Origin of the sequence: Alcaligenes sp. (assembly GCF_050255915.1) — a bacterium.
Lineage (GTDB): Bacteria > Pseudomonadota > Gammaproteobacteria > Burkholderiales > Burkholderiaceae_B > Alcaligenes > Alcaligenes aquatilis.
The window spans coordinates 170,469-212,219 of record NZ_JBFWIQ010000008.1; the positions used below are offsets into that span (position 1 = coordinate 170,469).

44 protein-coding genes and 3 pseudogenes are annotated in these 41,751 nt (G+C 58.9%); 26 read left to right on the forward strand and 21 right to left on the reverse strand.

Going from position 1 to position 41,751, the window contains the following annotated elements:
- Positions 1-478: 478 nt before the first annotated feature.
- The 12 genes from AB7E06_RS12155 to AB7E06_RS12210 all read right to left on the reverse strand — a co-directional run bounded on the left by AB7E06_RS12155 (position 479) and on the right by AB7E06_RS12210 (position 11,952).
- Entirely contained in the window at positions 479-1,489 is a 1,011-nt protein-coding gene (locus tag AB7E06_RS12155) for a DUF3325 domain-containing protein (protein ID WP_427957139.1), read from the reverse strand.
- A complete protein-coding gene (locus AB7E06_RS12160; protein WP_108727225.1) occupies positions 1,486-1,782 on the reverse strand; it encodes a DUF3649 domain-containing protein in 297 nt (98 codons plus the stop codon). Before AB7E06_RS12160 ends, AB7E06_RS12155 begins: the two co-directional genes overlap by 4 nt.
- Positions 1,779-3,440, reverse strand: coding sequence for a PepSY-associated TM helix domain-containing protein (locus tag AB7E06_RS12165; protein WP_166727070.1), 1,662 nt, complete (start codon positions 3,438-3,440; stop codon positions 1,779-1,781). The genes AB7E06_RS12160 and AB7E06_RS12165 overlap by 4 nt, the downstream gene beginning before the upstream one ends.
- A 473-nt stretch (positions 3,441-3,913) precedes the next feature.
- Positions 3,914-4,561, reverse strand: coding sequence for a hypothetical protein (locus AB7E06_RS12170; RefSeq protein ID WP_406611846.1), 648 nt, complete (start codon positions 4,559-4,561; stop codon positions 3,914-3,916).
- Positions 4,562-4,697: 136 nt separating this feature from the next.
- Complete coding sequence (locus AB7E06_RS12175) at positions 4,698-6,059, reverse strand: SLC13 family permease (RefSeq protein WP_406611847.1); 1,362 nt, start codon at positions 6,057-6,059, stop codon at positions 4,698-4,700.
- A gap of 298 nt (positions 6,060-6,357) precedes the next feature.
- Positions 6,358-6,840 carry an isochorismatase family protein gene (locus AB7E06_RS12180; protein ID WP_406611848.1) on the reverse strand — a complete coding sequence of 161 codons (483 nt, stop codon included), beginning with the start codon at positions 6,838-6,840 and terminating at the stop codon, positions 6,358-6,360.
- 96 nt (positions 6,841-6,936) lie between these two features.
- A complete protein-coding gene (locus AB7E06_RS12185; protein ID WP_427957143.1) occupies positions 6,937-7,944 on the reverse strand; it encodes a YeeE/YedE family protein in 1,008 nt (335 codons plus the stop codon).
- 33 nt (positions 7,945-7,977) lie between these two features.
- Positions 7,978-9,273 (reverse strand): FCSD flavin-binding domain-containing protein, encoded by a 1,296-nt coding sequence (locus AB7E06_RS12190; RefSeq protein WP_395029912.1) that lies wholly within the window; start codon positions 9,271-9,273, stop codon positions 7,978-7,980.
- A 2-nt stretch (positions 9,274-9,275) separates the two neighbouring features.
- Entirely contained in the window at positions 9,276-9,629 is a 354-nt protein-coding gene (locus AB7E06_RS12195) for a c-type cytochrome (protein ID WP_249461781.1), read from the reverse strand.
- A 164-nt stretch (positions 9,630-9,793) separates the two neighbouring features.
- Positions 9,794-10,120, reverse strand: a complete 327-nt coding sequence (gene soxZ, locus AB7E06_RS12200; RefSeq protein WP_094196179.1) for a thiosulfate oxidation carrier complex protein SoxZ — start codon at positions 10,118-10,120, stop codon at positions 9,794-9,796.
- Positions 10,121-10,133: 13 nt separating this feature from the next.
- The gene (locus tag AB7E06_RS12205; protein ID WP_094196180.1) at positions 10,134-10,637 is read right to left on the reverse strand and encodes a thiosulfate oxidation carrier protein SoxY; all 504 of its coding nucleotides are present in this window, start codon (positions 10,635-10,637) and stop codon (positions 10,134-10,136) included.
- Positions 10,624-11,952 (reverse strand): FAD-dependent oxidoreductase, encoded by a 1,329-nt coding sequence (locus tag AB7E06_RS12210; protein WP_395029913.1) that lies wholly within the window; start codon positions 11,950-11,952, stop codon positions 10,624-10,626. The genes AB7E06_RS12205 and AB7E06_RS12210 overlap by 14 nt, the downstream gene beginning before the upstream one ends.
- A 384-nt stretch (positions 11,953-12,336) precedes the next feature.
- On the opposite strand from AB7E06_RS12210, the gene AB7E06_RS12215 reads away from it, so the two are divergent.
- The 3 genes from AB7E06_RS12215 to AB7E06_RS12225 all read left to right on the forward strand — a co-directional run bounded on the left by AB7E06_RS12215 (position 12,337) and on the right by AB7E06_RS12225 (position 15,330).
- Complete coding sequence (locus AB7E06_RS12215; RefSeq protein WP_009461028.1) at positions 12,337-12,546, forward strand: cold-shock protein; 210 nt, start codon at positions 12,337-12,339, stop codon at positions 12,544-12,546.
- 421 nt (positions 12,547-12,967) lie between these two features.
- Entirely contained in the window at positions 12,968-14,167 is a 1,200-nt protein-coding gene (locus AB7E06_RS12220) for a tyrosine-type recombinase/integrase (RefSeq protein WP_395029914.1), read from the forward strand.
- The gene (locus AB7E06_RS12225) at positions 14,164-15,330 is read left to right on the forward strand and encodes a PDDEXK nuclease domain-containing protein (protein ID WP_395029915.1); all 1,167 of its coding nucleotides are present in this window, start codon (positions 14,164-14,166) and stop codon (positions 15,328-15,330) included. The genes AB7E06_RS12220 and AB7E06_RS12225 overlap by 4 nt, the downstream gene beginning before the upstream one ends.
- A gap of 187 nt (positions 15,331-15,517) precedes the next feature.
- Here the strand turns inward: AB7E06_RS12225 and AB7E06_RS12230 are convergent, their stop codons facing one another.
- Positions 15,518-15,673 carry a hypothetical protein gene (locus tag AB7E06_RS12230; protein WP_427957147.1) on the reverse strand — a complete coding sequence of 52 codons (156 nt, stop codon included), beginning with the start codon at positions 15,671-15,673 and terminating at the stop codon, positions 15,518-15,520.
- On the opposite strand from AB7E06_RS12230, the gene radC reads away from it, so the two are divergent.
- Entirely contained in the window at positions 15,665-16,174 is a 510-nt protein-coding gene (gene radC, locus AB7E06_RS12235; RefSeq protein WP_180701085.1) for a RadC family protein, read from the forward strand. The two genes, AB7E06_RS12230 and radC, sit on opposite strands and share 9 nt — an antisense overlap.
- A gap of 26 nt (positions 16,175-16,200) precedes the next feature.
- Here radC and AB7E06_RS12240 read toward each other — a convergent pair whose 3' ends face one another.
- The 3 genes from AB7E06_RS12240 to AB7E06_RS12250 all read right to left on the reverse strand — a co-directional run bounded on the left by AB7E06_RS12240 (position 16,201) and on the right by AB7E06_RS12250 (position 19,610).
- Positions 16,201-17,976: a DGQHR domain-containing protein gene (locus AB7E06_RS12240; RefSeq protein WP_395029916.1), complete on the reverse strand. Its 1,776-nt coding sequence runs from the start codon at positions 17,974-17,976 to the stop codon at positions 16,201-16,203.
- Positions 17,973-19,232, reverse strand: coding sequence for a DNA methyltransferase (locus AB7E06_RS12245; protein ID WP_395029917.1), 1,260 nt, complete (start codon positions 19,230-19,232; stop codon positions 17,973-17,975). Before AB7E06_RS12245 ends, AB7E06_RS12240 begins: the two co-directional genes overlap by 4 nt.
- Positions 19,233-19,319: 87 nt before the next feature.
- The gene (locus tag AB7E06_RS12250) at positions 19,320-19,610 is read right to left on the reverse strand and encodes a helix-turn-helix domain-containing protein (protein ID WP_180701082.1); all 291 of its coding nucleotides are present in this window, start codon (positions 19,608-19,610) and stop codon (positions 19,320-19,322) included.
- A 283-nt stretch (positions 19,611-19,893) separates the two neighbouring features.
- Here AB7E06_RS12250 and AB7E06_RS12255 point away from each other — a divergent pair.
- The 10 genes and pseudogenes from AB7E06_RS12255 to AB7E06_RS12300 all read left to right on the forward strand — a co-directional run bounded on the left by AB7E06_RS12255 (position 19,894) and on the right by AB7E06_RS12300 (position 27,338).
- Positions 19,894-20,240: pseudogene (locus AB7E06_RS12255) on the forward strand (DUF2958 domain-containing protein).
- A 321-nt stretch (positions 20,241-20,561) separates the two neighbouring features.
- Entirely contained in the window at positions 20,562-21,329 is a 768-nt protein-coding gene (locus AB7E06_RS12260; RefSeq protein ID WP_395029918.1) for a DUF2285 domain-containing protein, read from the forward strand.
- A 113-nt stretch (positions 21,330-21,442) separates the two neighbouring features.
- A complete protein-coding gene (locus AB7E06_RS12265) occupies positions 21,443-21,727 on the forward strand; it encodes a helix-turn-helix domain-containing protein (RefSeq protein WP_183018174.1) in 285 nt (94 codons plus the stop codon).
- Between the two features lie 26 nt (positions 21,728-21,753).
- Positions 21,754-22,599 (forward strand): replication initiator protein A, encoded by an 846-nt coding sequence (locus AB7E06_RS12270; RefSeq protein WP_382430610.1) that lies wholly within the window; start codon positions 21,754-21,756, stop codon positions 22,597-22,599.
- A gap of 265 nt (positions 22,600-22,864) precedes the next feature.
- Positions 22,865-23,503: a ParA family partition ATPase gene (parA, locus tag AB7E06_RS12275; RefSeq protein WP_395029919.1), complete on the forward strand. Its 639-nt coding sequence runs from the start codon at positions 22,865-22,867 to the stop codon at positions 23,501-23,503.
- The gene (locus AB7E06_RS12280; RefSeq protein WP_395029920.1) at positions 23,500-23,775 is read left to right on the forward strand and encodes a chromosome partitioning protein ParB; all 276 of its coding nucleotides are present in this window, start codon (positions 23,500-23,502) and stop codon (positions 23,773-23,775) included. Before parA ends, AB7E06_RS12280 begins: the two co-directional genes overlap by 4 nt.
- Positions 23,772-24,317, forward strand: coding sequence for a DUF2840 domain-containing protein (locus tag AB7E06_RS12285; protein ID WP_395029921.1), 546 nt, complete (start codon positions 23,772-23,774; stop codon positions 24,315-24,317). Before AB7E06_RS12280 ends, AB7E06_RS12285 begins: the two co-directional genes overlap by 4 nt.
- The gene (locus AB7E06_RS12290) at positions 24,314-24,913 is read left to right on the forward strand and encodes a S26 family signal peptidase (RefSeq protein WP_395029922.1); all 600 of its coding nucleotides are present in this window, start codon (positions 24,314-24,316) and stop codon (positions 24,911-24,913) included. Before AB7E06_RS12285 ends, AB7E06_RS12290 begins: the two co-directional genes overlap by 4 nt.
- Positions 24,910-25,353, forward strand: coding sequence for a hypothetical protein (locus AB7E06_RS12295; RefSeq protein WP_395029923.1), 444 nt, complete (start codon positions 24,910-24,912; stop codon positions 25,351-25,353). The genes AB7E06_RS12290 and AB7E06_RS12295 overlap by 4 nt, the downstream gene beginning before the upstream one ends.
- On the forward strand, positions 25,350-27,338 hold the full coding sequence (locus AB7E06_RS12300) for a DUF3363 domain-containing protein (RefSeq protein ID WP_395029924.1): 1,989 nt from the start codon (positions 25,350-25,352) through the stop codon (positions 27,336-27,338). Before AB7E06_RS12295 ends, AB7E06_RS12300 begins: the two co-directional genes overlap by 4 nt.
- Positions 27,339-27,347: 9 nt before the next feature.
- Here AB7E06_RS12300 and AB7E06_RS12305 read toward each other — a convergent pair whose 3' ends face one another.
- Entirely contained in the window at positions 27,348-27,734 is a 387-nt protein-coding gene (locus AB7E06_RS12305) for a DUF4260 domain-containing protein (RefSeq protein WP_183018109.1), read from the reverse strand.
- A 15-nt stretch (positions 27,735-27,749) separates the two neighbouring features.
- Entirely contained in the window at positions 27,750-29,177 is a 1,428-nt protein-coding gene (locus tag AB7E06_RS12310) for an L-lactate permease (RefSeq protein WP_183018110.1), read from the reverse strand.
- A gap of 118 nt (positions 29,178-29,295) precedes the next feature.
- On the opposite strand from AB7E06_RS12310, the gene gcvA reads away from it, so the two are divergent.
- Positions 29,296-30,198: a transcriptional regulator GcvA gene (gcvA, locus tag AB7E06_RS12315; protein WP_068639606.1), complete on the forward strand. Its 903-nt coding sequence runs from the start codon at positions 29,296-29,298 to the stop codon at positions 30,196-30,198.
- On the opposite strand, the gene AB7E06_RS12320 is transcribed toward gcvA, so the two are convergent.
- The 3 genes from AB7E06_RS12320 to AB7E06_RS12330 all read right to left on the reverse strand — a co-directional run bounded on the left by AB7E06_RS12320 (position 30,195) and on the right by AB7E06_RS12330 (position 32,106).
- Entirely contained in the window at positions 30,195-30,722 is a 528-nt protein-coding gene (locus AB7E06_RS12320; RefSeq protein WP_083953792.1) for a DUF523 domain-containing protein, read from the reverse strand. The two genes, gcvA and AB7E06_RS12320, sit on opposite strands and share 4 nt — an antisense overlap.
- A gap of 3 nt (positions 30,723-30,725) precedes the next feature.
- Entirely contained in the window at positions 30,726-31,166 is a 441-nt protein-coding gene (locus AB7E06_RS12325; RefSeq protein ID WP_427957153.1) for a GNAT family N-acetyltransferase, read from the reverse strand.
- Positions 31,167-31,236: 70 nt separating this feature from the next.
- Positions 31,237-32,106 (reverse strand): LysR family transcriptional regulator, encoded by an 870-nt coding sequence (locus AB7E06_RS12330; RefSeq protein ID WP_395029925.1) that lies wholly within the window; start codon positions 32,104-32,106, stop codon positions 31,237-31,239.
- Positions 32,107-32,169: 63 nt separating this feature from the next.
- Between AB7E06_RS12330 and AB7E06_RS12335 the strand changes: the two genes are divergently transcribed.
- From AB7E06_RS12335 to trbL, 11 genes and pseudogenes are all read left to right on the forward strand, one after another.
- Positions 32,170-33,330 carry a YbfB/YjiJ family MFS transporter gene (locus AB7E06_RS12335; protein ID WP_183018113.1) on the forward strand — a complete coding sequence of 387 codons (1,161 nt, stop codon included), beginning with the start codon at positions 32,170-32,172 and terminating at the stop codon, positions 33,328-33,330.
- Between the two features lie 20 nt (positions 33,331-33,350).
- Positions 33,351-33,947 carry a carboxymuconolactone decarboxylase family protein gene (locus AB7E06_RS12340; protein ID WP_395029926.1) on the forward strand — a complete coding sequence of 199 codons (597 nt, stop codon included), beginning with the start codon at positions 33,351-33,353 and terminating at the stop codon, positions 33,945-33,947.
- Between the two features lie 57 nt (positions 33,948-34,004).
- Entirely contained in the window at positions 34,005-34,949 is a 945-nt protein-coding gene (locus AB7E06_RS12345; RefSeq protein WP_183018115.1) for a LysR family transcriptional regulator, read from the forward strand.
- Positions 34,946-35,212, forward strand: a complete 267-nt coding sequence (locus AB7E06_RS12350) for an EexN family lipoprotein (RefSeq protein ID WP_068639534.1) — start codon at positions 34,946-34,948, stop codon at positions 35,210-35,212. The genes AB7E06_RS12345 and AB7E06_RS12350 overlap by 4 nt, the downstream gene beginning before the upstream one ends.
- 235 nt (positions 35,213-35,447) lie before the next feature.
- Complete coding sequence (locus tag AB7E06_RS12355; protein ID WP_068639533.1) at positions 35,448-37,445, forward strand: conjugal transfer protein TraG; 1,998 nt, start codon at positions 35,448-35,450, stop codon at positions 37,443-37,445.
- On the forward strand, positions 37,442-37,918 hold the full coding sequence (locus AB7E06_RS12360; RefSeq protein WP_395029927.1) for a CopG family transcriptional regulator: 477 nt from the start codon (positions 37,442-37,444) through the stop codon (positions 37,916-37,918). The genes AB7E06_RS12355 and AB7E06_RS12360 overlap by 4 nt, the downstream gene beginning before the upstream one ends.
- Positions 37,915-38,886: pseudogene (gene trbB / locus AB7E06_RS12365) on the forward strand (P-type conjugative transfer ATPase TrbB); the annotation flags it as partial. The gene AB7E06_RS12360 and the pseudogene trbB, both read left to right, overlap by 4 nt.
- Positions 38,878-39,303, forward strand: a pseudogene (locus AB7E06_RS12370) (conjugal transfer protein TrbE); the annotation flags it as partial. The pseudogenes trbB and AB7E06_RS12370, both read left to right, overlap by 9 nt.
- Entirely contained in the window at positions 39,300-40,037 is a 738-nt protein-coding gene (trbJ, locus tag AB7E06_RS12375; RefSeq protein WP_395029928.1) for a P-type conjugative transfer protein TrbJ, read from the forward strand. The pseudogene AB7E06_RS12370 and the gene trbJ, both read left to right, overlap by 4 nt.
- Positions 40,038-40,049: 12 nt before the next feature.
- Positions 40,050-40,376, forward strand: a complete 327-nt coding sequence (locus AB7E06_RS12380; protein ID WP_395029929.1) for a hypothetical protein — start codon at positions 40,050-40,052, stop codon at positions 40,374-40,376.
- On the forward strand, positions 40,373-41,749 hold the full coding sequence (gene trbL, locus AB7E06_RS12385) for a P-type conjugative transfer protein TrbL (protein WP_427957157.1): 1,377 nt from the start codon (positions 40,373-40,375) through the stop codon (positions 41,747-41,749). The genes AB7E06_RS12380 and trbL overlap by 4 nt, the downstream gene beginning before the upstream one ends.
- The last annotated feature ends 2 nt before the right edge of the window (positions 41,750-41,751 follow it).

The following is a 41,751-nucleotide window of genomic DNA, read 5'->3' on the forward strand; positions in this document are numbered from 1 at the left end:
AGCACGGTTCACCCACTGAAGGAAAGGAAAACAACTGTCAAAAGTTTTCCTTTGTTGAGGGTGGTGTTTTTTTATAGTAAATGTGAGGAATATGTTTAAAGTGGCAGTTTGTGTCAGATGCAGGGTTTTGTTGGAATTGCGAAGAATTGCTGCTTTTTGGGATGGCGTTATAAGTAATTTGTGGGCTAATTTTTATTTGCTTTGAATGAAATATAAAAATCAGGGGTGCGAAATAAAGATGAAACAGGGAAGGTTGTTTATATAAATAGTTATTTGATGCTTTGTTTACGAGTTTAGATTTTCAGTAATTGAGGAGGCGGATTTTTGGACGTATTTATTCTGACGTCTTTATTGGTTTTATGTTTTCTTGATGTGTTTTGCTTTTTAAACATTGGCTAGTGAGGATCAGTGGAAAATCTGAATTGAGTAGAAATAAAAAAAGGGCCAAGATGCTTGGCCCTTTCGGTTTAGGTCACGCTTACGGCATTTGCTCAATGAAAGCCGCTGTCACGGGTGATACCTGGTGGAAATCAAAAGCCTGATGGTAGATTTCTCCATTCTTGGCTTCTACAGTTAGCCATAGTTGATGCTCAACCTCACTATTGGGCGGGATCGCAATTTCTACCGATCGTGTCCAGCGTGTGCTGTTAAACGCCTGACGGGGTGTAGGCATAGGCTCGGGCTTGCTGACTTGCAGGTAGGCGCGGCGTATATGCGGGTCGCAGGCTTGGCAAAAGCGAATCTGGAACGCTTTGCGATGTGCGCCGGTGGGCCCGCTGATAGGGGCTTGGTCATTCGTTTCAGCCAGTGCAAACGACCACGGACCAATCTGACTTTGCAGAGCATTGTTGCCAAAGACAGGCTGCGGGCCTTGCTGCGTCAGATAAATCACGAAGGCAGCAGGGATGGCCAGAAGGGTGCTGGCAAAAACCAGGCTGCGTGTGGAAAATCGTGATGCTGTGGGTGCCACTCCAGCTTTAGTAGGCTCTGTACGTGTAGCGCCAGCGGTAGTTGAAGCAGTGCTTGAATTTGCCGCCGCCACTCCATTTTTCCCAGCTATAGCGTCACTTGATGTCGATGCAGTATTGTCCGCTCCAACCGCTCCAACCGCTCCAACCGCTCCAACCGCTCCAACCGCTCCAACCGCTTTAGGCGCTGCCTTCGCAACTGGCGCAGGTTTGGCCCGCACAGGTTTCTTTTCCTGCCAAGGCCACCAGGGCAGGTAAAAGGTCAGTCCGGCGCCGGCCATGGTCAGCCAGCCCAGCCAGGCAACCGTGCCGATGCTCCAGCCCCAGCCTTGCCAGCACAAGAGCCAAGCCACGGCCAGAAAAGGCCAGCCGATTAAACGAAAGATCCGCCTTTCCTGTTTGCGAGGCGCGCGATGCAGCAGAAATTCACCCTGGCGATCGCTGGCCAAGGCCAGGCAGATAAAGCCCGCCAGACTGCTGATAAATACGGCCAGATTCAGCCACAGGCTGGTATTGCTCATGGCAGCCCTCCTTCCGGCATCACCAGAAAGCAGAGCAAGGCGATCAAAGCGGTAGGCAGCACCATGCCCAACCAGGCGCGAGTGGCACTTTTGGTACTGAACACCCACATGACGGCGATGGTGTACCAGACAAAGCTCAACATATTGGCCGCCAGGACAGCCTGGGCTCTGGGCAAAGGCCAGAGCAAGGTCAGCAATACGGTGGCGGCGTCTGCCAAGGCGTAGCCACCCACCGTGGCGGCCACGATGCGCGACAACACTTGCAGGCGGTAACGAGGAGTCAGTCCACTCATCCGTTCACTCCCGCAGTATGCAAGTTGGCAGGGGTTGCGGTTTTTTTAGACAGGCTGGCAATGTGCCATTTGCGTTTCATTTTTACGGCGATATAGATAAAGATGGCGGCCAGGCCAAGCATGCTCAGGTCAAAGCCTGCTAGCCCCCAGTCGCCATGGGTGACGGTAACGCCCAGATGGCGGTCGGTCGTCAGCAGGTTCAGGACGGGAATCAGGCCATAGGCGGCGGCTGTCAGGTAGAGCAGTTCCAGCCAGGCGCGCTTCAAGGGTCGCCAGCAGGCATACAGGAAGGACCAGCCCCAGACCAGAAACAGCGCATGAAATTCCCAGGCGGCGCGGTCGGCCATAGTGACCGGCAAGAGGCGGTTGGCCCAGAAGTAGGCGGCCAGACCTAGCGGCAAACCGGCCAGGGTTCCGGCATTCAGGATTTCCACCAGACGCAGGCCCGCCGCATCAAAGCGCTCGGATACGCTCAGCGCGGTGGCTTTGGACAGGCGCTTTTGATGGTGGGTGCGGCGTTTTACGGTCCACAGCACCAGGCCCGTTCCAATAACGGCGCAGCCCAGCAAGCCCGAGATAAGGTATAGCCAGCGCAACCACCATTCGGCAAATGCGCCTTCGTGCAAGGCCAGCAGCACGCGGTGTGTGTCCCCCGTGATATTGCTCGTGTTGTCCGGCTTCATGGCGCTGCCATCGATGGCGTTAAAGCGCAGGGTTTCGGCACGGGTCCAGTACACGCCCGTCACGCCGGTGCGGCGCAGTTCTACATAAGCTTGGCTATCTGCCGGATGCGTAATGTGTACCGAGGCAATGCTGTTCTTGCCCCAGGTTTGTTCAGCGCTGTGCATCATCGCGCTTAACGGAGCCTGCGGCATGCTGACGGGCAGGAAGTCATGTTTTTGCTGGCGAATATCCTGGAAGTAAGCTTGTCGTCCTTCCTCTGTTGCGCCATACATGATCTCTCGTCCGGTCGGCATATAGAAGGACATGAAAAAGATCAGGCCCGTGTAGGTAATCATCAGGAAAAAGGGCAGGGACATCACGCTGACGATATTGTGTGCGTCCAGCCAGGAGCGTTGTCCCTTGCCGGGTCTGAAGGTGAAAAAGTCAGTAAAGATCTTTTTGTGTGTCACCACGCCCGTCATGACGGCCAACAGCATCAGCATGGTGCAGATACCGACCAGCCAGATAGCGACGGGGTACGGCATGTAGTGCAGCGCATAGTGCATGCGATACAGACCCGTGCCACCAGCGGTGGCGCGGGGTTCTGTTTCTGGTTGAATCTGGCCGGTGACCGGGTCCAGTTCCTCGACCCCGCGACGGCCACGCTGACCGGGTTGGGACATTTCTTCCCAGGCAATGGACAGCCCGTGCGTGGCACGTGGGTTCAGGGCTTGATGCGGCAGGGTAATGGTCCAGGCTTTGGAGTCTGCCGGGGCATGTGTTTGTAGCTGCGTCAGGGCCTGATTCAGCATCTGGCTGGATTGCTCGGGTAGAACTTGCATGGGCAAGGGACGCTCGGGCTCCATCCAGCGGGTGATTTCATCGTCTACATAGCCTGCCGTGCCCGTGACGAAGACGAAAAACAGGATCCAGCCCACTACCAGACCGACCCAGGTATGCAGCCATGCCATACATTGGCGAAATGACTCTTTCACGCTGACGCGCCTCCTACTTCAGCACCGTCTCCGGGTGCTGGATTGATAACTGGAAAACTGAGAAAAGCCGTGCTTGCCTGGCCGCTGCGGGTGACGGATGGAATCCGCTCTTCTTGGACGCTGCACTCGTCACGCAAGCCGCGTTTTTCAGGACGCGAAAAGCGGGTGACAGAGAAGGAAAGAAGGCATCAGGCTTAAAACAACGGCAAAATAATAGCAATCATTCTCATTACGGTGTGAGAATTTGCCAGGATTCAAGGTTTTATTCAGAAATCAATGCGACGCCATAGCTGTTTTGGCGTTTCCCATAGGGGGGAGGGCGCAGTTGAGGGGGCGGGGCTGGTGGGACTTGGAAGGGAGTAAACCTTGTCGGCTCCAGGCTGACGTACCTTAGGCTGAGGACTGACCGCCGGGGAGGGGCAGAAGGGAATAGGCTTTGCAGGCATAACCCCCCTACTACCCAATCTTATGGCTTATAGCGCTTTAATCGCACGTAAAGCGGCCACCCCCGCTTTTGCGGCCTGCGGATGAGGATGGGCACTGCATAGTTCGGCAATGGTCAGTAAATCGGCCCGAGGCCGTTTTTTGATTTCCTGCGCCAAGACTTCGCTTAAAAAGAAGTTGTCGGCGCTGGCCAGCCTTCTTAGCAAAGGAAAGTCTTGCAAGTCCAGGCTGGGAATGAGCGGGATAGCGATTTCTTCATGTTCATCGTTCCCGCACAAATGGGTGATGAAATTGCTCAAGCCCGTTTGATCAGGACACAAGGGTGTGTGTGATGGATGCAGCTCACTCAAGCAACAAGACCGTTCCAGCGCCTGTTGGGCTGCCGTCAGAAAGGCTGACAAAGACGGGAATACAATGCGGCTGTCGTCGTCGTGGGATAGGTAAAACACCTGCCCGGCCAGTGGGGATTTGCAGACCCAGACATGGTGACTGCTGGTATCGGGATCGTCCAGAATCAGACCGCCCAGGGCGTCCAGCGTGGGGTGGCCGCTGAACTGTTCACTGAAGGCTTGGGCCTGAACGAAGGGGAGCAAGTTTACTTCCTGATCGAAGCGCTCGGCATACAGGCCTTGTTCGACTTGTTTGAAGTAGTCGTCACATTCTGCTGTCAGGCTCATGTTGTGCGGCTCGCTTGAAAATGGATCGAGTCTTTATACCTGAACTGCCCATGGATGCGGTAAGAATTTCCATTAAACAGGCCCCGGCTACCAAGGTATCGGGGCCCGCCGTACTTTTCTGTTTGCTCAGGTGTTTTTAGAGCACCACAAACAGCAGCCAGACGACGACTGGGGCAATAACCGTGACGGCAGCACCGTACAGTAAAAGCTGACGGAAGAAGGCGTCACGCGACACTCCCTGAGCATTGGCCAGTACCAGTGCGCCGTTGGTGGAGAAGGGGCTGACGTCCACAATGGTGGAGGATACGGCCATGGCTGCAATAAAGCCCACCGGCTCCACGCCGCCATCGCCTTGCAAAAAGGGCACGGCCAGTGGAATCAGCGAACCCAGCACGGCGGTGGAAGAGGCGAAAGCCGACACGACCGCACCCACAAAAAGCAGCAGCAAGGCCGCCATCAAGGGAGAGGTCAGTTGGGCAACGCTATGGCCAACAAAATCAATCGTGCCCATGGATTCCATCACGCCCACATAGGTGCTGACACCCACAATCAGCATGATTTCAGGCCAGGACACTTGGCCCAGCGCGCGTTTTTGCAGATTGGGGGCCATCAAGGTCAGTACCAGACCGATGGTGATCGAGGTAAAGCCAATATCCTGTTTGAAAAACAAGGTCAGAACGGCCAGGATAAACAGGCCTGCCAGGGTCAAGACGCGATACCAGTGCGGGGCCTCGCTGGCACCATTGCCGGCTTCGACCAGGGCATCGGGACTTTTCCGGGCGGTCTTGCGCTCTTCGCCCAAGGCCTCGGCTTCAGCGTCGCCAAACACTTGCGGGCCACCCGAGCCATGGGCCACGCGGGCAACGTTTACGTCTGCTGAACTTAAGTCCACTTTCTGACGCATCAGCTTCAAACCACCCATCCACACGAACAGCAAAATGGACACGGCCAGGTTGATGCCCAGGCTGGCCATCATGGTGGCCATTTCATTCAAGGGCAAACCGGCGGTGCTGACCACACGGTTGGTGATGCCGCCATAAATACTGATCGGGGAGAAGCCGCCCCCTTGGGCGCCATGAATCACCAGCAAACCCATCAAGAGCGGGTTGATGCCGTACTGGCGGGCAAAGCCCAGCGCAATCGGGGCAATGATGGCAACGGCGGCCGGGCTGACGGCACCGACAGCGGTCAATGCGGCCGTGATCAGGAACATGATCCAGGGAATGGCGGCGATGCGGCCACGCACGGCTCGCACAGCCATGCTGACCAGCCAGTTGATCGTGCCATTGTTTTGAGCCAGCGCGAACAAATAGGTAATACCGGCCAGGGTCAGAAACAGGTCAGCCGGAAAGCCGCCCATGATTTCCTTGGCGCCCATGCCCGCCACCAGCGTACCCACCAGAAAAGCGCCTACAAAAGCAATCAGCCCCATATTGATGGGTAAGACAGTTGCCAGTACGAACATGCCTCCTAATACGGCAATGGATAGCCAATGCATATGTCTCGTCTCCTTGTAAGTGAACCTTTTGCAGGTTTCTGGAAACGACCCTATCAGTGGCGGTATGGGGCTATCAATAAAGCCCATGGTTGAATGATTACGCTAAACGTAATGATTAGTCAGGGACGCGGTGGTTGAGCTTTCATCTAGCACGCTCTTGTACTTGCACGGAACAGGCGCGGTTTTCAGGAAGTGGGGCAGCAGGAGTTGGGAATCGAGTGAGGGGCGTTGTGGCTAGGGTAGACAGAAGGGGGGATCAGATGGGTGTGAAGAGGCGCAGGCTGTGAAAGCGAGCTGTTTATGGCTGGCCCAGTTCAGCCAACAGTTCGCTGCTGTGAATTGTGCGCCCGAAGTGATGTTTCCACAGCTTGATACCCAGCTCGCTGGAGCGATCCAGGGACGAGCCGACCGTCAGATCCGTAATCAGAGTAGGGTGCAGCCCCGCATCAAACAAGGCAAAGCCTGCGGCCAGCACGCAGGTATCGGTTTGAATGCCGCAGACCAGAATGCGATCAGCCTGACATTGCTGCAAATACTCCATCGCCGCCGGGCTAGGGGCGTAGCCATGTTTGATGAAGATTTGCTTGGCATCGACCAGACAACGATCACTGCGCGGCGGACACCAACCCAACTGGCTGGAAAAGGGCGTTTGCGACTCGTCGTGCAGTTCAATCAAGGCTGCGCAAGGCAGGCGGGTGCTCAGGGCGTTAATACCTTCAATTAGCCACGGAGGTGGCGAAAAGCAGCTTTGCACATCGACAACAAGCAGGATCTGTCGCATTGCGGGAGTCTCAATAAGAGCGCATCAGCGATGCCAGACGGAGGTGGCCTGGGCAGTCTGAAGGGCCGTCAATCAAGCCCTTATTGAAACACGGAGTCAGGCTGTTGGGCGGGTCCAGGTCAGGCGTGCGCCGACGATAATGCCGAGCACCGCCAGCAAGGAGGTGGCCGACAAGGTGGACAGGCCGCTTAAACCCTGGCCGATGGTGCAGCCCAGGGCCAGCACGCCGCCTACACCCATTAAGGCTCCGCCTGCCATGGAGCGCAGCATGTGGCGGGGCGACTCAAAACCTTCCAGTTTCCAGTGGCGACGCAGCAGGGCGCTTAGCAAGGAACCGACCACTACACCCACCACGATCAGGATGGTGAAGCGTGGGCTCATGCCGGTGGAGATCATGGCGTATTGAATGCTTTCACCAATCGGGGCGACAAAGCTTAGCGAGCTGACGGGCAAGGGCTCGAAGGGATCATCGCCCAGCCAGCCCGTGGTCAGCCAGCCGGCCACAATCAGCAGTCCTATCAATGCTCCGGCCAGCAGGTCATTGAGGCGTTGGCCGTCCTGTCGGCGCCGCAAGGCAAAAGCGATCAGGGCGGCGACGATAAGGGCAATCACAATAGATCGGATGGGACCTTCAGACAGGGTGACCGCAGGCAGGGTGACGCTGGTGGCTTGGGCCACGCTGATGCGCAGCGGCGCCAGCAGGCCTGTCAAGGTGATGTAGGCGGTGATGCCTAAACAAAGCAGTACGACAAAAGAGCGCAGATTGCCTTGTCCTAACAGGACCAGAGCACGGGCGCCACAGCCATTGGCCAGGGTCATGCCTGCACCAAATAACACACCGCCAAGCGGCACCAGCAGCCAGGAAAAAGTAGGATTCAGATACAGGGCCTTGTCCAGACTGATCAGGCCATAGCCTGCGGCCAGTTGTGTTCCGGCCAGGGCCACGGCCAGCGCCAGGGCAAAGCCCTGAAGCTTGTAGCCGCTGCGCCCGGACCAGCGCTCGGTCAAGCCACGATAAAAGCAAAAACCACTGAGCTGGCCGCTAATGCCAAAGAGCAGGCCAATGGCCAAGCTGACCCACAGTACAAGTTCTGTATTCATCATGTGCGCTGCTTATTAGGACCGGGTTAGAACCACTTAGCCTTTGGTGCCCCAGATGTCACGACTGATTGCGGCATACCAGGCCTCGCCATACTGGGCTTCCTGTTTACGGAAGGCCGGGCTGGCTTCTTTGGGGCTGACCCCGCCGGACGCTTCAGCCAGCTTGTCATCGGCAAAGGCGTACAAGTGCCCCACGGAAATGCCATAGTCGGGGGCGATCAGACTGTAGCAGGTATTGCTTAGCGTAGCCTGGGGCGCAGGCTTGCCGCTTAAGGCATTAATGATGGAAGTCGCTGCCAGCTTGGCCTGTGTATTGGCCGAGAAACCCGACTTGGGCATGGGCGAGGCAATGGTGGCATCGCCCACCACATAGATGTCCTTGACCTGCTCGGACTCGAAGGTATGCGGGTCAATGGGCACCCAGCCACTGGCGTTGGTGACACCGGCCTGCTCGGCAATGGCTCCGGCTTTTTGAGGTGGGATGACGTTCAGCACATCGGCCTTGTGGATTTCGCCAAACTCGGTCTCTACGCTTAGTTTGACGGCATCCACCCGGGCCACTTTGCCGTCTTTGGAAAAGGGCACCCATTCGATCATGTCGCCGTAGACCTGTTTCCAGCCGTCCTGGAACAGGCCTTGTTTGGAAAAGCCGTCTTTGGCATCCAGAATCAGAATCTTGGATTTGGGTTTGTGCTGTTTGAAGTAGTGAGCCACCATGCTGGCGCGCTCGTACGGGCCGGGCGGGCAGCGGAAGGGATTTTCGGGGGCCACCATAATGAAGGTGCCGCCATTGGGCATGGCATCGAGCTGGCTTTTCAGCAAACGGGTTTGATCGCCCGCTTTCCAGGCGTGCGGGGCCAGCAAGGAGGCGGCCTGGTCATAGCCTTCCAGCGTGTTCCAGCGAAAATCAATACCGGGCGAGAGCAGCAGCTTGTCGTAAGACAGCTTCTGGCTTTTGGCCAGGGTCACGGTCTTGGCTTGGGAGTCGACGGCGGTGGCCAGGTCGTGAATGACCTCAATCCCGGCGGCGCGCAAATCGTCAAAGCCGTGGCCTTGCTGTTCAAAACGGCGCAAGCCGGCCAGATACAGATTGGTGAAAGGGCAGGTGTAGAAAGTGGTGGCCGGTTCAATCAAGGTCACTTTCAGGGATGGATCACCGCGCTTCAAGTAGCGGGCAGCCGTTGCACCGCCAAAGCCGCCACCGACCACAATCACATGGGCCGAACTGCTGCGTGCGTACACGGGCAAGGTGCTCAGGGCCAGGCCAGCCACACTGGTTTTACCGACACGGCTCAGCCATTGGCGACGAGAGGAGTTCAAGGGGGTGCTCATGCTTAACGTCCTTGCGCAACGCTGCGTGGGGTAGAAGGAATTTCAGAGAAATGACGTGCCAGGGCCTCCAGGTCTGTGTCCTGGTAGCCTTTGACCAGACGACTCATGATGGTGGTGCCTGCCGGGGGCGTGTCCGAGGCAAAGGCGCGCAACTGTTCCAGCAAGGTGGCTTCGGGACGGCCTGCCAACGAAGGAATGAGGGTTGTGGAACGCCCATCTGGGCCGTGACAGTTCGCACAGGAGCTGGCCACCGTTTTGATGTCCAGTGTGGAACTGGCCCAGGCCGGCGCGGCGGCGCTGCTGGCCGCTAACAAGGCGGGGGCAATAAGGAGACGACCTACCAGAGAGAGGGACATGGGCATGCTTCTTGTCAATGTGCTTCGTTGTAGGAAAGGACGCCAGCGTAGCATTACCGTTAAGCCCACCCTGTATGACTATATAGAGCGCTGTTATGAACTCAGCGCCCGGTAGGGGCGCTGAATGGGGCAGGTCAGGGCGTCTGGCAGCAAGTGGCCCGCAGTCAGCCGCTGATGCTCAGCGCAGTCTGGCCCGTAATGACGGCGCCTTGATCGTCCGTCCAGCTCATTTCCAGAGCCCCGGAGTGCCGCGCGACAAAGGTGAATTCAATGTACGGGTTTTGGGAGATCGCTGTTTCTGGAAACCAGTTGAACAAGGGCTCGCCGTTCAAGGTGGCCTTGAATTCGTGGATGATGTTGCGTGGCACAACCTGGCCGTCTTTACTTAAGCGCAGGCCACTTTCCATGCGGTGTTCGACCAGGGCGCGCACGCGCACCATTTCGCCCGCCTTGGGCGTGGCATTGCTGATCCAGATACGTGGTTTACTCATGAGTACCCCTTGTTTACATGCCGCAACCGCCAGCCGTCACGGTAATGTGATGCTGGGCGCTTAGGACACGGCCATCGTTCAAGCGAGCCAAGGCGCGGATGGTTTGGGTTTCAATCAGGCGCAGGCGAACGGCAACTTCCGTTGTTCCGGCCAGGGCCGTGAAGTTGAAACGGCAGGCCAGCGGGTGCGGGTTGCCCTGGGCCAGAATAATCAGCTCCTGGCAGTACACATCGTCGCTTGCTGGCAAGTCCAGCACCACTTTGACCGGCACAGCGGCGGGGTTGTCGCCCAGAGCGGGCATCTCCAGCTTCATGCCTTTTTCTTCTGGGCTGGCGCCTTTCAGGAACTCGTCCACAATGGCTTGCACCTGGGCTGCAGTGGCTGGTTTCAGCAATTGATCAAAGGCGACTTGCGCATGCAAATTGATGGGTAGCCAGGCGGCGCCCAGCCCGGCCGCACTGCCCAGCAAAAGCTGGCGGCGGCGGACAAAACGGGAAGGAAGTTTAGAGGAAGTCATTGAAACGGCTCTGGATCCACTGGAAGTCTTCTTGAACAAGGTCGGGGGTACGGACATCCATATCAATCTGCGTTTGCAGAACCTTGCCGCTTGCGTCGAGTTCGTATTCAAACTTGACCGAGATTTCCTCTTGCGGATCCCCGTTGACCATCATGTAGCACAGGTTGTCGGGTAGGACGGGTACCACTTCCTTGCCCGCGATACGTTCGGCCAGATTCTGGGAAACGATCTTGGCCACCGCGTGCGCCACGTGGGCGCTCTTGGGATAGTGGCCGAACTGGTCGGAAATAAAGCCCATGGAGTCCCCGACCACGTAAACATGGTCGTCGTCACGGGCGGTGAACAGGCGTGGGTCAATATTGGCCCAGCCTGTGGGTTTGCCGTCAGGCCCCGTGCCGACCAAACCTGCATTCCAGACCATATCGGCGGCCTGGTGCGGGGGCATCAGCACGGCGTCGTCAAAATCAAAGTCGCCGGCGGTGGTTTTGACGTGTTTCTTGAAGGGATCAACCTCTCGCACTCGGGCATTGGGCACGTGGGTGATGATGTCCGGATACAACTCCTGGAAGGCCGCGCGGTAGCCTTCGCCAATGGGGGCGATGGTGGGTTTGGGATCCAGAATAATGATCTTGCCCGGAATCTTGTTGGTCTTGATATGCCAGGCCATCAAACAGGCCCGTTCGTAGGGTGAGGGCGGGCAGCGATGGGGCGGCGGGGGCAGCGTCATCACAATGGTGCCCCCCTTGAAGGCTTTGAGCTTGTTCTTTAAGGCAAACATCTCGGCATTCGGGATGTAGGCATTGGGGAAGTGTTGGCGTGTGTATTCTGCCGCGTAGGTGTCATTGCCGAACCAGGCATCGTAGGCATTGCGTATGCCGCCCGACAGGATCAGGTAATCGTATTCCAGCGCGCCCTGGGTGGTGCGCACGGTTTTCTTGTCGCGTTCGATGGCGGTGACTTCGGCGTGCACCAGGCTGTAACCGTACTTGATGGACGGCGCCAGCATGTCGTGGTTCAGAAAGTCGGTGTTGACGATGTCAATCAGCCACTTGTTACTCATGGGGCCGGACCAGAACGTGGGGTTGCGCTCGATCAGTACCACTTGCGCCTGCGGCACCAGTTTGGACAGGTATTTGGCGGCTGTCATGCCACCCCAACCGCCGCCACAAATGACAATGCGCGGGCCTTTGGTGTGGCGTGGCAGGATTTGGCTGGTGTTGGTGATGATGGCGGGGGCAGAGAGGCTGGTGGAGGGCAGAACCAGCGTTCCAAGTGCGGCGGCTGGGGTGGCCAGCAGGAAGTTTCTACGATTCATTGTATGTTCCTCGTGATCATGACATGACACACGTCAATCAGGATAAGTGGACCGCTTTGTGCGAGCCAGTATAGCCAAGAGTGCTGGGGATGCGTGGGGTTTTTTGCCGGGCGATGCCGCTGGAACGGGAGTCAAACACCGGTCAGGAGCGGCGAAGCGGCGGTGCTTATTTAGGGGAGGGGCGGGTCATCAAGGCAGGCTGCCCAAGGGCCGGCTACGCTGGTTTGTGGGTAAGGGTTAACGCTTAAAAACGCTCAGGAAACAACAGAAAAGCCGGATTTTTTGGATTTAAAAGTAACGGAGCTATCTTTGTGGACAAAATCAGAGGATAGTTCTGGGAGGGAAAATTATTTTCTCTGTTCGTTATTACATTTAGGACTTATTTTGAAGACAGAAATTGGTATTGTGAAGTGGTTCAACAGCGAAAAAGGCTTCGGATTCATCGTGCCGGAGAACGGCGGCAAGGATCTCTTCGCACACCACAGTGAAATTCAGGGAACCGGGTTCAAAACTCTGGAAGAGAACCAACGCGTTTCCTTCATCGAAGGTGCAGGCCAAAAAGGCCCATGCGCAACTAAAATCCAAATTCTTTGATGATGGGCTTGCCTGAACAGGCAAGCACCGCGTCAAACTGAAAAGGCCGGACCCTTTATGGGCTCCGGCCTTTTTTTGTCGCCGGGCCGTCCCAAGGCTCGGCGCCCCCGGCGAAACCTCCCCCTCGGGGATGAGCCTGGACACACAGCAGTCCATTGCGGACTGCTGTGTGCCTAGCGAATCCGAGCGGCATACAAGCCGCGAGGTGGAGCGCAAGTCGAAGGCGCAGCGTGGGGGCTTTTTTTGTTTCACGATGACTCCAGTACCGCAATTCGCTGGACTACGCCAAGGCTCGATACAGTAGGTTTATCAAAGACTTAGGCGAGTTCAATATATGCCGGTGCTTTCCGAAACTTGACCCGGCTTCCCCTCGCGTGGCTCCCATGCGGCTCTTGGAAACCGGGCTTTCCGAGGAGTCATCATGGCGAAAATCAAGCTCACCAAGTCCGCAGTCGATGCGGCACAACCTCAAGACAAGGCTATCGAACTGCGGGACACCGTGGTGCCTGGCTTCCTATGCAAGATCACCCCAGCGGGCCGCAAGGTGTTCATGCTCCAGTACCGCACGAACGCCGGCGAGCGCCGCAAGCCCGCGCTGGGCCAATACGGGGAACTGACCGTCGATCAGGCACGCACGATGGCGCAGGAGTGGCTGGCCGAGGTGCGCAAGGGCGGCGACCCCAGCGCGGCCAAGAACGCTGCCCGCAAGGCACCGACCATGAAGGAGTTCTGCCACACCTTCATGGAGGATTACTCCAAGCAGCGCAACAAGCCTAGCACGCAGCGTGGCTATCAGGGCGTTATTGACCGTTGCATCGTCCCGATCATGGGCCGGATGAAGGTGCAGGACGTAACGCGCCCGGACGTGGCCGCGCTGATGAAGAAGCTGGCCTACAAGCAGGCCGAGGCCAACCGCACCTTTGGCGTGCTGCGCAAGATGTTCAACCTGGCCGAAGTGTGGGGGCTGCGCCCTGATGGGACGAATCCATGCCGCCACGTCCCTATGTACCCACCCGGCAAGGAAACCCGGCTTATCGTGGACGATGAACTGGTGCGGATCTTCCGCCAGTTGGAGACGCTGGAAGCCGAAGGACTGGAAAACTACGTCATCCCGCTGGCGATCCGCCTGCAATTCGAGTTCGCCGCCCGTCGCTCCGAAATTTGCCCGCTCGAATGGGCGTGGGTTGATCTGGAAAAGCGCCGCGTCGTCTGGCCCGACAGCAAGACCGGCGGCATTTCCAAGCCCATGAGCGAGGAAGCCTATCGGCTACTGTCCACAGCGCCGCGCCGGGAGGGCTGCCCCTACGTCCTGCCGTCACCCAACGACCCGGCCCGGCACATGACTCACGGCGAACACTACGGCGGCTGGACGCGCGTGCTCAAGGCCGCTGGCGTGCCACACGTTGGTACGCACGGCATCCGCCACCGAGCGACCACCGACATTGCCAACTCGGGCGTGCCGACTAAGGTGGGCATGAAGCTCACAGGTCACAAGACCGTGGCGATGTTTATGCACTATGTTCATACCGAGGACAAGCCGGTGCGGGATGCGGCCGAACTGGTGGCAAATCGGCGGCTGGCGATTACCGGGGCATCCCGTTCTATGGAGGTGACAGCATGACAAGGAAGACGCATGCGGCAACGCGGAAACCTGCGGCCTTACCGGCTGGCTATGCCGGCATCCACGGCGGCATCGTGGAGCTGCTGGATGCGGCGCGCCAGGCGGCTGCGCGCAGTGTCAACGCGCTGATGACGGCCAGCTATTGGGAGATTGGCCGACGGATCGTCGAAGCCGAGCAGAAAGGGAGGCGGCGGGCCGGTTACGGCGAGCAGTTGATGGCGCGCTTGTCCGCCGACCTGACAGCGCGATTTGGGCGTGGTTTCAGTCCGGACAACCTGGAGAACATGCGGCGCTTCTTCGTCGCCTACCCCCTTGAGGCAATTTCCGAGACACTGTCTCGGAAATCTGGAGACGGACTGCCCATCGAGAATTCCGAGACGGTGTCTCGGAAATTCGACCTCTCCGAACTGGCCCAGGTCTTCACCTTGCCGTGGTCGGCCTATGTCCGGCTGTTGTCGGTCAAGGATGACCATGCTCGCCGGTTCTACGAGGCCGAGGCGCTGCGCGGCGGCTGGAGCGTGCGCCAGCTAGACCGGCAGATTGGCAGCCAGTTCTACGAACGCACGGCCTTGTCCAAGGACAAGGCGGCGATGCTGGTCAAGGGTTCGGTGGCCAAGCCCGAGGATGCCGTCACGCCCAACGACGCGATCAAAGATCCGTATGTGCTGGAATTCCTCGACCTCAAGGACGAATATTCGGAATCCGACCTGGAAGCGGCCTTGATCCAGCGGCTAGAAGACTTCCTGCTGGAACTCGGGGAAGGCTTCACGTTCGTCGGGCGGCAACGTCGGTTGCGCATCGACCAGACTTGGTATCGGGTCGATCTGCTGTTCTTCCATCGCAAGCTGCGCTGCCTGGTCATCATTGACTTGAAGCTGGGCAGCCTGACCCATGCCGATGTGGGACAGATGCATATGTACTGCAACTATGCCAAGGAGCACTGGGCTTACCCGGATGAAAATCCGCCGGTGGGCTTGATCCTGTGTGCCGACAAGGGCCATGCCCTGGCCCGGTATGCGCTGGATGGTTTGCCGAACAAGGTAATGGCGGCGAACTACCGCACTGTGCTGCCTGATGCAGAGTTGCTGCAAAAGGAATTGGAGAACACGCGGCGGCTGCTCGAATCTCGCGGAACGCTGTCCCTCAAGGACGACAAGCAGTAGTCGTGCGTCCCGGCGTTCCGCCTTCGGACTCGCGAGCTGCCCTCTGTGCTTCTTGCCGAATCACAGCCATTCGGCGCTGATTCCTGACGCCTTCGGCCTGGATCGTTGATCCGGGCCTGCGCGTGCTGCGCACTTGCTAACAGCGGGTGTGTGGCTGAGTGGGGTGTAGGCGGTCTTGCTGTTCCCTTCACCGTATCACGGCGTTCTCGCCGTCAATGACTGCGCGTGCTCGCACGCTTGCGGCCTGTCGGCCGTCTTCGATCCCTGACCGCTTGCGCTGCGCCGTGCTGGCCACGGTTCCGGGCAATTCCGCCCGAGCAACCGGAGCACGATCATGTCGCAACTGTCCTTTTCCTCGTTCGATGACGCTTTGCTGGTGCGTGACGCCCAAGGGCGCTACATGCCGGCATCGGTGGATCAAATTCTCGAAGCGGCGCGCCAGGCCATCGAACTGAAGATGCAGCGTGGTGCTGAGTTCACTTCCCCGGCGCTGGTCAAGGAGTACCTGCGCAACAAGTTGGCAGGCTTCGAGCATGAGGTATTCGCGGTGCTGTTCTTGGATACGCGCCATCGGCTGATCGAGTACCGAGAGATGTTCCACGGCACCATCGACAGTGCATCGGTGTATCCGCGTGAAGTGGTCAAGGAGGCGCTGCGGCTCAATGCGGCGGCGGTAATCCTGGCGCACAACCATCCGAGTGGGAGTCCTGAGCCAAGTACATCCGACCGGACCCTGACCCAACGACTCAAGGAGGCGCTGGCGTTGGTAGATGTCCGTATTGTGGATCACATCATCGCGGCAGGCACCAGTACCGTGTCGTTTGCGGAGCGTGGGGCGCTATAAACACTGGGGAGATAGTTTCTCCCCAATCACACATTTCCTTCGGTAAAGTAGCGAAGATAAAGATCGCTGCCAAGTTGATTCCACTGACTGGATTTGTATTTGGAAAAATCAAATTCGGATATTTTCCCGAAACGACTCTTATAGGCTTCCAGCCCTCTTTCATCGCCATTTTCCAAAATTAGCCTCAGGCATTTTAAAAATCCATTAATTGCAGTCGGCGTTAGTATTTTGTTTTCATGGCCTATGCTCCAGCCGGCCGGGAAAGATATTTTTATGGAATTCAAAAGAGAATTTATCTCATCCACACAAAAGTCGATATAGCTTTCCAAGTAATCGCGATTTTTTTGCAGCAGAATTTCATCTTTCTTGCTGCTTTCAGGCCACGCGGTAAACAGTGAGTCTCCGCCATCCTTTTTTATTAGCGGCTTTAATCCATAGCTAACAATAGATGACACCTTTAGCTTTTTCGCGTCATCAAAAACATGCTCTTCGAGTTTGTCCTTTAAGGCTCCTTTTCGGGCCAATTTTATGAGGATTGCTTTAGCAATGGCAGTTACAGAGAACGGGTTGACGATAAGTTCTATTTCTTGCGTAAGAACAGATTTGACTTTTGTTTGCTTGCTGTTTATCTCGAGAAATAACTTTGCCTCAAAAAGGATGCGATCATCCTCCGAGGTTCCTTCTGGATATATTATCCCAGTGACCAGTAGATTTTGCTTGCTACGCAGCTTTCCTATTTGAGCATCAAAGGTGTCAATTCCTTCGTGATACGAATAAACCCTATGTTGGCCATCAATTAGACCGACAACATTATATTCATCCGGGAGGGATATGTTTACAGGTTTAACTTTCGACTGCTCATCTTTTGTGAGTTGATTGGAGTTATTAATATCGTTGATTTTTGTTGTCGGCGGGAGCGTTGCAATGATATTGCCGAGATAAACCCTTTTGTTCTCCGATAAATATTTCCTCATCAGCTTTATTTTAGGCATATCCAGAATCCGCTGATAGGAAAGATTTGGAGCTATCCAGCCATTTTTTCTAAGAACAAAACTTTTTTTAAGCAAAGAGGCCGGATCTACGTAGAATGATATTACTTTGTATCCAGTAGGATAGCTGCTATTTGCCTCTGGAAGAAGAAATCCGTTGTAGGAACTTATTGAACCAGAGTTTCCTCCGGATAACTTGGCTGCCCCTAATTCTGAATATGAAACATTCATGAATTTTAGCAATTCGTATTTTGCAGAGACGGAAATATTTTTAACTAGCGAATGAAAGTAATTCGTGAGTGCGCGCTCTACAACTTGAATGCCCACGCGACTTGCGCTTTCGACATGCTCTGAGTCAACGGAGTTCATGCTGAAATAAAGAACTCTCAGAACATAGTCCTCTGGCTCGTAATTTTTTTCATCGAAGTATTCAGAAAAATCTGAAAGATTTTCTTTTAGGCACTTGACGAGGTCGATTTTATTTTTGATAGCTAGATCAAAAATAATTTGCTTGCCAGCCAAGTGTGTGCCAGGGGATACTGTGCAGGTGTCTTCAACTATGGCTATTACATTTTCGTACACGAAAACACCGTCCAGTTCCGTAGTTCTGGATCCGGTTTTAGTTTCTAGCGTGAACTCTTTATTTTCAGACGCGATAAATTTGAAGCCGGATCCTGTAAATATTTCCTTTGCCGAGGTACGGAATTTTTTCTCTTCTCTTTTTTTCTTCGCCGTAGCTCTAGCCTGAGCCTTTTGCTCGGCGGTCATTTTCTTTCTTGGCTTTTTGGTGCCAACTTTTGTAGCCGCTCTCATTTTGAACTCCTGTAGATCTCTTCGTTTACACTCACCGCGATTGAACTAAATATAAACCCGTCAACAACCTTATTTTTTTGAGAGAATGTTGTTTTATATTGGTGCGTGTTTGTGGCGGTGTAAACAAACAGCTCGGAGTCAGGAAGATTATCTATAAATTCTTTGATGTTTTCTTGTACTGAAAAATCGGCTGAAATTCCAAACTTTGACAATGGAGGCACGTTTGTGATTTCTTCAATTTTCTCTATTATTTCAGAGTGTGGCTTGTCGCTCAGCATGACATATTTTGCTGAGGCTATTTCATTTTTTCCAGACAATTCTTTTCTAGAGCGTTCTATCCATATTTTTGAGATACCTATTCCATAGGATTTTAGTTTTTTTGAAAGAACCCGCCCGTATTTCAGAATGCGAAGGTCAATTATTTTCTCTTTAAACAATTCTTCATCCATAGAGTTCTTGGATGCTGCATACAAACCTAGTTTTGATTTTAGGTTATCCTTGAGATAGGATTCAAACATCCTGATGTACTCTGGGTTCAACTCGAATCCATAATACTTTCTAAGCATGAATGCTGCTTGCGCAGGAACTGTTCCAGAGCCAGAGAATGGGTCAAAAACTGTGTCCCCTTCATCTGTGGTTAGCGTTATTATCCGCCTAACCAAATCTTCAGGGAGAGGGCAGAAATGGCGAATATAACCATCTCCCCAGGAGCCCTGCGTGGGGATGCTGAATTCCCATATTTCCTCCAAGCTTTTGCCGCTAGGGCTGTACCGCTCTGGGTAGCGTATCCACCACTCTTTTAAATCTTTTATTTCCCTTGTGCGCTCGGAGTAATATTTAAAGTCTTGGCCTTTTGAGAAAAAAAGTACATACTCAAATATCTTTCTTGTGGTGCCTTTTTTGCTCCATGGAACTGTTTTGTCTTTTTTCCAGATAATTATGTCTTGCAGCTTCCATCCAGCAGCGCTTACTTCTCTAGCAAAATCGAATGGCAAAGGAACTACTGCCCCGTCTCGCTTGAAGGTGTCGATGATTACCCAGAGCGAGCCGGAATCCTTGGTCGCATCATAGATGTTTTTGAAAATCCCTTTGAGATCTTTTAGGTATGTCTCGTAGCTTTGACCAAAACCTATTTGATCTGAATGTCCATAATCCTTCATGTCGAAATATGGGGGGGATGTGATGGTGACATCCAAGGACGACGGCTTTATTCTTTTCTTCAAATTTCTAGCATCATCTAAAAAAACTTTGGACATCGCTTATTCTCAGTTCTATTGCGCTTTTGTTCGCGCGAAATTATGTATCACCTAGAGTGTTTGCCAAGACCTATGGCGGCTCAATGCTTAGGTGTTGCCGTGATTTTCTTGCAAGATAGATCGCACTTGTTCGTTGACTTGATGAAGTCCATTTTCAATATCACTTTCATCAAAATAGCAAAGCGCTAAAAGTGAAATCGGGTGGATTTCTAAAACTTCACACAACTCTTCCAATTTCTTCAGCGTCGGACTTTTCAGCCCTCGTTCCAACGAACTCAAATAGGTGCGACTAGATACGTTCGAGAAGGCTTCTTGGCTGAGGCCGCGTGCTTTCCGTATCCGCCGTAATGCCTCGGGCAAAGATGGCTTGGCCGTCATGCTGGACTTCCCCAAAATTTAAGATAGCAGCTCATTGCGCCCTATAGGGCTACAGCCAATAGGGCTCATTCTATGGGATTTTTGGTATTCATGCCTCACAAAAAGGCGTATCAGCGGATTTCTTTTAAAGACCAGGCCATGATCCGTGTCGTTCCTGACTGGCGTACACGCACATTCGTATCTCTACGCATCTGCGGATGCGTGGACTTGTTCACGTGTGCATCCACACGAAAGCACAGATGCGCTTCGGCGGGTTGTGTCCATTCGGGCAAGAAGCGGGGCTATGGCCCCGCTCATCAGCGCCGCCGCCCGCGCATGCCTGCTGATCAACTGCCAGCCTAGTGCTGCTGGATAGGGCTTGGCCCACTGCCCCTGGTGCGCCTGTTCACCCCGGATGCGCATGTCACCTGGCTGCTGGCCTCACTCGATCCAGCCGATGGCGATACCGCCCACGGTTTGATCGACCTGGGGATTGGCATGCCTGCACTGGGAACGGTGAAGCTGTCCGACCTGGCCGCCATCGTCGGGCCGCGCCAGCAGCCCGTGATGAGGAATTGCTACTTCCAGCCGGTGCGGCGGCTGTCGGAATACCTGCGACTGGCCGAAGACAACGGCTCGATCACCAATTGAGCGCCACCGCGAAGCGGGGCGCACTATGTCTATTTCGGTCTGGTCTGTGACCCGTTCGGTCTGAGTCGGCAGTCTTGCACCGTAGCGGTGCGTGCCCGATCGAAACGGTCATGATGCCTGGCGCGGGCTGCGGCAAGCTGACCGACGCGGCATGCCATTGGAGTGCGTTGCCGCCGTCGCATTCGGACGATTTCAGCAACGCATCGGAGTCCATCGGTCTTGACACTGCCAGTTTACGCTTCACCCATAACGTTTTGACGATGGCCTCGTAGCACGCCGTTTCGCTTTGGCGACGCATCCCCAGCACAGGGAGGTTGCCTCATGGCTGATCGCAGTGCCGAGCCGTGGTATGCCACGGCGGCTTATCTCTACGTTCTGCACCTGGATGGCCCGGCGCTGGCCTGGGAGTATCTGCGCCGCCATCCCGACTACCGGCGCGACTGGCTGCACCATCGTCGCCAACCGGGTGCTGCCGAGCGCTGGGGGCTGCGTCTGCTGGAAAATCCCGCCCTGGATTCGCGCGACGCACATCCGGCCTGGTTTCCCGATCACGATGCCGTGGTGCAGCTTTACCCGGATGCCGACCCGCCGCCCGAGGCCCATGCCTTCGAGTTCTGGCGTGTTCCTGGCCGCAAGCAACTTATCCACGACGGCAAGCGCCTGGTGCTGGTGTCACACTGGCCGGGCTGCTGCTTGCGGGTCGCGCTCGGGCCGGGCCTGGAAGACGGCATGGCCTACCTGTACGCGACCCGCGCCTGCGCGATGCCCTGCGTTCGCTATCGCACGCTCGTGGCCGAGCTGGATGCCTTGGCCGCCGCCACGGTTGCCGCGCCTGCGGCGGCGGCCCGTTCCCGGCCTACGCCCGGCGCGGTGCTGGAGCTGCACACCTTGCAGGCGCTCGACGCGACCCTGGCGGGCGCGTCCTTGCGCGAAGTCGCCGAAGGGTTGTTCGGCGTGGATGCGGTCGCGGCCGACTGGCACAAGGACAGCGCCTTGCGCGCCCGCGTGCGGCGGCTGGTGCGCCGTGGTGAGGCGCTGATGCGCGGCGGCTATCGCCGCCTGGCACAGCTTCCGCTGCTGCCGTTGTAGCAGGGGGACGTTTCGCGTCCCTCGCAGATCGTCCCTTAGCAAGCAGCCTCGCTTTCTCGAAAGTGCCTCTATCCGGCCGCGTGGTGCGGCCGGGCTTGATGGAGGTTCATCCTATGCGACCTGCTCCCTTGCGGCCTGCCGCCGCTGCTGCCGCTGCGCCTGCGCAGCCCCAACGCTACCTGACCAACGACGAAGCCGCCGAGTACCTGCGCCTTTCGCCGCGCACGCTGGAGAAACAGCGCGTGGTCGGCGGCGGCCCGAAGTTCCGCAAGTTCGGCCGGCGCGTCATGTACGCGGTGTCCGACCTCGATGCCTGGGCCGACCAGCGCAGCTACGAGGCGACGTCCGACCCGGAATATGCCGAACGCCACGCGGGCGACTACCGTGACGGCCGCTGATCGCTGGCGCGTGGGTGGCCGTCGCCATGTCCAGCCCGCCAGGGCAAGCCTTGCCGCAGCGCGAACAGCTCGACCTGTTCCGCGCGCTGCCGGGCGACATGGCACCCCGCGACAGCCAGGACTTGATGGCCTTTCCGTTCTTCTCGCTCTCCAAGTCGCGGCGCATCGCGCCGATCGACTTCCGCGCCGGCGGCATCACCATCCGCGTGGAAGGCACGCAAGAGCATGGCATAGCGACCATTTGGGATGCGGACGTTTTGATATGGGCCGCCTCGCAGATCGTGGAGGCGCGCGACGCGGGCATCCGCCCGTCGCGCTGGATACGCGCCACCCCCTACGAGATCCTGCGCTTCATCGGACGCAGCACGTCGCTCAACGACTACCTGCGGCTGAAAGCCGCGCTCGACCGGCTGCAATCGACCACGGTGGCCACGTCCATCCGCGAAACCACGGGAAGGCGATTGCATCGCTTCTCGTGGATCAACGAGTGGAAGGAACTGGCCGATGCCAGTGGCGTTCCGCTGGGCATCGAACTGATCCTGCCGGACTGGTTCTATGCTGGCGTGCTCGATGCCGCCCTGGTGCTGACCATCGACCCGGCCTATTTCCGCTTGAAGGGCGGCATCGAACGCTGGCTGTACCGCCTGGTGCGCAAGCACGGCGGCAAGCAGCCGGGCGGCTGGCAATTCGACTTCCGGCACCTGCACCGCAAGTCGGGCAGCGCTGCGCGCTTCTCCGACTTCGCCTACGACCTGCGCGTCCTGGTGGCGCGGCAGTCGCTGCCCGGCTACGTCCTGGGCATCGAGCGGATGCTGGACGACGGGATGGAGCTGCTGACCTTCCGGCCCGTGCTGCACACGGCACGGGGATAACTGCGGGAAAAGGTGTGGACGGCCTCGTGCTATCAGGAGTACCGGGTATCGTGCTATCGGGAGTACGCCTATCGTGCTATCAGGAGTACGAAAACGCCGGAAATCCAATAACGGCGCGGGTTTGCGTCCCCTCTAACTTCCCTAACAAGAAATACATAACTTTTAGTAGAAGCGCGCCGTTTCGGTGGACAACCGGGAAACGGCACGGCGAACAGCGTTTTGCACGGCAGGCAAAGCCCGGCTTTCCAGCAGGGAGGGCCGCGCCATGATCCTCGCTCTGCTTAACCAGAAAGGCGGCGTCGGCAAGACCACGCTCGCCACGCACATCGCGGGCGAACTGGCGATGCGCGGCCAGCATGTCGTCCTGCTCGATGCCGACCCACAGGGGTCATCGCTGGACTGGACGCAGCGCAGAAGCCTGCAAGGCTTGCCACGGCTGTTCAGCGCCGTGGGCCTCGCACGCGAAACGCTGCATCAGGAAGCGCCAGAACTCGCCAGGCGGGCCGATCACGTCATCATCGACGGGCCGCCACGCATCGCCGCCTTGGCGCGCTCCGCGCTGCTGGCGGCCGAGCGCGTGCTGATCCCGGTGCAACCCAGCCCCTACGACCTCTGGGCCAGCTCGGAAATGGTTTCGCTGATCCGCGAAGCGCAGGTGTTCCGGCCTGCGCTGCGCGCGGCCTTCGTCATCAATCGGCGCGTCAGTACCACCATCATCGGCCGCGAGGCGCGGCAATCGCTCGCCGAACAGCCGCTGCCTACGCTGAACTCGGAAGTGCATCAGCGCATCGTCTTCGCCGACAGCGTGGCCGCTGGCCGGCTCGCACGCGAGACAGCGCCCGACAGCGCCGCCGCCCGTGAAATCACCGCCCTGGTGGACGAACTGCTGCGGTGGCCGATATGACTGCGAAGCAGCCACCCAACAGCAAACGCACGGGCAAACGCGTCGGCATCGGCGCACGTCCGCCCGCGAATCCGCACGCCGAAGCGTGGATTCGCCAGGGCGATGCCGATGCGCTGGGCAAAGGCGACCTCTACACCGCGCGCCTGACCCTGGACATTACGCCCGCCATGCGGGCGCGCATCAAGGTGTCGGCCTTCACGCAAGGCGTGACCGTGGCCGACCTGCTGCGCGTTCTGCTGGAGCGGGAGTTTCCGCCGGAGAACACACCATGACCGCATCCGCTTTGCCTGCCGCGAACGCTGCACCGGCTGCGCCGTTGAATGCGCTTTCGGCACTCGCCGGACAGGCCGGCAACGTGCCGCTGACGCGCGTTTCGCTGGCCTACCTCGAACATCGCTTCAAGCTCTACCTGCGCTTCGGCGAACCGGCGCGCACGCTCCAGCTCGACCGCTGGCGGCGCTGCGCGGTGTTCCTTCCGGGCGCGATGCTCTGCCGCATCCGCTGGCAGGCCAACGACTACGGCACGATCCGCTGGCAGCTCATGGTGATGCAGGCTTGCACACCGCTGGACGCGGCGCAGCGCATCCCCGGCGTGCAGCCGGGCGCGCGCCTGCTGCTGCACACCGAAGGCGATGCCAACGTGCGCGCCGTGCTGGAACGCATCGACGGCATCGAGGCGCTGGGCATCGCCGCCATCGACGTGTCGCCCGCGTACTGGCGCACGCTGGGCAACCGTCTTGCGGCTCGCCTTGCGCTGCCCGAATACACCGCCGAGCGGCATACCGCCTGGCTGGCCGGGAAGGTGCTGCCATGACGGCCCCGATCACCACGGCCAACGCGCCCGCCGTGCCGCCGCGTCCTCGCTCGCGCCTGCGCGCTCGCATCGTCGTGGCAACACTGGCCGCCATCGGCTTCGCTGCGCTGGCCTGGGCGGCTCTCGTGTCGCCGCTGCCGCGCCTGACCTACAACCCGTCCGACAGCGTGGCGGTCGGCTGGTATCGCATCGACCCGCTCGACCCGCGCACCGCCTCGCTGCCACGTCCCTTGTCCGTGGATAGCATCGTGCTGGTGCCGCTGCCGGCCACGGCTGCCACACTCGCTGCGCAGCGCGGCTACTTGCCGACGCGCGTGCCGCTGCTCAAACGTGTGGGCGCGGTGGCGCCGCAACACGTCTGCATCGTCGCCGGTCAGGTGCGCATCGACGGCGTGCCTTCGGCCGCCGTGCTGCCTGCTGATCGGCTGGGCCGGCCGCTGCCATCTTGGCCGCAATGCCGGCAGCTTCGCCCTGGCGAACTGTTCCTGCTCAGTGTGACCAATCCGGCGTCCTTCGACAGTCGGTATTTCGGCCCGGTCAGCGCATCCGCCGTGATCGGCGTTGCGCGCCCGATCTGGCTGGAGAAACGCCCATGATGGCCGCCGACTCGCTGCGCTTCGGCGTGCCATCGGGCATGTCGATCCACTGGCTGCTGCCGTGTCGCCGCGCCTGCCGTGCCGGTGCATTCGCACCGCACGTCGCGTTGCATCCGGCGCAGCCGTCCAACGTGCAGGCGTCCTGCCTCGAACGCGCCCGGCCTACGGCCATCGCCGCGTTCGCCGGCGCGCTGGCTGCTCACGCAGCAGCGCCGCCGGGCCGCCGGTGCCTGGAGCGTCAGCGGAAGGCAAAGGCGGAAGGCAAGACAAAAGGACGCAGCACCGGGCCGCGTCGAAAGCCTGTCTGCACATGGGGGTGGCACGGCACGGAGCGGCTTTGCCGCCGTGCCGCGTTCGGCGCGAAGGTCGCGCCAATGCAGGCATGTCCGCGTGCTTCGCACGACAGGACACGCCAGAGCTTGCAGGGAGAGCAGCCATGACCGACCGCCGCGACGACGATTTCCGCGTGCGCCCCAGCGCACCGAAGAACCGGGGCAAGGGCCAGGGCCAGAGCTTCGTTTCCAAGGTGCTCAAGCAGGCTGGCAAGGCCAGCGGCGGCAAGTCCTCGATGCGCCATTCCGCAGCCGGCGGCAGCGGCGCACGCGCCGGCCAGCGCCCCGGTTCAAGGCTTGGGCGCGGCCACACGGCGGCGCGTTTCGCGGGCGCGAAGCTGACGCCCATGTCGCGGCGCGTGACCATCAAGACCCTGCTGGTCAACCAGCGCAATGCCAGCCTGCAATCGCTCGCCAAGCATTTGCGCTACATCGAGCGCGACGGCGCCGGCCGCGATGGCGAACCGGGCCGGGCCTACGGGCCGCAGACCGACGAAGCCGACCTCGATGCCTTCAAGGAGCGGGCCGCCGACGACCGGCACCATTTCCGCTTCATCGTCTCGCCCGAGGACGGGGCCGAGCTGGACGACCTGCGCACCTACACCCGGCATCTGGTGAACCGGATGGAAGCCGATCTGGGGACGCGGCTGGATTGGGTGGCGGTGGATCACTGGAACACCGACAACCCGCACACCCACCTGATCGTGCTCGGGCGCGACGACACCGGAAAAGACCTCATCATCGCCGGCGACTACATCGCCCACGGCTTCCGCCATCGGGCCGCCGAGCTGGCGACCGAATGGCTGGGGCGGCGCACCGAGCTGGAGATCCAGCAGACCTTGCAGCGCGAGGTGGAACAGGAGCGGTGGACAAGCTTGGATCGCACGCTGCAACGTGAAGCCGGCGAGGACGGCCGGGTGCAGATCGAGCGTTTCAACGAATCCCGGCTGCAACGCCGGCGCCTGCTGCTGATCGGCCGCCTGCAACGCTTGCAGCGCATGGGTTTGGCCGACGAGACGCAGCCCGGCACCTGGGCCGTCCATGTGGACGCGGAGAAGACCTTGCGCGCCCTGGGCGAGCGCGGCGACATCATCCGCACCATGCAGCGGGCGATGAGCGGCCAGCCGCGCGAACTGGAGGTATTCGAGCCGGGCAAGGATGGCCGCACTGTCATCGGTCGCGTGGCCGGCAAGGGGTTGGCCGACGAGCTGCACGACCGCGGCTATCTGGTCATCGACGGTGTGGACGGCAAGGCCCACTACGTCGCCTTGAACGCCCGCGACGAGCTGGCGAACTATCCCGCCGGTGCGGTGGTGGAAGTGCGTGGTTCCGCCGACGTGCGGGCGGCCGACAAGAACGTCGCTGGGCTGGCGAGCGGTGGCCTGTATCGCGCCGACCATCACCTTGCCATCGAGCAAAGCCGAGCCATGCCCGGCCGCGACCCGCAGGAGGTCGTCGCAGCCCATGTTCACCGGCTGGAAGCCCTGCGCCGTGCCGGCATCGTGGAGCGAGTGGCCGATGGCTTATGGAAAGTGCCGGACGACCTGGCCGAGCGTGGCCGCCAGTACGATGCGCAGCGCCTGGGCGGTGTCGCCGTGGAACTCAAATCGTACCTGCCGATTGAGCGGCAGGCGTGCGTGATCGGTGCGACCTGGCTGGATCAGCAGTTGATCAGCGGCGGCAAGGGATTGGGCGACCTGGGCTTTGGCGGCGAGGTGAAGAACACCCTGCAACAGCGCGGGGAGTTCCTCGCTGAGCAGGGGCTGGCCGAGCGGCGCGGGCAGCGCGTGATCCTCGCCCGTAACCTGTTGGGCACGCTGCGCAATCGGGAACTGGCGCAGGCTGCAAAGGACATTGCCGCCGATACCGGTTTGGAGCATCGGCCCGTCGCCGACGGTCAGCGTGTGGCCGGCATCTACCGGCGCTCGGTCATGCTTGCCAGCGGTCGCTACGCGATGCTCGATGACGGCATGGGGTTCAGCTTGGTGCCCTGGCGGCCGGTGATCGAACAGCGACTGGGGCAGCAACTCGCCGCGACGGTGCGCGGCGGTGGCGTGTCTTGGAACTTGGGCCGCAGCCCGAGTGTTTTGTAGAGCTGAACGTCAGTTTTTTGGTCGCCCGATTGTTCCAAGGTGAGTGAATCGGAAGCCGTTCTCGTACTTCAATCCATATCCAAGTGAGCGATCAAAGCCAATATGAGCGATCCAGATGATTCCTGATGAAACTGCCAATGGCTGAGAGAGATACACGCCTGCTGCTACGCAAAGCAAAGCGCCAACGTAAGAGTGAGCAGTGTTGTATAGCACCGCACCGATCCGAGCACCCACGATATAGCCGAGCAAAGACAAATCCGGGAGAAGGAAGCAAAGTGCAAATAATCCCCAGCCCGAACCAAACTCAGAATATGCAAATAAACTGAGCAAAAAAACCGTCAACCCTTCAATTCTCAATAGATCTTTGATGCCACCTGATACTGAGCCTTTTTCCATCACAAAATTATCCTTTTAATCAAAATAAGCCAAAAATGCACCAGCACACCCCACCAGGGCCATATTGACTACCACAACGACAAGAGCGAAGCGCACCAGACGTTGTTCTTCTGGATTATTGATTTTTGCCAAGCCAGCAATCGTAGCAATCATGGGTAAAGAACCCAGTGCTGCATGGCCGGCCGCACTGTTCAGTGTGGCTGCCATGCTGGGAAGTAACGATGCTGGAAGGTCTGCGATGGCTGGCATCATGAGAACGTTGCCACCCACGTTTGACCCTGTGAGGTAGCCACCGATCCCCCCAAGTATGGCGCCCAGGAATGGCAGCAACTCACTATCCATGGCAGAGAGCCTGTCGCGCACACCTGAAAGAAAACCGGCCTTCACCATGACTTGTGACATGAACAAGAAACACAGAATCGTCAGTAACGGGCGCCGCGCTCGCTGGGATACCGATTGCCAGAACGTCTGAAACCTGAGGCGTTCATCTCGTCGAGCAAGCAGAACTAAGCACACGAGTAGTATCGGGACTCCCGGAGACGCCAGTGGTTTCCATGCAATGCTTGCCCCTTGTACCACCAGCCATATGTCAGCCTGAGTTACAACAACAAGTATCTTGAGTGCGATAACGCAGAAGAATAGCAGCATGTAAGGCCAAGCTGCTGCCGGCCAATGAATTGCGGAGGGCATTTTTGGACATGACTTCAGCAGCCCCACCAGCACGACAGCGAAACCTGCACTTACCCCCGCGATTTCCGGACCAAGCCAAGCCGAGGCGACATACAAAACCGACACAAACAGCAGCGCTATGGTCAGCATTGAGATATAGGCGGTCAGTTTGCGATAACCCGCAATCCAGGTAGCCGCCAAAGCCAAACCAACAAACACCGGCGCACTTGTGATTGCTGTTTGACTGGCCAATTCCGTTGGTGCCGCATCCAGCAGTGTGGCTCCTACCACCGTTGCCAGCCCCAAGGTTCCCCAGGGCATGATGACCATTCCAGCCAATGCAATGCGCAGTGCTTTGTCACGGTCAAAAAGTGCCAGCAATACAGGAATGACGGCAATCAGTGAAACACCGAATCCCGTCATGGATTCCAGCAAAGGGGCAAGCCCCAGCACGATGAAGCCCAACTGCTGAACGCCTTGCAGCTTTAGGTTGCTTACCCATGTGCTCAGCGCCTGGGTTGCGCCCGTACGCTCAATCAGGACGACCAACATCATTCCGGGGGCTAGTACGAACGCCACGCTGGCAAACAGAATCAGCGTGTCTTGAGCGATCCATTGCGAGAGTTCGCGTGAGAGCGGGTGCCCGGCACCAAGGAGCATAAGTGCAACGGCAAGGGTGGCACCGACAAGAGCCGCCCTGACAGGCGGTTGTTTGAATACAAGAATCGCAGAGAGAACCAACAGAACAGGGGAGATATGAAGTAACGAAAGCATTGGGGCTACGAGGGCTGGCGCAATAACTCGGTCATTTGACACCTTGACCTGAATACCTGCCAGCGACTTATACTGATCCTCTCCATAAGTCTATCTAATCAAGAGCGGGTCATCTGTCATGAGACGCCTTCCCCCACTAACCGCATTGCGTGCTTTCGAGGCTGCAGCGAGGCACATGAGTTTTACCCGTGCGGCGGCGGAACTGTGCGTAACCCAGGCAGCCATCAGCCAGCAGGTACGGCAACTGGAAGAGTGGTTGGGTTCAGCGCTGTTCTTGCGTGCGGGACATGCGCTGCGCCTGACCGACAAGGGCCAGGCTTGGCTGCCGGAACTGACAGCCATGTTGGATCGGCTGTCCTTCGTCAGCAGTTCACTGCGTGAACGCGATGATGGGCCTTTGCGCATCACGGTGTTGCCGTCTTTCGCCACTTGCTGGCTGGTACCGCGTCTGGGCGCTTTTAGGGAAATGCACCCTGACATTGAGGTGAAGCTGACCAGCTCGGTCGAACTATGGGACGTGTCTGATGACCGCTTCGATGTAGGCATCCGCTCGGGGCTCGGACGTTGGCGAGGGCTGAAAGCTGATTTGATTGCGCGGGAAATGCTGTCACCGCTTTGCAGCCCCTCATTGCAGGCATCGGATCGTCCGTTGATGGAACCCGCAGACCTGCTTGCGAAATGTCTTTTGCACGACACCCCTAAGGACGCATGGCCTTACTGGTTTGCTCATGTGGGAGTCATGAATCCGAACGCTGGCAGCGGCCCCAAATTCGATGATCACAGCCATGTCCTTCAAGCGGCCATTGACGGTCAAGGTGTCGCACTCGGAAAGCTGCTGTTGGCTGGCGATGCACTTCGGGCAGGCCGTCTCGTTCAGCCTTTTTCGATTACCCAGCCTAACGATTACAGCTATTGGCTTGTATATCCTGCATCCGCTGTCTCCAGCAGGCCTGATGTAGCCGTGTTCCGTGCATGGTTGCTGAACGAAGCAAAGCGGTGTTCGAAAGAAATTGAGATTTAGGGCTTATGGGAAATTGGACTAGCGATACTGTCTGCTTCCAGATCGAGCAGCATGTTATGGGCATCGTTGAACTCCATCTCACTAAAAACGAAGATGCCAGATATTCTCAGCAACGTAGCCGTTACACCTTGCCCCGCAACCAGATGCCCCTTAAACGAGCCATCATAGACTTGGTGAGAGCCGCATGAAGGGCTGCCTTCTTTCAGTACAGCTATGTGAATCTCGTGTAAGCGCGCTATGCGAAGTGCATTTTGTGCGCCAACAATAAACGGGTGAGAAACATCAGCTCCGGATGAGTCCACAACGCTCGTTTGTCTTTGGAGAACTTTTTCTCCGCCCTCACCGGACGCTATTTCTGCCGGTAGACGTGGAACAGGCATGCCTCCTGATAACTCTGGACAGATGGAGATCACCCTGTTCTCTGCAACCCACTGTTGAAGAATCGGGTGGCGAGATTGCTTGTGAGAACCGTCGTAGCGCACCTGCTCGCCCAGCAAGCACGCACTGACCAGAATCCGCTGCATGTGCTATTCCTTCAGATCAGCTTGGTATACGGCATCGTCAACTTCCTGGATATAGCCATTTTTTTCATAGAAGCGCGCCGCATGCCCGCCTCTTTGCGTGATGAGGTAGGAGCGAGAGACATCAAGAGAAACAAGCGCCGTATGGAGATACGCTATCAATTCCTTGCCAATGCCCCGACCCTGTTCAGTGGGGCAAACGCACATTTCGCGGAGATAACAAGCATTTCCTCCTACAAAGGGCTCAGTGGTTCCCAGAACGAATCCTATGGTCTTGCCATCTTTTTCTGCCAAGAAACCAAAAAAACCTTTGCTATCCATTAAGTAGCGCAGACGATTGTCCGCTTCTTCATCAGTCCACGGTTCGCTCCAAGGTGGAGAGGAAAAAACCTGTGTGTATAAACTCGCGCATTTCTGGATATCTGATTTTTGGATGGGGAGAAACAATTGTTTTATCCTCAAAAAATTTTTTTCAAAAATTTAGACAATCATTTGGTTCTTCAAAATAATGATTGATCTATTCTGCTGAGATTAGAAGTTGGCGCATGCTCTTCAGTGCCAAGGATTCTTTTCCCTCATGCCAAATCAAATGCGTTCTATTGGATGCCATGTGTGCGGGTAGCTCATGGGCACGCACCATTTGAGCCGCACGCAAACCAGCCAGAACGGATTTCGGAACAATTGCCACGCCAGTACCTGCCGCGACACATGCGACAATCGCTGGATACGATGAAAATTCCAAAACCCCGGAAACACTCACCTCATTTTCACTCTGCCATTGCTCCAGCAGACGACGATATGAGCAGCCGCTTGCAAAAGCAATAAGTGCAAAATTTCCCATACTAGCGAGAATGGATAATGAATTAATATGGGAACCAGTAATGAGCACCAGCGTTTCTTCAAAAACGGGTTCAGCAGCTACACCTGGAGCATGAAAAGGTTCTGAAACAAAGGCGGCTTCGATGTCATGGCGCGCCAGTCTGCTGATCAGCGCACCGGTTGTCCCAGTAACAAGCTCAATCCGCACCGCAGGGTTAGCTTGGTTGTAACGTGACAAAAGCTCTGGCAACCGGCTACCTGCGGTACTTTCCAACGAGCCGATACGCAATGTCCCCAGTAGCTTCCCTGTTCGCAGGGCCGACTCTGCCTCATCAGCTAATCGCAGTAGACGCTCCGCATAGCTGACCAGCAAGCGGCCCTCCTCTGTGGGTACCAGACTACGACCACGACGCACGAACAACTCTAGCCCCATACGGGCTTCAAGTTGCTTGATGCGCGTAGTGATGTTGGACGGCACACGGTGCAGAGCTTGTGCCGCCCGAGCAACGCCACCGTGCGCCACTACAGCTTGAACAATGGACAGATCGTCCAGGTCGAAGTTTCTCATTTAAAGAAAATTAGTTCTCTATAATTCAATTTACGAGAAAATTATAGCGCGCCAGAATGGCGCATGGACAAATTTCACACATCTGCTCCGACAAGCCTTGGCATCGCTCTAAGTGGTCTTGTAGCACTCGCTGTGGCGATGGGAGTCGGCCGTTTTGCGTTCACTCCTCAGTTGCCATTGATGCAAGCAGACCTCGGGCTTTCATTCTCTGGCGGAGGGTGGTTGGCGGTAGCCAACTACTCGGGATACTTCACAGGAGCCGTGCTTGCCGGAACGAGGGGTATATCTGCGCTCGTGTTGATGCGATGTGGCTTATGGGCTGTCGTCGTGAGCACTGCGGCAATGGCTGTTCCCGAGTCTTTCACATGGTGGCTGGGAATGCGGTTCATCGCGGGCATCGCTAGCGCCTGGGTTTTAGTCGGGACGGCAAGTGTCGTGCTGGCCCATCTCGCGGCGTTAGATGCTCGTCGTCTCGACGGTCTTGTGTTTGCTGGCGTCGGAATCGGCATTACCTTGGTCGGGCTGATTTGTCACGTGGGCGCACTGCTGGGGCTGGGAGTCTCGGTACTTTGGCTTGCCCTTTCGGGTCTAGCGCTGATTGGCACGTTGATGACATTCAAGATAGATAGGAAAAACGCCCCCCTCCACTCAGAGGGAGGTACGCGAATGACGCTAGAGGCACCACTGCCACGGGGCGTGTATTCGCTGGTTCTTTGTTATGGCTTGTTCGGCTTCGGTTACATCCTTCCCGCGACGTATTTACCCTCTCAAGCGCGTTCGCTACTCAATGACCCAGTGCTTTTTGGTTGGGTGTGGCCACTATTCGGTATGGCTGCGGCCCTGTCCACATTGTGCGTAGGTTTCCTTGTGCGTTGGCCCCGGAAATATATCTGGGCTGGTGCGCAAGTGGTCATGGCCATTGGGATATTTATGCCCATCGTCGTACCTAGCCTATTCGGGCTCTCGGTAGCTGCGTTTTGCGTGGGCGGAACTTTCATGCTCATAACCTTGATCGGTTTGCAGGAGGCTCGGCAACAGGCAGGTCATAACGCACAGAAGCTATTGGCATCAATGACTGCTGCATTTGCTGTTGGTCAGCTAACAGGCCCGATTGCAGCCAATTTCTTGCTTCGAGTGGGCTGGCCATTCAATTCGGCGCTGTGGTTAGGGATATCAGCATTACTGACAAGCAGCGCATTGCTCGTTCGTTTTAATTCTCGATAGGCTTTCATTTAGGAGAACCCATGAACACAACCATTCAGCAAGGCTTTGGTCAAAAGCGCAGCGAGCGTTTGCCCTTACCGCCGATGGAGTCTATGACGCAGGCTCAACGAGTTGCAGTCGATGCATTGATTGCCGGGCCCCGAAAAGGAGTGAAAGGGCCTTTCATTCCTTTGATGCAAAGCCCGGTATTGCTTGAGCGACTGGCCGGCGTCGGAGAATATCTGCGGTTTGAATCTGTTCTGCCAAAAAATGTCAACGAGTTTGTGACTTTGCTGGTTGCTCGCGAATTAGGTAATCAGTTTGAATGGGCTGTCCATTTTCCTCTGGCGATAGGCGCGGGCGTAGCCGAAACCACACTGGAGGACATGGCTCAAGCGACCCGTCCTCGCACAATGACAGAGGAGGAGGCCGATGCATGGGCATTCACCACCGAGCTGTTGCATCGGCACGGTGTTAGTGATTCGACCTACGAGGCTGCGAGAGAACGTTGGGGCGAGCGTGGCGTAGTGGAGATATGTGCCTTGATCGGCTATTTCTCATGCGTTTGCTGGATCATGAATGTCGCTCGAACGCCTGCTCCCAAAGGTGAACTGGTATTGACCGGCCTTCCCTCATGAAAGAGCAGGTCGTACGCCCCAGCAAGATGCTGTGCTAAGTGAGGAGAGGGAGTCGATATGGAGTTGCGCCACCTCCGATGCTTTTTAGCAGTGGCTGAAGAACTCCACTTTGCCAGGGCAGCCGAGCGGCTGCACATCGAGCAGTCGCCACTGTCCCGCACCATCAAAGAGCTGGAAGAAGACCTGGGTGAACAGTTGTTCGTCCGCACCAGCCGCAGCACAAAGCTGACACGGGCAGGCAAGCTGTTTCTGGAGCATGTGCCGCGCATCTTCACGGCCTTGCAACAAGCCCGCGACAGCGTGCAGGCAGCGGTCAATGGCTTTCATGGTCAGTTGCGCATTGCCCTGTCCGACGGCATCACGCCGTCGCGTCTGCCGGCCTTGTTGGCGTTGTGCCGGCAGGAGGAGCCCGAAGTAGAGATCCGGCTGTTCGAGGTGCCGCTGTCACAACAGATCAAGGGGCTGCATGATGACCTCTACGACGTGGGTTTCGCGCAGTCCGATGAATTGGGCGATGGCGTCGTGGCTCAAGCAGTCTGGAGTGACCCCCTGATGGTGGCAGTGCCTGCGCGGCATCCACTGCTCAGGCACAAGCGCATACCGCTGGAAGAGTTGCTGCGCCATCCTCTGGTGCTGTGCGATCCACAAGTATGCGAAGGCCATGCGCGCCAAGTCGAGCGCGTGCTGCGCCGCTCGGACATGGAGCCGCTGATTGCTGAGCGCGTGGCGTCCTGCGATTTGATGATGGCGCTGGTGTCGGCCGGCTTTGCGTTGGGCCTGACTGGTGCACCACACATCGCGGCCAGCCGCGAGCCGGGTGTGGTCGCGCGGCCTCTGGCGGGCCGTTCACCTGTGCTAACGACTTATCTGCTGCATCGAGAAGGTGAGTCTTCGGAAGTGCTGTCTCGATTCATCGAAAGGGTGCAGGCCATCGACTTGCCCGAAGGCGTGAGACCCGCGCGACCACCTGAACCCGATCCCCCGGAGGACATCGAGCCATGAAGCGACTTACCCCTTTGTTGCTGGTTGCAGCACTCACGGCCTGCGGCCCGTCCGAGCCGCCGAAGCAGCAAGCCAATGTGCCGACCGTGGACGAACTGGCCGCTGATCCCGAGCGTTTGAAGGAACTGCGCCGTCAGTGCAAGACCGAGCGACCGACGATGGGCGACGTGTTGTGTAACCGGGTGGCCGAAGCGACGAACAAGCGCTTCTTCGGCGACGGCAAGGTGCCTTACACGCCATCGGAAACGCCGCCGAAGTTCTGACCGTTGGCGGCTTGCCGCATATCTTCGTTTTCTTTCTCGACACGCCGCAGTGCGCTCGCGCCTGCGGCTTTTTTACTGATTTCGCCCCTGCATGAAACCATGCTTTTTGCATCACCTTGCTGCCGATAACGGTCTTTGACCGGCACTGAACCGGCACCGATCCTGACGCCTGCGGCACGCCTTTGTGCCGCGTTTCCCACGGGGAATCAGCGCAGGAGAAATCGGAGGCCAAGGTATGCAGGCTCAGGGTGTGTTGTTCGGGCAGATCGCCGCCGTCTTTGGCATCGTGATCGCCGGTGTGTGGGGTGCCACGCAATGGACAGCTGCCGCCTTGGGCTACCAGCTACGCCTGGGCTCGCCCTGGTTCGACTTCCACGGTACGCCGGTCTATTACCCATGGAAGCTGTTCGAATGGTGGTTCTTCTTCGACGCCTACGCGCCGCAGGTGTTCGACACCGGCGGCATGATCGCGGCTGGCAGCGGCTTGCTGGCTGTGGTGGTCGCCATCGCCATGTCGGTGTGGCGCTCGCGCCAGGCGCGCAAGGTGACGACTTATGGCTCGGCCCGCTGGGCCGATGCCACCGACATTCGCAAGGCAGGGCTGACGCAGCCCGCTGGCGTCTTCCTTGGCAAGTACCGCAACGAGTATCTGCGCCATGAAGGCCCGGAACACGTCCTGACCTTCGCGCCCACCCGCTCGGGCAAGGGTGTCGGCTTGGTCGTCCCGACATTGTTGTCCTGGCCGGCTTCGGCCGTCATCCATGACATCAAGGGCGAGAACTGGCAGATCACCGCAGGCTGGCGCTCGCGCTTCTCGCACTGCCTGCTGTTCAACCCGACCGATGCCAGTTCGGCAGCCTACAACCCGCTACTGGAAGTCCGGCGCGGCGCGCATGAGGTGCGTGATGTACAGAACATCGCGGACATCCTGGTCGATCCCGAAGGCGCGTTGGAGAAGCGCAACCACTGGGAGAAGACCAGTCACGCGCTGCTGGTCGGCGCGATCCTGCATGTGCTCTATGCAGGCGAAGACAAGACGCTGTGTGGAGTCGCCAACTTCCTGTCCGATCCGGCCAGCCCGTTCGAGCTGACCTTGCACCGGATGATGACGACCAAACACCTGGGCGATACCCAGCATCCCGTCGTTGCATCCGCTGCCCGCGAAGTGCTCAACAAGTCGGACAACGAGCGTTCCGGCGTATTGAGCACGGCCATGTCGTTCCTGGGCCTGTACCGTGACCCCACGGTGGCCGAAGTCACGTCGCGCTGCGACTGGCGCATCGCTGACCTGATTGCATCCGAGCATCCCGTCTCGCTGTATCTGGTGGTGCCGCCGTCGGACATTTCGCGCACCAAACCGCTGATCCGCCTGATCCTCAACCAGATCGGCCGACGGCTCACCGAATCGCTGGATGGCAGCGACGGCATCGCGCGTCGCCACAAGCTGCTGTTGATGCTCGATGAGTTCCCGGCGCTGGGCCGCCTTGACTTCTTCGAGACAGCGCTGGCCTTCATGGCGGGCTACGGCATCCGCAGCTTCCTCATCGCCCAAAGTCTGAACCAGATTGACAAAGCCTACGGCCAGAACCATTCGATATTGGACAACTGCCATGTGCGTGTGACCTTCGCCACCAACGACGAACGCACGGCCAAACGCATTTCCGAAACACTGGGCACGGCCACTGAATTACGCGCCCAGCGCAACTACGCAGGCCACCGGCTTGCACCGTGGCTGGGGCACCTGATGGTGTCGCGCCAGGAAACCGCACGGCCACTGCTGACGCCGGGCGAAGTGATGCAGCTTCCACCCGATGAAGCGGTCGTGATGGTGTCCAGTGTCGCACCGATTAAGGCGAAGAAGCTGCGCTATTTCGCCGACGCTAATTTCAAGCAACGGGTATTGCCGCCGCCTGCGGTGACGGCTGTTCGCTATGCCGATGTGCCGCCTGCACGACCTGACGATTGGAGCGGCCTGGCGATTCCCGCCGCACCGGCCACGGCATCCGCCGATGACTTGGAGACCCTGGGTTCGACCGATGACGGCGGCCCCCGCCGTCAGCCCGAACTGTCCGAAGCCATCGCCTATGCCCCCGAGATGGATGCCCCGACCAGCGACCTGTCGCTGCTCGATGACGAAGACATGCCCCCGGTGCTTCCCGGCCAGCTCGACCCCGCCCTGCAACGCACGGCGCGACTGGCTTCTCTCGACCCCAACGACGGAATCGACCTATGAGTCAATACCGATTGAACCTGTTCATCCAGCACGAGCACGCCAAGCGCCTCGACGAGCTGGCCGCCAAGAAAGGCGTGTCCAAGTCCAGTATCGTCGCCGCTGCCTTGGCGTCCTGGCTGTCGCCGGATGCCGGCGACCAGCGTGAGGCCGCTATTGCCAAGCGGTTAGATCGCCTGTCGCGGCAAGCTGAGCGGCTGGAGCGTGACCAGAACATCCAGATCGAAACGCTGGCGCTGTTCATCCGCTACTACCTGACCGTCAGTACGCCGGTGCCCGAAGCCCATCAGGATGCGGCTCGTGCTCAGGGTAAGGCGCGCTTCGAGCAGTTCGTCGAACAGTTGGGCCGCCACCTCCTGCGTGGCCGCAGCCTGGTGCGCGACATGGTGGAAGAACTGCACCCCGACCCCATGCGCATGGATGAGGCGGCGGCGATGGCTGCCGCCCATGAACGCACTGCGGAGCGTGCGCCATGAGTGCCGTTCCTCAAATCCCAGCCGAACCGCGCTCATCCGCTACAGCGTCCCAGGATCGCCGCATCCAGATGCTACGCACGGCGATGGGGCCGGTGATTGCCGCTGCGCTGGAAGACCCGGACGTGGTGGAAGTGATGCTCAACCCCGACCGGACATTGTGGGTGGATCGTCTGTCCTCTGGCCGTGCGCCGCTCGGCGTCGAACTGCCCGAGGCCGATGGCGAACGCATCATTCGTCTGGTGGCCGCCCATGTCGGTGCGGAGGTACATCGCGGCCAACCGCTCTTGACCGCCGAACTGCCGGAGACGGGCGAACGCTTCGAGGGCATCCTGCCGCCCGCCGCACCTGGCCCGGCCTTTGCGCTGCGCAAGCGCGCAGTGAGCATCATCGGTCTGGATCGCTATGTGGCCGATGGCATCCTGACCGCTGGGCAGGCCGAGTTCCTGCGCCATGCCGTGCGCGAGCGGCAGAACATCCTGATCGCCGGTGGCACCAGCACCGGCAAGACCACGCTGGCCAATGCCTTGCTGGCCGAGATCGCCGCCACCGGCGACCGCGTGCTGGTGCTCGAAGACACCATCGAGCTGCAATGCGCCGCCCGCGACCATGTGCCACTGCGCACCCGCGCGGGCGTCGTGTCCATGACCGAGCTGGTGCGCACCACGATGCGCCTGCGCCCCGACCGCGTGATCGTCGGTGAGGTGCGTGGCGGCGAAGCCCTGGACTTGGTGAAGGTCTGGGGCACCGGCCATCCGGGCGGCATCGCCACCATCCATGCCGGTTCCGCGCTGGGCGCATTGCTGCGCCTCGAACAGTTGATTCTCGAAGTGGCGGTGAACCCGCCGCGTGCGCTGATCACCGAGGCGGTCAACGTCGTCATCCACATCGCCGGACGCGGCCGCAAACGCCGCGTCGAAAGCATCGCCCGCGTCGTCGGCTTCGACGGAGTGGGCTACCGCCTGGCGGACATTCAGAACTCCAGCATCGCGGCGGCCATCATCGAAAGCTGCGCCGTTCGGATTTTCTTGCCCAATCCGCAGGCGACCGAACCGCAGATTCGCACGATCTACGAGGGCTTCGGCCTCAACAGCCGGCAAATCGAGATCGTCGCCACCGCGCAGCCGAAGCAGGACTACTACTACCAATCGCGCCTGGGCAATCGCCTGTTCGACCTCGACCTGGGGCCGGCCGCGCTCGCCTTCGCGGGGGCATCCACACCGCAAGACCAACGCGACATTGACCGCGTGCTGACGCAGGCCGGCGCTCTCGGCTTCGCCGGTGTGTGGCTGCGCCATCGCGGCCTCGATTGGGCCGCCGACCTGCTGCCGTCGTCACCGGCGGCGGCTTCTTTTCTTTCCCAACCACGACAGGAGAACCTGCCATGAAGACCCGTGTGCTTTCCGTAACGCTGGCCGCCGCGCTGTCGGTGTCGCTGCTGGCCGTGCAGCCCGCATCAGCGCTGACGGTGTTCGACCCGTCCAACTTCGTGCAGAACACGCTGACCGCCGTTCGCACGCTGGAGCAGATCAACAACCAGATCAACCAGCTTCAAAACGAAGCGCAGATGCTGATGAACCAGGCGCGCAACCTGACGAAGCTGGATTTCAATATCGTCAACCGCCTGCGCTCGACGCTCGCCACCACCGAGCGCCTGATCGCCGAGGCGCAGGGACTGGCCTACGACGTACAGAACATGGATGCCACGTTTTCGCGCCTGTACCCGGAGCAGTACGCCACCACCATCAGCGGCGACCAGATGCTGCGTGATGCGCAGGAACGCTGGAAAAACACGCTGAACGGCCTGCACACCGCGATGCGGATGCAGGCGCAGGTGTCGCAGAACCTGGCGCAAGACGAAAGCGCACTGGCCGATCTCGTAAGCCAGAGCCAGTCGGCCACCGGCGCGCTACAAGCCATGCAGGCGACGAACCAGCTTCTTGCCTTGCAGGCCAAGCAGTCCATCCAGGCCCAGCAGCTCCAGATCACGCAAGACCGGGCGGCCTCGCTGGAACTGGCGCGGCAGGCGGCGGCCACCGAACGCGCCCGCGAAGTGCGGCGGCGCTTCCTGGGCACCGGCACGCCGTACACGCCGCAGTCCGTCAACTTCTACAACAACTGACAGGGGGCGGCCATGCGATGCGTTCCTGTCCTGCTGGCCGTGCTGCTGGCCGCGTGTGGCCAGCAGCCGGCCGAAGACCTGGCCGCGACCTTGGCCGCCAATCCCGTGCGGCTCAAGGCGCTGCGCGCCCAATGCGCGGCCGACCGGCACGCCGCAGGCGAAGACACCTGCCGCGCCGCCGCCGAAGCCTTCCGGCGGCGGTTCTTCGCCGGCCAGACCGGGCCGGACGAATACCGGACGCTGGCCGAACTGCCGCCGATCCCGGCGAGCTTCGACACGCCCACCGACGACACGCCGGAAGGCGATGCGCCGCTCGCCGTTTCCGAGGACACGCCATGAACGACGTGACCATCATCGACCGCTTCCTCGATACCTTCTCGCGCTATATCGACTCGGGTTTCGGGCTGCTGCAAGGCGAAGTGGCGTTCCTGACGGCCACGCTGATCGTCATCGACATGACCATCGCCGGCCTGTATTGGGCGATGAGCCATGCCACCGGCCAGGGCGAGGACGTGATCGCCAAGCTGCTGCGCAAGGTGCTCTACGTCGGTGCCTTCGCCTACATCATCAACAACTTCAACTGGCTGTCGGGCATCGTGTTCCGGTCGTTCGCTGGTCTGGGCCTGACGGCCACCGGCTCGACGTTGAGCATGGAGAACTTTCTCCAGCCGGGACGGCTGGCGAAGACGGGCATCGACGCTGGCGCACCGATCTTGGAGCAGATCGGGGACATGGCGGGCTTTCCCGAGGTGTTCACCAACCTTGATCCCATCGTGGTGCTGTTTCTCGCCTGGCTGGTGGTGATCCTTTGCTTCTTCGTGCTCGCGGTACAGCTTTTCATCACACTGATCGAGTTCAAGCTGACCACGCTTGCCGGCTTCGTCTTGATCCCGTTTGCGCTCTGGAACAAAACCTCGTTCCTCGCGGAAAAGGTGCTCGGCAACGTGGTGTCGTCGGGCATCAAGGTGCTGGTGCTGGCCGTCATTGTCGGTATCGGTTCGGGCCTGTTCGCGGAGTTCCAGGTGCATCCCGACGAGCCTTCCATCGACCATGCGCTGGTCGTGATGCTGGCCTCGCTCGCGCTGCTGGCGCTGGGCATCTTCGGCCCTGGCATCGCCACGGGCCTTGTGTCCGGTGCGCCGCAGCTCGGCGCGGGCGCGATGGCCGGCGCGGCCGTCGGCGCGGTCGGCACCGGCGTTGCCATCGGTGCCGCCGCGACTGGCGTGGGCGGTGCGGTCATGGCGGGCGCACGCATGGCCCCGGCCGCCGCCAAGCTGGCCGGCAGCGGCGCACGCGCTGCCACGTCGGCGGCCAGCAGCGCCAAGTCCGCATTCCAGGCCGGTTCCGCCGCTGCGGGCTGCGGGGCCAAGGGCGCGGCTGCGGGCCTGGGCAACGTCGCCAAGACCGGCGCGCAGGCGGCAGGCCGCCGCGCTGCGTCCGGCGCTTCCGCTGCCGGGCAGAAGATGGCCGATTCCTTCCGTGCTGGCTGGAACGGCACCGACGCCGGCGCTGCCGGTTCCGGCCAGGCCACCGCAGGCGAAGGCGCGGACAGCGCCTCCAGCGCGCCGAAGCAGGAGCAACCCGCCTGGGCCAAGCGGATGCACCGCCGCCAGCAGATCACCCATGCCGCGACCACCGCCGCCCACACGCTGCGCGGTGGCGACGGCGGCGGCTCGGGGCAAGGCCCGAGCCTGCGCGATTCCGATACCTGACC

Bases quoted from the DNA above. Each gene is read 5' to 3' on its own strand.
- AB7E06_RS12155 (WP_427957139.1), bottom strand. From the start codon at position 1,489: ATGAGCAATACCAGCCTGTGGCTGAATCTGGCCGTATTTATCAGCAGT.
- AB7E06_RS12160 (WP_108727225.1), bottom strand. From the start codon at position 1,782: ATGAGTGGACTGACTCCTCGTTACCGCCTGCAAGTGTTGTCGCGCATC.
- AB7E06_RS12170 (WP_406611846.1), bottom strand. From the start codon at position 4,561: ATGAGCCTGACAGCAGAATGTGACGACTACTTCAAACAAGTCGAACAA.
- AB7E06_RS12175 (WP_406611847.1), bottom strand. From the start codon at position 6,059: ATGCATTGGCTATCCATTGCCGTATTAGGAGGCATGTTCGTACTGGCA.
- AB7E06_RS12180 (WP_406611848.1), bottom strand. From the start codon at position 6,840: ATGCGACAGATCCTGCTTGTTGTCGATGTGCAAAGCTGCTTTTCGCCA.
- AB7E06_RS12185 (WP_427957143.1), bottom strand. From the start codon at position 7,944: ATGATGAATACAGAACTTGTACTGTGGGTCAGCTTGGCCATTGGCCTG.
- AB7E06_RS12190 (WP_395029912.1), bottom strand. From the start codon at position 9,273: ATGAGCACCCCCTTGAACTCCTCTCGTCGCCAATGGCTGAGCCGTGTC.
- AB7E06_RS12195 (WP_249461781.1), bottom strand. From the start codon at position 9,629: ATGTCCCTCTCTCTGGTAGGTCGTCTCCTTATTGCCCCCGCCTTGTTA.
- soxZ (WP_094196179.1), bottom strand. From the start codon at position 10,120: ATGAGTAAACCACGTATCTGGATCAGCAATGCCACGCCCAAGGCGGGC.
- AB7E06_RS12205 (WP_094196180.1), bottom strand. From the start codon at position 10,637: ATGACTTCCTCTAAACTTCCTTCCCGTTTTGTCCGCCGCCGCCAGCTT.
- AB7E06_RS12210 (WP_395029913.1), bottom strand. From the start codon at position 11,952: ATGAATCGTAGAAACTTCCTGCTGGCCACCCCAGCCGCCGCACTTGGA.
- AB7E06_RS12220 (WP_395029914.1), top strand. From the start codon at position 12,968: ATGGCGAAAATCAAGCTCACCAAGTCCGCAGTCGATGCGGCACAACCT.
- AB7E06_RS12225 (WP_395029915.1), top strand. From the start codon at position 14,164: ATGACAAGGAAGACGCATGCGGCAACGCGGAAACCTGCGGCCTTACCG.
- radC (WP_180701085.1), top strand. From the start codon at position 15,665: ATGTCGCAACTGTCCTTTTCCTCGTTCGATGACGCTTTGCTGGTGCGT.
- AB7E06_RS12240 (WP_395029916.1), bottom strand. From the start codon at position 17,976: ATGAGAGCGGCTACAAAAGTTGGCACCAAAAAGCCAAGAAAGAAAATG.
- AB7E06_RS12245 (WP_395029917.1), bottom strand. From the start codon at position 19,232: ATGTCCAAAGTTTTTTTAGATGATGCTAGAAATTTGAAGAAAAGAATA.
- AB7E06_RS12250 (WP_180701082.1), bottom strand. From the start codon at position 19,610: ATGACGGCCAAGCCATCTTTGCCCGAGGCATTACGGCGGATACGGAAA.
- AB7E06_RS12260 (WP_395029918.1), top strand. From the start codon at position 20,562: ATGGCTGATCGCAGTGCCGAGCCGTGGTATGCCACGGCGGCTTATCTC.
- AB7E06_RS12265 (WP_183018174.1), top strand. From the start codon at position 21,443: ATGCGACCTGCTCCCTTGCGGCCTGCCGCCGCTGCTGCCGCTGCGCCT.
- AB7E06_RS12270 (WP_382430610.1), top strand. From the start codon at position 21,754: ATGTCCAGCCCGCCAGGGCAAGCCTTGCCGCAGCGCGAACAGCTCGAC.
- parA (WP_395029919.1), top strand. From the start codon at position 22,865: ATGATCCTCGCTCTGCTTAACCAGAAAGGCGGCGTCGGCAAGACCACG.
- AB7E06_RS12280 (WP_395029920.1), top strand. From the start codon at position 23,500: ATGACTGCGAAGCAGCCACCCAACAGCAAACGCACGGGCAAACGCGTC.
- AB7E06_RS12285 (WP_395029921.1), top strand. From the start codon at position 23,772: ATGACCGCATCCGCTTTGCCTGCCGCGAACGCTGCACCGGCTGCGCCG.
- AB7E06_RS12290 (WP_395029922.1), top strand. From the start codon at position 24,314: ATGACGGCCCCGATCACCACGGCCAACGCGCCCGCCGTGCCGCCGCGT.
- AB7E06_RS12295 (WP_395029923.1), top strand. From the start codon at position 24,910: ATGATGGCCGCCGACTCGCTGCGCTTCGGCGTGCCATCGGGCATGTCG.
- AB7E06_RS12300 (WP_395029924.1), top strand. From the start codon at position 25,350: ATGACCGACCGCCGCGACGACGATTTCCGCGTGCGCCCCAGCGCACCG.
- AB7E06_RS12305 (WP_183018109.1), bottom strand. From the start codon at position 27,734: ATGGAAAAAGGCTCAGTATCAGGTGGCATCAAAGATCTATTGAGAATT.
- AB7E06_RS12310 (WP_183018110.1), bottom strand. From the start codon at position 29,177: ATGCTTTCGTTACTTCATATCTCCCCTGTTCTGTTGGTTCTCTCTGCG.
- gcvA (WP_068639606.1), top strand. From the start codon at position 29,296: ATGAGACGCCTTCCCCCACTAACCGCATTGCGTGCTTTCGAGGCTGCA.
- AB7E06_RS12320 (WP_083953792.1), bottom strand. From the start codon at position 30,722: ATGCAGCGGATTCTGGTCAGTGCGTGCTTGCTGGGCGAGCAGGTGCGC.
- AB7E06_RS12330 (WP_395029925.1), bottom strand. From the start codon at position 32,106: ATGAGAAACTTCGACCTGGACGATCTGTCCATTGTTCAAGCTGTAGTG.
- AB7E06_RS12335 (WP_183018113.1), top strand. From the start codon at position 32,170: ATGGACAAATTTCACACATCTGCTCCGACAAGCCTTGGCATCGCTCTA.
- AB7E06_RS12340 (WP_395029926.1), top strand. From the start codon at position 33,351: ATGAACACAACCATTCAGCAAGGCTTTGGTCAAAAGCGCAGCGAGCGT.
- AB7E06_RS12345 (WP_183018115.1), top strand. From the start codon at position 34,005: ATGGAGTTGCGCCACCTCCGATGCTTTTTAGCAGTGGCTGAAGAACTC.
- AB7E06_RS12350 (WP_068639534.1), top strand. From the start codon at position 34,946: ATGAAGCGACTTACCCCTTTGTTGCTGGTTGCAGCACTCACGGCCTGC.
- AB7E06_RS12355 (WP_068639533.1), top strand. From the start codon at position 35,448: ATGCAGGCTCAGGGTGTGTTGTTCGGGCAGATCGCCGCCGTCTTTGGC.
- AB7E06_RS12360 (WP_395029927.1), top strand. From the start codon at position 37,442: ATGAGTCAATACCGATTGAACCTGTTCATCCAGCACGAGCACGCCAAG.
- trbJ (WP_395029928.1), top strand. From the start codon at position 39,300: ATGAAGACCCGTGTGCTTTCCGTAACGCTGGCCGCCGCGCTGTCGGTG.
- AB7E06_RS12380 (WP_395029929.1), top strand. From the start codon at position 40,050: ATGCGATGCGTTCCTGTCCTGCTGGCCGTGCTGCTGGCCGCGTGTGGC.
- trbL (WP_427957157.1), top strand. From the start codon at position 40,373: ATGAACGACGTGACCATCATCGACCGCTTCCTCGATACCTTCTCGCGC.